Annotated in this window: 41 protein-coding genes and 2 tRNA genes (1 of these 43 cut by a window edge); 21 read left to right on the plus strand and 22 right to left on the minus strand. The window is 35.1% G+C overall.

Annotation, left to right across the window (positions count from 1 at the left end):
- Nucleotides 1-12 precede the first annotated feature (12 nt).
- Nucleotides 13-1197: an RNA-guided endonuclease TnpB family protein gene (locus F6K27_RS05560; protein ID WP_192901152.1), complete on the minus strand. Its 1185-nt coding sequence runs from the start codon at nucleotides 1195-1197 to the stop codon at nucleotides 13-15.
- A gap of 478 nt (nucleotides 1198-1675) precedes the next feature.
- Between F6K27_RS05560 and F6K27_RS05565 the strand changes: the two genes are divergently transcribed.
- From F6K27_RS05565 to F6K27_RS05575, 3 genes are all read left to right on the plus strand, one after another.
- Nucleotides 1676-2962, plus strand: coding sequence for a glucose-1-phosphate adenylyltransferase (locus F6K27_RS05565; RefSeq protein WP_287274830.1), 1287 nt, complete (start codon nucleotides 1676-1678; stop codon nucleotides 2960-2962).
- Nucleotides 2963-3031: 69 nt separating this feature from the next.
- Complete coding sequence (locus F6K27_RS05570) at nucleotides 3032-3493, plus strand: AAA family ATPase (protein ID WP_287274828.1); 462 nt, start codon at nucleotides 3032-3034, stop codon at nucleotides 3491-3493.
- A gap of 1229 nt (nucleotides 3494-4722) precedes the next feature.
- The gene (locus tag F6K27_RS05575; RefSeq protein ID WP_287274826.1) at nucleotides 4723-5736 is read left to right on the plus strand and encodes a DnaJ C-terminal domain-containing protein; all 1014 of its coding nucleotides are present in this window, start codon (nucleotides 4723-4725) and stop codon (nucleotides 5734-5736) included.
- 420 nt (nucleotides 5737-6156) lie between these two features.
- Here F6K27_RS05575 and F6K27_RS05580 read toward each other — a convergent pair whose 3' ends face one another.
- From F6K27_RS05580 to cysC, 4 genes are all read right to left on the minus strand, one after another.
- Nucleotides 6157-6285: a hypothetical protein gene (locus F6K27_RS05580; protein ID WP_275670405.1), complete on the minus strand. Its 129-nt coding sequence runs from the start codon at nucleotides 6283-6285 to the stop codon at nucleotides 6157-6159.
- Nucleotides 6286-6610: 325 nt separating this feature from the next.
- Nucleotides 6611-9022 (minus strand): polysaccharide biosynthesis tyrosine autokinase, encoded by a 2412-nt coding sequence (locus F6K27_RS05585; RefSeq protein WP_287274824.1) that lies wholly within the window; start codon nucleotides 9020-9022, stop codon nucleotides 6611-6613.
- A gap of 1904 nt (nucleotides 9023-10926) precedes the next feature.
- Nucleotides 10927-12582 (minus strand): polysaccharide biosynthesis/export family protein, encoded by a 1656-nt coding sequence (locus F6K27_RS05590; RefSeq protein WP_287274822.1) that lies wholly within the window; start codon nucleotides 12580-12582, stop codon nucleotides 10927-10929.
- Nucleotides 12583-12608: 26 nt separating this feature from the next.
- A complete protein-coding gene (gene cysC / locus F6K27_RS05595) occupies nucleotides 12609-13136 on the minus strand; it encodes an adenylyl-sulfate kinase (RefSeq protein WP_124145934.1) in 528 nt (175 codons plus the stop codon).
- Nucleotides 13137-13595: 459 nt separating this feature from the next.
- Between cysC and F6K27_RS05600 the strand changes: the two genes are divergently transcribed.
- Together F6K27_RS05600 and hetR are read left to right on the plus strand one after the other, a co-directional pair.
- Nucleotides 13596-13847, plus strand: coding sequence for a hypothetical protein (locus F6K27_RS05600; RefSeq protein WP_287274820.1), 252 nt, complete (start codon nucleotides 13596-13598; stop codon nucleotides 13845-13847).
- A 550-nt stretch (nucleotides 13848-14397) separates the two neighbouring features.
- Nucleotides 14398-15297 (plus strand): heterocyst differentiation master regulator HetR, encoded by a 900-nt coding sequence (gene hetR / locus F6K27_RS05605; RefSeq protein WP_124145936.1) that lies wholly within the window; start codon nucleotides 14398-14400, stop codon nucleotides 15295-15297.
- A gap of 771 nt (nucleotides 15298-16068) precedes the next feature.
- Here hetR and F6K27_RS05610 read toward each other — a convergent pair.
- From F6K27_RS05610 to F6K27_RS05620, 3 genes are all read right to left on the minus strand, one after another.
- Complete coding sequence (locus tag F6K27_RS05610; protein WP_287274819.1) at nucleotides 16069-16299, minus strand: hypothetical protein; 231 nt, start codon at nucleotides 16297-16299, stop codon at nucleotides 16069-16071.
- Nucleotides 16300-16533: 234 nt separating this feature from the next.
- Nucleotides 16534-16668, minus strand: coding sequence for a hypothetical protein (locus tag F6K27_RS05615; protein ID WP_287274818.1), 135 nt, complete (start codon nucleotides 16666-16668; stop codon nucleotides 16534-16536).
- A gap of 209 nt (nucleotides 16669-16877) precedes the next feature.
- Nucleotides 16878-18668: an ABC transporter substrate-binding protein gene (locus F6K27_RS05620; protein ID WP_287274816.1), complete on the minus strand. Its 1791-nt coding sequence runs from the start codon at nucleotides 18666-18668 to the stop codon at nucleotides 16878-16880.
- Between the two features lie 465 nt (nucleotides 18669-19133).
- On the opposite strand from F6K27_RS05620, the gene F6K27_RS05625 reads away from it, so the two are divergent.
- Complete coding sequence (locus F6K27_RS05625) at nucleotides 19134-19613, plus strand: flavin reductase family protein (RefSeq protein WP_287274814.1); 480 nt, start codon at nucleotides 19134-19136, stop codon at nucleotides 19611-19613.
- 474 nt (nucleotides 19614-20087) lie between these two features.
- On the plus strand, nucleotides 20088-20444 hold the full coding sequence (locus F6K27_RS05630) for a phenylpyruvate tautomerase MIF-related protein (protein ID WP_287274813.1): 357 nt from the start codon (nucleotides 20088-20090) through the stop codon (nucleotides 20442-20444).
- A 1093-nt stretch (nucleotides 20445-21537) separates the two neighbouring features.
- On the opposite strand, the gene F6K27_RS05635 is transcribed toward F6K27_RS05630, so the two are convergent.
- On the minus strand, nucleotides 21538-22608 hold the full coding sequence (locus tag F6K27_RS05635; RefSeq protein WP_287274811.1) for a Gfo/Idh/MocA family protein: 1071 nt from the start codon (nucleotides 22606-22608) through the stop codon (nucleotides 21538-21540).
- A gap of 1503 nt (nucleotides 22609-24111) precedes the next feature.
- Here F6K27_RS05635 and proB point away from each other — a divergent pair.
- Nucleotides 24112-25221 (plus strand): glutamate 5-kinase, encoded by a 1110-nt coding sequence (gene proB, locus F6K27_RS05640; RefSeq protein ID WP_287274808.1) that lies wholly within the window; start codon nucleotides 24112-24114, stop codon nucleotides 25219-25221.
- Between the two features lie 649 nt (nucleotides 25222-25870).
- Here the strand turns inward: proB and F6K27_RS05645 are convergent.
- Both F6K27_RS05645 and F6K27_RS05650 read right to left on the minus strand, forming a co-directional pair.
- Nucleotides 25871-26998: a helix-turn-helix transcriptional regulator gene (locus tag F6K27_RS05645; RefSeq protein ID WP_287274806.1), complete on the minus strand. Its 1128-nt coding sequence runs from the start codon at nucleotides 26996-26998 to the stop codon at nucleotides 25871-25873.
- A 589-nt stretch (nucleotides 26999-27587) separates the two neighbouring features.
- Entirely contained in the window at nucleotides 27588-28139 is a 552-nt protein-coding gene (locus tag F6K27_RS05650; protein WP_287274805.1) for a DUF3611 family protein, read from the minus strand.
- Between the two features lie 436 nt (nucleotides 28140-28575).
- Between F6K27_RS05650 and F6K27_RS05655 the strand changes: the two genes are divergently transcribed.
- On the plus strand, nucleotides 28576-28746 hold the full coding sequence (locus F6K27_RS05655; protein ID WP_124145945.1) for a hypothetical protein: 171 nt from the start codon (nucleotides 28576-28578) through the stop codon (nucleotides 28744-28746).
- A gap of 856 nt (nucleotides 28747-29602) precedes the next feature.
- Complete coding sequence (locus F6K27_RS05660; RefSeq protein WP_375339391.1) at nucleotides 29603-29896, plus strand: hypothetical protein; 294 nt, start codon at nucleotides 29603-29605, stop codon at nucleotides 29894-29896.
- A 300-nt stretch (nucleotides 29897-30196) separates the two neighbouring features.
- Here the strand turns inward: F6K27_RS05660 and F6K27_RS05665 are convergent, their stop codons facing one another.
- The 4 genes from F6K27_RS05665 to murA all read right to left on the minus strand — a co-directional run bounded on the left by F6K27_RS05665 (nucleotide 30197) and on the right by murA (nucleotide 34782).
- Nucleotides 30197-30394, minus strand: a complete 198-nt coding sequence (locus tag F6K27_RS05665) for a hypothetical protein (RefSeq protein WP_287274803.1) — start codon at nucleotides 30392-30394, stop codon at nucleotides 30197-30199.
- 31 nt (nucleotides 30395-30425) lie between these two features.
- Nucleotides 30426-30507, minus strand: a tRNA-Leu gene (locus tag F6K27_RS05670).
- On the minus strand, nucleotides 30486-31358 hold the full coding sequence (locus tag F6K27_RS05675; protein WP_287274801.1) for a M48 family metallopeptidase: 873 nt from the start codon (nucleotides 31356-31358) through the stop codon (nucleotides 30486-30488). The genes F6K27_RS05670 and F6K27_RS05675 overlap by 22 nt, the downstream gene beginning before the upstream one ends.
- A 2041-nt stretch (nucleotides 31359-33399) precedes the next feature.
- Complete coding sequence (gene murA / locus F6K27_RS05680) at nucleotides 33400-34782, minus strand: UDP-N-acetylglucosamine 1-carboxyvinyltransferase (protein WP_375340850.1); 1383 nt, start codon at nucleotides 34780-34782, stop codon at nucleotides 33400-33402.
- Between the two features lie 243 nt (nucleotides 34783-35025).
- Between murA and ald the strand changes: the two genes are divergently transcribed.
- The 3 genes from ald (at nucleotide 35026) to F6K27_RS05695 (ending at nucleotide 38604) form a co-directional block, all read left to right on the plus strand.
- Complete coding sequence (gene ald / locus F6K27_RS05685; protein WP_287274799.1) at nucleotides 35026-36117, plus strand: alanine dehydrogenase; 1092 nt, start codon at nucleotides 35026-35028, stop codon at nucleotides 36115-36117.
- A 1368-nt stretch (nucleotides 36118-37485) separates the two neighbouring features.
- Nucleotides 37486-37569, plus strand: a tRNA-Leu gene (locus tag F6K27_RS05690).
- Between the two features lie 249 nt (nucleotides 37570-37818).
- Complete coding sequence (locus F6K27_RS05695; protein ID WP_124146152.1) at nucleotides 37819-38604, plus strand: RNA methyltransferase; 786 nt, start codon at nucleotides 37819-37821, stop codon at nucleotides 38602-38604.
- Nucleotides 38605-38746: 142 nt separating this feature from the next.
- Here the strand turns inward: F6K27_RS05695 and F6K27_RS05700 are convergent, their stop codons facing one another.
- A complete protein-coding gene (locus tag F6K27_RS05700) occupies nucleotides 38747-38986 on the minus strand; it encodes a hypothetical protein (protein ID WP_124146151.1) in 240 nt (79 codons plus the stop codon).
- Nucleotides 38987-39913: 927 nt separating this feature from the next.
- Between F6K27_RS05700 and lpdA the strand changes: the two genes are divergently transcribed.
- From lpdA to F6K27_RS05720, 4 genes are all read left to right on the plus strand, one after another.
- Nucleotides 39914-41344: a dihydrolipoyl dehydrogenase gene (gene lpdA, locus F6K27_RS05705; RefSeq protein ID WP_287274797.1), complete on the plus strand. Its 1431-nt coding sequence runs from the start codon at nucleotides 39914-39916 to the stop codon at nucleotides 41342-41344.
- Between the two features lie 591 nt (nucleotides 41345-41935).
- Complete coding sequence (trpC, locus tag F6K27_RS05710) at nucleotides 41936-42817, plus strand: indole-3-glycerol phosphate synthase TrpC (protein WP_287274795.1); 882 nt, start codon at nucleotides 41936-41938, stop codon at nucleotides 42815-42817.
- Between the two features lie 928 nt (nucleotides 42818-43745).
- Nucleotides 43746-43976, plus strand: a complete 231-nt coding sequence (locus F6K27_RS05715) for a DUF5340 domain-containing protein (RefSeq protein WP_124146148.1) — start codon at nucleotides 43746-43748, stop codon at nucleotides 43974-43976.
- Between the two features lie 898 nt (nucleotides 43977-44874).
- Nucleotides 44875-46032, plus strand: coding sequence for an alanine--glyoxylate aminotransferase family protein (locus F6K27_RS05720; protein WP_287274793.1), 1158 nt, complete (start codon nucleotides 44875-44877; stop codon nucleotides 46030-46032).
- Between the two features lie 599 nt (nucleotides 46033-46631).
- On the opposite strand, the gene F6K27_RS05725 is transcribed toward F6K27_RS05720, so the two are convergent.
- The 6 genes from F6K27_RS05725 to petM form a co-directional block, all read right to left on the minus strand.
- Entirely contained in the window at nucleotides 46632-46859 is a 228-nt protein-coding gene (locus F6K27_RS05725; protein WP_124146146.1) for a DUF2949 domain-containing protein, read from the minus strand.
- A 1385-nt stretch (nucleotides 46860-48244) separates the two neighbouring features.
- A complete protein-coding gene (locus F6K27_RS05730; RefSeq protein WP_124146145.1) occupies nucleotides 48245-48766 on the minus strand; it encodes a DUF192 domain-containing protein in 522 nt (173 codons plus the stop codon).
- 857 nt (nucleotides 48767-49623) lie between these two features.
- Nucleotides 49624-50319: a response regulator transcription factor NblR gene (nblR, locus tag F6K27_RS05735; RefSeq protein WP_287274791.1), complete on the minus strand. Its 696-nt coding sequence runs from the start codon at nucleotides 50317-50319 to the stop codon at nucleotides 49624-49626.
- A 363-nt stretch (nucleotides 50320-50682) separates the two neighbouring features.
- Nucleotides 50683-51600 carry an NAD(+) kinase gene (locus tag F6K27_RS05740; RefSeq protein ID WP_287274789.1) on the minus strand — a complete coding sequence of 306 codons (918 nt, stop codon included), beginning with the start codon at nucleotides 51598-51600 and terminating at the stop codon, nucleotides 50683-50685.
- Nucleotides 51601-51633: 33 nt separating this feature from the next.
- Nucleotides 51634-52611: an SDR family oxidoreductase gene (locus F6K27_RS05745; RefSeq protein ID WP_287274787.1), complete on the minus strand. Its 978-nt coding sequence runs from the start codon at nucleotides 52609-52611 to the stop codon at nucleotides 51634-51636.
- Between the two features lie 256 nt (nucleotides 52612-52867).
- Nucleotides 52868-52969, minus strand: a complete 102-nt coding sequence (gene petM / locus F6K27_RS05750; RefSeq protein WP_063823346.1) for a cytochrome b6-f complex subunit PetM — start codon at nucleotides 52967-52969, stop codon at nucleotides 52868-52870.
- Between the two features lie 97 nt (nucleotides 52970-53066).
- On the opposite strand from petM, the gene pdxA reads away from it, so the two are divergent.
- The 4 genes from pdxA to F6K27_RS05770 form a co-directional block, all read left to right on the plus strand.
- Entirely contained in the window at nucleotides 53067-54137 is a 1071-nt protein-coding gene (gene pdxA, locus F6K27_RS05755; protein WP_287274786.1) for a 4-hydroxythreonine-4-phosphate dehydrogenase PdxA, read from the plus strand.
- 509 nt (nucleotides 54138-54646) lie between these two features.
- Entirely contained in the window at nucleotides 54647-55447 is an 801-nt protein-coding gene (locus tag F6K27_RS05760; RefSeq protein WP_287274785.1) for a hypothetical protein, read from the plus strand.
- A gap of 544 nt (nucleotides 55448-55991) precedes the next feature.
- Nucleotides 55992-56567 carry a hypothetical protein gene (locus F6K27_RS05765; RefSeq protein WP_153183489.1) on the plus strand — a complete coding sequence of 192 codons (576 nt, stop codon included), beginning with the start codon at nucleotides 55992-55994 and terminating at the stop codon, nucleotides 56565-56567.
- A 3-nt stretch (nucleotides 56568-56570) separates the two neighbouring features.
- On the plus strand, nucleotides 56571-57671 hold the 5' portion of the coding sequence (locus tag F6K27_RS05770) for a hypothetical protein (protein WP_287284142.1). The gene runs 714 nt beyond the window's last position; 1101 of the gene's 1815 nt are visible here — the first part of the coding sequence; it begins with the start codon at nucleotides 56571-56573; the stop codon falls past the right edge of the window.

Raw genomic sequence — 57671 nt, forward strand, 5'->3', positions numbered from 1 at the left:
TTGCTTCTTGCTTCAACCTGGGAGGCCGCCCTCTTCCAGTTCACAAGCGTAAATTCGGGTACAGCCTACCCTATTTTTTTGATTAATTTCCCCATACTGAGATAACACCAGTGCTGCATTCAAGTCCCGGTCTATTATCATTCCAAAGTTAGGGCAATCAAAGGTGCGGTCTTTTAGCTTTAATTCTTGATGAATATGACCACAACTATGACAAGTTTTAGAAGATGGAAACCACTGGTCAGCTAGCACTACTGTCCCACCGGAGCTTACGATTTTGGTTGTCAATCGTTGCCGAAACTGATAAAATCCTTGCCTAGCTATTGATGCTGCTAATTTACCATTTTGCATCATTCCTTTCACATTTAAACTCTCTAAGCAGACGTGCTTGACTTGAGTCACTAATTTTGTAGTAGTTTTCTCTATGAAATCTCTACGCACGTTAGCAATACGACAATGGTACTTCGCGAGTTTTTTGTAATATTTAATCGCATTTTTTGAAGGTGGTTTACCTTTACCTCCTACTTGTTTATTGCGATTGCGCCATTGAAACTTAGCCAGGTTTAATTGCTCTAGTTTAATAGAGTCTGGGAGACTTACAACTTCATTTTCTCTCTTTTTTTGGTTTGCTATACTTGCAAATTGTTTGACTCCAACATCTATACCAAAAGTTTCGTATTGTCGCTTATCTAATAGGGGATGAACTGGCAACTTCTCAGCTTCAATACTAAAACTAACAAACCATTTTTCCCCTGTTCTACTAATAGTAAAAGTCTGACTTGCTGTGGTGTAAGGTATTGATTCCCATAATCGAAAAGTCCCTAGTGTTGGTATTTTAATTTTTTTACCAGGGTTAATTGTAACTTTTCCATTACCGTCATAAACAGTAAAAGATTGTCTGTCTTTTTTCCTTTTCAACTTAGGATACTTACTGGTTCCTTCTTTATACCGTTTAAATGCTTCACCTAGATGTTGAAAAGCACTTTGATAAATGCGGGACGAATAATTGTTGATCCAGGCATATTCTGGCTGCTTTTTTACATAGTTAGTAAAGACTTTTTTAGCTTCTAAAATACGTAATGCGTAACTCAAGCTCACTTCCTGACCACGTTTGTTAACTTTGGTCATGGCAGAAGTTCCATTAACCATACTGAGGCCATAGTTGTAAACAAAACGAGCATAACCAGCACATTTCGCCATAAATGAGCGCTCCTGGTTACTGAGTTTTAATTCAAGTTTTTTGGCGTACAATCAAATCACCTCCAACCACATTTTCAAATATTTTTTGTGGCTAAGTCAAAAAAATCCCCTTTTTTTTCAGTTCTTGCCGGAAATTGCCATAGATATTGATACTAGCAATCAGCTCCTTCTCAGTAATAACCCTTGACTATACTACCAAATATTTGTTGTTTTCTTCCTTTTACCTAATTAAACCTACAAGGGAAAAGATAATTAGCGATCGCCCACCCATAACCAAAATTTAACCTAACCATATCTACATATAACACCACAAAAATAGGGCGCGAACATTTATAAATGCTCAAACTCACTCAGGGATTACTTCTAACTTCTAACTTCTAACTTCTGACTTCTGACTTCATAAAATCTACCCCCTTGCCAACGATCCCTAACCATTGGACACTTAGAATGACAATGTTGTTGGCAGTGAGGTTCAACCGTGAAAAACGTACTAAGTATAATTCTAGGCGGTGGCGCAGGTACCCGCCTCTATCCATTAACAAAACTGCGGGCCAAACCAGCAGTACCCCTAGCCGGGAAATATCGGTTGATAGATATTCCTATCAGTAACTGCATCAACTCAGACATCGAGAAAATCTATGTTCTGACCCAATTCAACTCAGCTTCTCTAAACCGTCATATTACTCGCGCCTACAACTTCCCAGGCTTCAGTGAAGGTTTTGTAGAAGTTCTCGCAGCTCAACAAACTAAAGATAATCCAGAGTGGTTCCAAGGAACCGCCGATGCTGTCCGCAAATATATCTGGTTATTTAAAGAGTGGGATATTGACTATTACCTAATTCTCTCCGGAGACCATCTCTACCGCATGGACTATCGGGAGTTTGTCCAACGTCATATTGAAACAAAGGCAGATATTACCCTTTCTGTCTTGCCCATTGATGAAGCACGAGCATCTGATTTTGGTTTAATGAAAATTGATGACTCTGGTCGGATTATTGAATTTAGCGAAAAACCTAAAGGGGACGATCTAAAAATTATGGCAGTGGATACCACTGTTTTAGGAGTTAGTCCAGAAGTCGCTAAAGAACAACCATACATTGCTTCTATGGGGATTTATGTCTTTAATAAAGATGTCATGGTCAAACTATTGGAAGAATCCGAAGCTCCAGATTTTGGTAAGCAAATTCTACCTAATTCGGCTAAAGATTATAATGTTCAAGCTTACCCATTTGAAGGTTATTGGGAAGATATCGGGACTATTAGGTCATTCTATGAAGCTAATTTGGCTTTGACCCAACAACCTCAACCACCTTTTAGCTTTTATGATGAAAAAGCTCCTATCTATACTCGTTCTCGTTACTTACCACCAAGTAAACTTTTGGATTGTCAAATTACAGAATCAATTGTCGGAGAAGGTTGTATTCTCAAACAATGCCGCATTGACCATTGTGTCTTAGGAGTGCGATCGCGAGTTGAAGCTGGTTGTGTAATTGAGGACTCTCTGCTGATGGGGGCAGATTACTATGAACCCTTTGCAGAGCGTAAATCTGGGCTACAAAAGGGTATTGTTCCATTGGGAATCGGTGCTGAAACTACTGTTCGTGGGGCAATCATTGATAAGAATGCCCGCATTGGTCGCAATGTCCAGATTATTAATAAAGATCGTATAGAGGAAGCTCAACGTGAGGATGAAGGATTTATCATTCGTAGCGGTATTGTTGTTGTCTTGAAGAATGCCGTTATCCCAGATGGCACAGTGATCTAGTCAGTGTTTGAGTTTTAGTGGTTAGTTGGTAGTAAATACCGCTAACCACTAAATGCTAATTGCTAGTTTATGAGCAAACTAATTATTCTTATTGGACTTCCAGCTAGTGGTAAATCCACTCTAGCAAGGAAAATAGTTACTAGATATCCTCAGTGTCAATTAATTTCTACTGATGCTATCCGTGCTCAGTTATTTGGTGATGAAGCAATTCAGGGGCCTTGGCTTCAAGTATGGCAGCAAGTACAGCAAAAATTTTACCAAGCTGTACGCCAGACATCTCTGGCCATATATGACGCTACTAATGTCCAACGTCGGCAACGACGACAAGTAATTGACCTGGCAAAGGAAAGTGGATTTACCCATCTAACTGGTTTATGGCTTGACAAATCATTAGAATTATGCTTAACAAGAAATCAACAACGACAGCGTCAAGTTCCTGAAGAAGTAATAATGAAAATGTATCGACAGTTAACAGATGCTCCTCCAAGTTGTGAAGAAGGATTAGATATACTCAAACGAATTACTAAATAAGGTAGGCGTTGAAAATTATTGTTATCGCAAACCATAAAACTGAAGAGAAGAGGTTTTTTCGCACTTTACTGAATAATTAGGGTTTGCTGAAAAAGTCTTATTGGTGAGGGTAGGAGACAACCCACCCCTAACCCCTCCGGTGGAGGGGAATACTGGAGACAGGAGACAACCCACCCCTAACCCCTCCGGTGGAGGGGAGAAATAGGAATGAGCGAGGAAGTTAGGAGTAAGAATTGTCCCTGAATTTTTCTGCCCAACTATGCGCCTAAAATACGCTCCTTTTTGAGCGTGAAGAGCTGAAAAACAGGCACTTTTTTTGAACAAAAAAAGGCTAAAACCTTTATCTGTAAATACTTTTAGATTTAATCAGCAAGCCCTAATTAAGATTTAAAGCCTCTACGCATCAAAACAAGAAAAAAAAATCTTTTAGTCAATCCTCTGATTTTAAGGAAAGGGAGTTGTTAGTTATTAATTACTAAAATCAGATTTTCTCTACATAAAATATTCATTAAATTTCTCCCTATATTACAACTAAAAAAAATAGCTTTAATTCTGACATTTTTCATAATTCATAATTAACTTTTAATGTGGAGTCATAGAACTAAAATTTTTTAGTACAGCCATAAAAATTCAATACTTTGCAGGTAATAGTTTGAACTCAAGCTGATAGATGATAGCTGAGTGCCTATAGATAAAGTATAAATAAATATAGAGAAATATAGAGTACGGCAATTGCTATTACTCTTTCAGGAAAAACCGAACTTAAATAAATATTAAACCTTGATAACTTGAAAGAAGTAAAGTCAAAAATTAAAATTCAGCCCGATTGATTAGTTACTAATATCTGGCAGTAGTTTTTTTATAAAAAATGTTGCCAACTAGGAGATGGGTTGAAACTAACTTCTACTTAAGAAAGCATAACAATCTTATCTGAGTTGATGAATATTGCATCTGAAAAATCAAAAAAACACTTGAAACTAGATATACAGCAGATTAGGTTGTATATGAAGTACAGATGTTAACGAGGGAATTTCTACAGTATGGGCATCTTGCCCGCTATGGGTGTGCCTCACACCTGATGAAATCTGATGTATATATAAAATATATATTACTTTTGACTTTTAAGACTTGACATTTATCATTAATGGTTTTCTTATAATTAATCATTAAGCAATCATAATATTACATTCACATTAATCTGAAAAATATTAAAATAAGGAGATAGATAAATGGCTACAACTGATTTTAAAGACTATTATTCAATCTTAGGTTTAACTAAAAGCGCTACTGCCGAAGAAATAAAAAAAGCTTATCGTAAATTAGCAAGGAAGTACCACCCAGATATGAACCCGGGTGACAAGAAAGCAGAAGCTCGTTTTAAAGAAGTTAATGAAGCTTATGAAGTTTTATCAGATCCAGAAAAACGTAAAAAGTATGACCAATTTGGTCAATACTGGAATCAAGTCGGTTCCACAAGTGGCGGATGGCCTGGAGGTACTGGTGGTACTACCGTAGATTTTGGAGGTTTCGATTTTAGTCAGTATGCCAGTTTTGAAGATTTTATCAATACCTTATTAGGGCGTGGTGGAACTCCAGGTAGTGGTAATGTTGGTGGACGACAAACTTATACCTACAAGACTAATACAGGTTGGCCAGGGGGATTTAATAATGGATTTGATGGTTTTTCTAATTTTGAAAATCGTCAGTCAGGAGCTTCTCTGAATTTAGAAGCTGATATTACTCTTACTTTTTCAGAAGCTTTCCGAGGAACACAGAAACGTGTGGGTAGTGGAGAAGTTTCTATTCCTCCAGGGGTAAAACCAGGAAGTAAAATTCGAGTTAAAGGTAGAGGTCAATTAGATCCATACACTAAGAAAAGAGGAGATTTGTATCTAAAGGTAGAAATTCAGTCTCATTCTTTTTTCCAGTTTGATGGAGAGAACTTACTTTGTGAAGTACCAATAACTCCTGATGAAGCTGTATTAGGTACATCTATTGAAGTACCAACTCCTGATGGTATGGTGAATGTTAATATTCCTGCGGGTATTCGTTCCGGTCAGTCTTTACGGTTACGAGGTAAGGGATGGCCAAAAGCTAAGTCAGGGGGACGTACTGACCAGTTAGTACGGGTTACTATTACTGTCCCCAAAGATATTAGTGCTATAGAAAAAGAGTGCTACGAAAAAATTAAAGCTAATCGCACTTTCAACCCTCGTAGTCATTTACAAAATATATTTTTGTAGTTTAAGTCCACTTGGGAGATGGGGAGATGGGGAGATGGGGAGATGGGGAGTGGAAAAAACTGTTCCTTATCAATCGTTATCTTCTAAAGAATATCAAGATAATTTTCTCTACAAATAAACTCAGGACTTACGCAAATTGACTTTTAACCCACCATCTGTAGGGGCGAATACCATTCGCCCTCGCTATATGTAGGGCTTGCTGAATAGCATTGTAATCAATACCTACAAATGCTTCCAGGGTTAAATAGGGCTTACCGATCTAATCTAAAAGCATTGACATATAAAGATTTTAGCCTTTTTGGGGCTTTGAAAAAGTGCGCCTGTTTCAGTCTAAAACGCTCAAAAAGGAGCGTATTTTAGGCGCATAGTTGGGCAGAAAAATTCAGGGACAATTCTTACTCCTAACTTCCTCGCTCATTCCTATTTCTCTCCTCCACCGGAGGGGGAGGGGCGAGGGGTGGGTTGTCTCCTGTCTCCAGTATTCCCCTCCACCGGAGGGGGAGGGGCGAGGGGTGGGTTGTCTCCTACCCCAGCAAAAAGACTTTCCATACGCAAACCCTAAATATTGCTGAAAAAGTACAAGGTTTTTGGCTCAATTTGCATCAAAATGCTAATATTTTTCCCCTGACTATCAGAAAATTTGGCCGTAGCAGATAGTCTAAACTTTTACCTGTTGCCTATCATCACCATCAGACTTTTTCAGCAAACCCTAAATATAGTGAGGGCGAATGCCATTCGCCCCTACAGATGGTGTTTAAAAGGTTGATTTGCGTAAGTCCCGATCTATAAATCTATTCCTTATCAATCGTCATCTTCTATAGAATATCAAGATACAAGATAATTTTCTCCACAAGTAAAACTACTTCATTTCTTCTTAACGTGGCTGAATATACTCATAATCATAATATCTCTGATAATAAGAATCAGCTTGATCCCCATTACCAACTATTCCCAACATTGGTACTCCTGCCATACTCAAGTCATCTAGAGCTAAACTTAAAGCTTCTCGCTCTGTCTTACCTAACCCCACTACTAACATTAATCCATTAGTACAAGCTGATAATAAACTAGCATCTGCTCGGCCCAATAATGGTGCTGTGTCGCAAATAACTAAATCAAAATTTGTAGCTGCATCTTGAATTAATTGGTGCATCTGCGGTGAGGACAAAATTTTCGTTGGGTCTGGCGGAATTGGGCCAGATGTTAAAACAAATAGATTTTCATCCACAGGCGATCGCTGAATTGCTGTTTCTATTGGCACACCATCGGCAATTATACTACTCAAACCCTGTTGATTAGAGAGTCCCATCATATTATGAATTTGTGGACAACGTAGGTCGCCATCTATTAATAGTACCCGTTGACCCATAGCGGCAGCTGCCCTGGCCAAATGACCTGCTACTGTAGATTTACCATCCCCTGGTGTTGCGGAACTAATAACAAAAGAATGAATGGGATTTTCTATATTTAGGAGACGAATATTAGCATTTAAAGTGCGGAAGGCTTCTTGAAAAGCTGAAGGATATAATACTAAAGATGAACTGTTATTTTCTTTTAGTTCATCGTTCATCCAGTTTCTTTGTTCATGTATAGGAATTATTCCTAACAATGGCAACCCAATAGATTTTTTGACTTCTTTTGGTGTTTGAAAAACGTCTTGTTGAAATCCTTCTCCAAATTTAGCTAATAATATTCCTAATAATAATCCTGTTACTCCTCCGAGGGCAAGATTTAATATCATATTTGGAGAGATTGTTACTAACTCGCCATTTTGAGTTTTTAGTAATTCTGGTGGTGCAATTAATTCCCAAGGTTGTACTTTTTCAAAGACTACTTCTATCTGTAATTGCTGTTGTTTTTCTAATAAATCTTTGAGTATATTATTTGAGTTTTTCAATTCTTGCTGAATTTCTTGATAACGCCTTACTACTTCTGGCATTTTTGAAATATATTCATTTAATTTTGCCTCAGCTTCATCTAATACTTTACTCCGGACTTCGAGAACTTCAATTTGATTAGCTGCCAAGATCATTTTATGAATTAACTCTAAGCGAACCGAGTCTTGAAAAGCTAAAGCTTTTTTACTTACTTCTTCTATATCTCTACCAATAACTTTTTCTGCTTCTTGATTTAATAAAGGCAGTAATTTTTCTCGTTGTTGATATAAAGCTCGCATTTGCGGTGCTTTTTCTTTAAACCGAGCTGATTCCAGAGCAATTGTTGTTTCTACTTCCTGTAATTTATTTAGTAATGATTGATATCTTGCTGCTTGACTTAAAGCTGAAGCCATCAAAGCTTCTTCTGGATTAATTCCCAACTGACTCTGTAATATAGCATGGAGCGATCGCTGTTGGTCTAGTAATATTTTATTCTCTAGTTTTTGTGATTGAATTTGATTACTTTCTGCTGCTATTTCTTGACTTTTGAGTTCTGGGTTAATAAACAGATATTCTTGTTGTAGTTGCTGTGACTCCTTCCGTAATTCTTTGATTTTTTGTTGATTTTTTGAAATTTGTTCCTCAATAAAATCCAATCCTTCATCAGTATTAGTTTTCTGGTCATTTTGACCATACTCAGTGTAAGCTGCTGCTAGTTTATCTAAGACAAACTGAATTTTTTTGACATCCGAATCTCGATAGCTAACTTCTATAATTTTTGTATTATCTAATCTTTGAATTTTTAATTTCTCTTGACTAAAAAGTTGTCTCTCTGGTTTTTTAAACAAAAAATTATAATTTATTTCCGGATATTCTTTTTGTATCTCCCCAATTATTGACTGCATAAATTGCGGACTTTTTAATACTTGAATTTGAGATTGATAATCTAAGCCATACTTATCTAATTCTTGATTTTGTTGAATATTTTGGTTGGGAGATGAAGTGATTTTCTCTTGCCCTGTTCCATAAATAATTTGTGCTGCTTGTTGTTCCCAATTTTCTTGATTGTTTGTAGTTAAATTTCGTGTTTCTGTACCTAATTGATAATTAACTGGATTAGTAATTGTAACTGGTTCAACTAATATTTTAAATTTTCCCTCATATATAGGAATCTGATTTAAAGTCCAGAAATATGCTCCTGTTGTTGTGGCAGTTGCGACACTGAAAATCAAGAAAAAACGATGACATACTAAATTCCAAATTTTATTTTCTTTTTGAGATAATTTTTCCTCTAGTTGATGAAATTCAGCTTCATAGATATATTGATTCTGATTAAAATTTTTCCTCCGGTCTAAGAGTTTACCGTGATTATTATATAAAGATAATTGAGAAATTTTTTCTGGTTCCATATCTATAAATTTCCAAGTTAAAAATAAAGTTATTACTGTGACTCAAGCAAGATAATTTTAAAAATATCCATGGCATACCTGCAACTATTATATACAGCAGATTCGGCGGTATATGAGGTACAAAAATTAACGCTCGAATTTTTGCATTGTCAGATGAAAAGATGAATTATAGCGAAATTGGCTTTTTCCTCGATCAAATTTTATAGAACCCATTTGAGATCTATATAATTATGGTAGTCAAGTATTTTTGCGCATCAATTTTGAGGAAAAATCATCTGAAGGAGTGTTGAATTTTTTGTATTATTTCTCCCCACATATTCCCTCTTTTCTGTTATACCAATTCCAAAAAATAATACTATACTTCCGATGAACTTCAGTTATTAAGTAATAATAATGATTCAGTAATCAATGTAGAGGATTATCGGCATTAATACAAAATATCTTGTGCCTTTGAACCCTACTACCTACTGCCTAGGAGATGTAGCAAAACTTTTGAGAAATGGTATTACCTCCTGTCTCCTGTCTCCTGTCTCCTGTCTCCTAGCTAAAAAAACTTAGTATTTATGAAGATACCAAATGGGTTCTATAATTTACCATTCTCTCAATCATCTTCTCTTTTGACAACGCACGAATTTTTGTATTGCAGGCATATTATCCGCCACAGATACACATCACTGAGATGAAACACCCTGTATCTTCATTCAATAATTTTAATTCTAAACTAAGACGCATCTTAATTTTATATTCTCTGTTGGGGAATTTTTTTCGAGTTTCATATTTATAAATTTAACAGTTAAAAATAAGACGTTGTACAGTGACGAATGATTTTAGATTTTTGATTGAATTTGATTTTGGATTAATCAATTGCTAGAATGATTAATTATTCCTCTGCTGATTAAATCTAAAAGTCTTTACAGATAAAGGTAAGTGTTTTTTTAAGTATCAAAAAGTGCTAGGTTTTAGGTGGTAATAGTTCAAAAATTTAGGATTTTGGTCAAGAGTTGGGCAGAAAAATCACTCTTATGATTCTTCCTACTATCTCCTCTATAATTCCCCTAACTCCTGACTCCTCCCCTCACTCACAAGACTTTTTCAACAAACCCTAATTAATGGTTTTTTTAGTCAAAGTCTAACTAATTTTTGGCAATATCATTCCATAGCGTGCAAACCCAAAAATAAAGTTATTACTATGACTCAAACAAGATAAATTTAAGAATATTTCATAGCAGACCTAGAACTGCTACATATCTTTATTCAATAATTTTATAGCGGTTTTCACAAAGGTAGACTACAGACAAAATATAAGTATGTTTGAAGTCCAGATAATTCACACCTAATAGCTGTATTCTATGTTAATGAAAACCGCTATAATTCTCAGCTAAGACCAAATTTAGTTTTATACTATCTTTTGCCTGTTGGCTTTCCCAAAATTGAGATATATAGCTTAAATTTTTAACAGTTTAATAAACATCTCTAAAATTATATAAAGCTTTGAGCAAATACTTGTATGAGGAAAAGTTTTTCCCACTAACTATTGTATTTTCCCTACTATGATATGGAGCTTCTGATATATCAAAGGAAAAGTTGGCGTTGGTAAAGAGCGTGTATGATATTAATCTTAATTCTTTAGGAGTCAGGAGTCAGGACAGAAGAAATAAGAAGAAAGAGTAGTAGAAGAGAAAGTCTTTTGTTAACGCTCTGATCCAGGCATGATTCATACCTCAAATTACCAACGCCGAAAAGTTTCCCACTATTGCCTGTTCCCTAATATATATGGAGCTTCTTAATATAGCACTCGAAGTAAATGTTAGGAACATCAAAAGCTTAAACAACGCAATATTTTCCCTTCTTCCTTCTTGCCTCTTCCTTCTCTCCTAGATAACTAAAGCCTTCTTCCTTCCCAGCTAATCAAAAATATCTAAAAATACCCCTAAAATTCTATTAATAGGACTGAAAGGAGCTAAAACACCTCTAACATTATCAGTCAAAGCTGCCCTACCAGAACGACCAACTAAAATTACATCATTATTAAGTAAAGTAGGGTTAGTTTCTTCATTAACTTTTGCAGAAAAATCTACCTGTACCTGACGACGAGTAACCGTACCATTCGGGTTGAGACGAATAAGCTCCACTTCTTCAGTTTCAGCTCTTCCCTGGTTAAAACCCCCTGCCGCTAATAAAGCTTGATTAAGCGTACTATTAGGAACCATAGAAATTATCCCAGGATTAACAACTTCTCCAATAAGATTAATTTTTAGATTGCCAGGAGAAAAACTTGATGCGGTAACTTCAGCTAATTCATCCAAGTTAACTTCATCTGCTACTGGCACATAAATTGTATCTCCTGACTCTAAAACTAGGTCTTGGTTTAAATCTCCATTTTGCAGAAGTTGCCAAAGGTCTACTTTTATAACTTGTTCTGTACCAGCACGAGTTAGTCGGCGTACCATTATTTGCCGAATATCTGCAGATGGAGTAATACCTCCTGCCATTTTAATCGCTTTAGTGACAGTATGCAAATTAGTATTTTGAGAAGATGAAATATTGTTATCTGCTTCCGTAGAATCTGAGTTTTCTTCTGTAGCTGAAAGTTGACTTTGGTCAATACCTGTTTCTAATATATATGGACCAGGCCGTGCCACCTCTCCCACCACTGCAATATTGAGAGGTTGAGTATTAGTACCAGCAAAGTTAGCATTTACTAATTGAGAAGACTCTACTGGATTAACTTCAGTAATACTAGGGACAAATAAAGTATCCCCATCCCGCAGAGGAATATCTTGACGCAAGTTACCATCTTGCAGTAGTTCCCATAAATTAATATTGATGACTTGCTCTGGAGCATTGAGTTGGGTGCGACGAATTTTGATTTGCCTGACATCTGCTGAAGTTGTCACTCCACCTGCTACCTGTAATGCTTTAGTCACTGTAGGTAATTGAGTCCCACTTTGAGTATCCTCCCCTCCATCGACAATGGGAGAAATAGTATATGAACCTGGATGTTGGACTTCTCCAGCGATCGCTATTTTTAATGGACGTGCTGCTAGGAGATTGAGATTAACTATAGATATTTGTAGATATTCGCTGTATTTTTCTTGAATTAATTCTTTTGCTTCATCTAGAGTCTTTCCCTCAACTAATACGTTACCTACCAATGGCAAATTAAGAGTCCCATCAATTTGCACTTGATGTTGGCCATTTTTCCCACTATATTCTGGTATGTTAAAGATATCTATTTGAATGCGATCGCCGCCGCCCAGTGTATATGCTGTTGAGTCTGGTAAAGGAGTTTCTGGTTCAGGAATAGATATTGGTTCTGGTGCTGGAGCAAGCAGTGGTGGTTTTGCTTCCGTACCTTCAGGCAAAGGTTCTGTGAGTTTTGGTAAAGTTGAGTTTGCTGGTGCTTTCTGAAATTTTTGAGAGAGGGGTTGAGCTTGTGCAGAATATGCCAATCCCCAGCAACTGGATAATAAAACTATTATTCCATAACTTAGATTTTTGGACAAAGATATGATTAGCAAAATGTCATCTTCCCAGTATCTAGATTTATTTTGCCTCATTGCTGAATCCCTCCCTATTCTTTAGATTACGCTAAATGACCTGATTTTTCTAAACTATTAATTATATGAGCCACACTTTCTTCTAATGTTTCTTTATCTGTGTGGCAAGTAATTTCTGGATTTTCTGGTGCCTCGTAAGGGTCGTCAATACCAGTAAAATTTTTAATTTCTCCTGCCCTAGCTTTGGCATATAATCCTTTTACATCCCGTGTTTCACATACTGCTAAAGGTGCGTTTATATAAACTTCTATAAAATTTTCATCCATTTCCCTAATTTGATTGCGTATTTCTCTGTAGGGACTAATTGCTGCGGTAATTGCTACTACTCCGTTACGACTGAGGAGATGAGCTACAAATCCAATTCTCCGGACATTTATATCTCGGTCTTCTTTGCTAAAAGTTAACCCTTTTGATAGATTTTCTCGAACTATATCTCCATCTAATATCTCTACTTTACGACCTCTTTCTCTTAATTTTTCTGCCACAACCTTACTAATAGTTGTTTTCCCAGCTCCACTTAAGCCTGTAAACCAAAGAATAAACCCTTTTTCCATTTTAACTTAATTTTTGTGAGTTTTGACTAATTTTACATTTTACCGGAATTTGTGAATTAGTAGTTAAGCAATACCCAATGTAACTAAATTTTTTGACAAACACAAATAAAATTTTAGGCCACCAACCTGTTAATAATTTTATTTACTGAATGAGGACTATCTAAACCGGATAATCATGGGTAGGTAGTTGAAACATAGTTTTTGTTCTTTCATAATCTATAGAATTAATTTAGGTCTTAACTTTACATACCCTTCTCTTCGTAAACCCACTTTAATAGCTTTTTACTCAACCCCTTTTGGGGATTTTAGTATTACTCACTCTCCACAATTATTGGCTTTTTTTTTAGTATTAAAAATCGGTATAAAAGAAGATTATATTCATAAATTATTAGTTAAATATCCTGATTGTATCTTTAATATTCGTATCAGATAATAGACACTATCACACGGATTTGACCTATGCAAAGTTATACAGCGATTATTCTTTCTGTTTTATTATTACTAAGTAATACTCCTAGTAGCAAAGCTTTAGTAATTGAAAATGAAGTGGCATTTTCTTCTATATTTTTCAGAGGATCTGCTAAAATTAAAACTTGTGACGATCCTCCCAAAAAGGGAAAGACACGAGCTTTTGTAAACACAATTAGTACTTCTGATTCTGATTGTGAGGTTGAAAATGACAAACGTCCTCATCGTGGTAGTGGACGCTGAAGCTTATCAAAATGTCTCTTGCTGTATTAAGTTTTAATTCTTAATTACATCTTTGTTAAAGTTACTTAAGGCTTTGGTTTTACGATCTTAACTCTCTGAAAATTTGTCAAAAATTCTCTTGTTAATTAACGAGAGAATTTGATTGTTTAATATCGTAGTAAGCTATGGGGTATTTAAACTATATAACTTCAGACCTTTAAGTGTTAACAGAGAACATCAAATCTCAATGCATTATTAACCTTAGTAACCATTGATACTACTGCTATTTAAGTGTTATCTATAGTACTTTTGTATGTTATATTGATATAAATATGCATGTCAGTCAAAAGTACACAGGGTGTAAAAATCTACTAAGATAACAATCTATTCGCACACTTAATTTGCGTGCCTGCTCTTACGCCAAATGCAAAAAGTCTCAAAGAAATATACTTGCTTGGTGCAAGAGTTATATTTGGCTGAATTTCTATTATTGAATTATCATCATAGTCAGCATATTTTTAATAGAGGATGATACTATGCCTCTTAAGTTTTTGTTATTTTGGGGATTGTCATGAAAAATGATACCGATCTGATTAATAGCCTTAGCCCCAGTGCTATGGATCAGATTATGTTATATTTAGCATTTAGTGCCATGAGGACGAGTGGGCATCGTCATGGAGCTTTCTTGGATGCAGCTGCAACTGCGGCTAAATGTGCGATTTATATGACCTATATTGAACAAGGTAAAAATCTGCGCATGACAGGACATCTGCATCACATAGAACCTAAACGGGTTAAAGTAATTGTGCAAGAAGTAGAAGAAGCGCTCACTAAAGGTAAACTACTAAAAATGTTGGGTTCTCAAGAACCTCGCTATTTGATTCAGTTTCCCTATGTGTGGCTCGAACAATATCCTTGGAATCCTGGGCAATCAAGGGTTCCTGGTAAAAATCTTACTACTGAGGAAAAGCGATATACTGAAACTAAACTCCCCCCAAATATGCCTGATGCCAAATTGATTAATTCTTTTCAGTTTATGGAGTTAATTGAGTTTTTACACAGGCGGTCTCAGGAAGATTTACCACCAGAACGCCGAATGCCTCTAAGTGAAGCTTTAGCAGAACATATTAAACGTCGCTTGATTTATTCTGGTACGGTAACTAAGATAGATTCTCCTTGGGGAATGCCTTTTTATGCCCTCACTCGCTGTTCTTATTCTCCAGAAGATGAGGAGGAACGCACTTATATCATGGTCGAAGAGACAGCTCGTTATTTCCGTCTGATGAAGGATTGGGCAGAACAAAACAACAAGGTAATGCGTATTTTGGAGGAGTTTGATATTTCTCCAGACCGCTATGAGCAAGCTAAAGAAGAGTTAGACGAAATCATTAGACATTGGGCCGATCGCTATCATCAACCAGACGGAAAACAAATGGTAGTACAGATGGTTTTTGGACCCAAGGATGATTAGTCTAATTACTTGTAAATTCCGATCATTGAGGAGTTAGAAGTTTTCTAGCTCCTGATTTAATTTAATTTTAAAGTGAAGGTTGGTAATTTGTAATTTGTAATTAGCAAACTTCTCAAATAGCTTCACTGTAAAATTATTCAGATAAATTTTCATTACTTAGCAAAATTTTCTATAGTCTCCTTCAGCATATTCTAGTAAATCTTCCCTAGTCATCCTACTAACTTTCCGCAAATCAATACTTTTTCCACTCCTAAAAATTATTGTCGCTCTTGTTCCTATAATTTTTCTTGAATATCAACCACGAGATAATTCCGTTTATCTTTTCCCCAGTGAATTTCAGCTTCATTCTTTCACTTTTAAACATTTGATTTTCCATCCATTTATCATCCCATTGGTAAGGATGCCAATAGTCTTTAACTAGCTATCAGCATTTTAGCACTAAGCTTTCAGCACGCTAAAAGCTTGAGTTTACAGCAGCTTCGGAGTTAGTGAGGTACAAAGTTTGATCGCTTTAGTAAATATAAATCTCCAGAAAAGGTTCTTAAACCTTTATAGTACTGTTCCAAAATCGGTATTTTTGGAGAGGTCTAATAGGGAAGATAGATTTAGTCTTCAATTGTACCTCACAATCCTCAAAAGTGCTGTAAATCCCCGACTTCTATAAGTCGTTTAATTTTACAGAGGGGTTGTCCCTTCTAAAAAGCTGACTACTAAATGCCAATCAGCTGTTTGCGCAGCATTCTGTCAGGAAACGCTTTTTAAGTGCTTTAATTAAAAAAATATTTGTGCATCAAAATCTTCTCCATTATTTTGTTTCCAATACCAATAAGAGATCGTAGTCCTCAAAGCATCTTCCAAATCCTGATAACAGTAATAAATTGCTTCTTCTACTTCTGAATTTAAAAAATCTACACCTATGTTAGTCAAAGCAGAAGCATACTTTTTAATTATTTCTTGGATACCTTCATCTAAATTGCAAATAAAGCAAAATTTTGCCTCCATTTTATAAACCAGATAATTAATTTGCACAACTAAAAGGGCAGATTTTAAGTATTATTTTCCCCTCTTAATTGGCATCCAATTATTTGATATTATTTTGTACTTTTTATTTTGGGTTTAATATCAAATCCGATAGCATCGGTGCTATTCAGTGTTAAATATATGTACGGGTGAACGGCCGTTCACCCCTACTCCCATACTCAATAAAATGTAGAAAAATTTTTGATAAATTGTATATTAATTCCGGTCTAGACGGTGTTGACAATTAGTTGAGGTTTGTAGACAAGAAGTAGCTTGTTGAAGACTATCCCCATCCACTTTTTTCTTCTTCCTTCTTCCTTCTTCCTTCTTCCTTTTTTCTTCCTTCTTCAAGACTTAATTAGGGTTTGCTGAAAAAGTCTGTTTTAAGGAGTAGGGGAGCGGGGGAGTAGGGAAGTAGGGGAGTAATTTTTGGGCTACTCTCCTGCCCAAAATGCTGACTTTTTGAGCATAAAGAGCTAAAAACTAGGTACTTTTTCCAGAGCTAAAAAGGCTAAAACTTTTATCTATAAATGCTTTGATATTTAATCAGCAAGACTTAATTACTCATTCTCAGGTGATGGAGAAACTTCTACTTCTTGCTCATTTATTGGTGAAGAAATAGACTCTTGATCCTGTTGACTTTCTTCTGTGATAACTGGCTGTTCTGATTCTTCTTTTTCCGAACTTACAGGAGACTCAACTGCTTCTTTTTCTTCTATAGTATTAGAAAATTTTACATCATTAAATAAAGGTCGATTAAAAGCACCTATCTTAAAACCTTCAACATCTGAACTACTAACATAATTCCACATCCAACCAGGACTATAAAGTGGCATCATCACTGCATTTTTCAACAAATATTTCTGAACTTCTATAACTTTTTCTTGTCGTTCTTCTAAATTAGTTGTAGTTCGCATTTCTGTTAGTAATGTATCCAGTTCATCACTTTGATAACCCCCCATCCAACCAGGAGAATGCCACAATGTATAAAGAAAATCTGGGTCATACCAAGACCACCCCATCATATCAATAACACCATTACCTTCTGTTTGACTATTTTCCTGTTTTATTCTGGCATTAAGAGTACCAATATCCATTGTTTCTAACTTAGTTTTGATTCCTACTTCTTCTAGTTGAGTTTGAAGGTTTTCTATTACTTTTTGACGGTTTCCTCCTTTCCAGGTTAAAAGAGTTATTTCTAATGGTTGATTCTCACTATAACCAAGTTCCTCTAATAAAATTTTTGCTTCTTCTGGATTTGGTTTAATACTAAACTCGGAACAAAGTTTTTCATCACTAGGAAACATCACATCTGCGATCGCGCATTCGGAAGGTTTAACTAAACCTGCAAATACTTCCTCCGTTGCTTTTTTGGGATCTATGGCATAAGTTACTGCTTGTCTTGCTCTATCATCATCAAAGGGAGGTCGAGAAGTAACGAACTCTAAAAATACTATTTGACCAGTATTTTCAGCAGTATGAAGTTTGAATTTTAAGTCTTCCTTGAGAGCAGAAATTTCTTCTAGTGGGGGTTCAGTTAAATGAATTTCTCCAGACTTGAGTGCTGCTAAACGTGCTTCCCTTTCTGGCATAGTTTTAATTATCAATTTTTTGATGTAGGGAGTACCAGAGTTTTCTACTTGTCGCCCATAATTTTTGTAGTCTGGGTTGGCCTCTAGTACAAGTTGTTCCCCTTGAGTCCACTCAGTAAATTTGAATGGACCTGTACCTATTGCTCCTTCTATGCCAAATTTGTTGTTATAGGTTTGAATAGCAGAAGGACATATCATGCTGGAGTAAGGATCGGCGAGAAAGCGGAGAAAGGGGCTAAAAGCTTGAGACATTTTGACTGTAACTGTGAGGTCGTCTACAACTTCGACAGTTTCTATCGGTCCCCAACTGTCTTTGGTGTAGTTTTCTGTCTCAGGGTTGATCGCTCTGTCAATAGTAAATTTGACCGCTTTAGCATCAAAGATTGTGCCGTCATGGCATTTGATATTTTCGTTGAGTGTAAAGGTATATTCTTGGCCATTATTGCTGACTGACCATTCTTTGGCTAGGTTTGGTTGAATTTTACCTTGGTCATCGAAGGCCAAAAGTGTTTCGTAGATTTGATCGATTATTTGTCTAGATAAGGGTGATGTTGATTTGTGGGGATCGAGGGTGTCAGAGTCACTGTAGCGTGCCCAAACAAGGGTACCTGGTTCGGGGGTTGTTGGTGTTTCTGAGTTTCTGGTGGTTTGAGTGTTGTTGCAGGCGATCGCTAAGGTGGCAACTATTGATGCTACTGCTATGAAACGCCAAATTTTTTGATGAGTTAGTTTCTTGAAAAAATTCTTTAGGGAAAACATTATTAGAATATTAATTTTCTTTTAATTTAGCGAGCAAAATTTATAATCACATCACAAAATGTGCTGTATATTTTTTGATTTTTAGTTAAACTTTTAGACTTGACTATAGCAAGGAACGAGTTGGCATTTGACTTATGTTGATGATGAATCTTAGACAGAGAAATTCTTTTCTATTGCCTGTTACCGAAAAATTAATAATTAATAATTATTAATTAAATAATTCAGCTTACTCTGTCTCCCCTTTCAAGGGGAAAAAAGCGGTCGAGGGATGGCGAGGAGACCTCGCCATATCCAATCGACCAAGAGAAGAAATAATATTTCCTGATATTCCATTCCGTAACGGTTTTAACCAGAGGTAATTATCCATTATCCATTAATGAACTGTTCCCTGTTCCCTGTTATACAATGGGTTAAGTTTTGTTAAAATATCAAATGTAAACTTCATTAATAATATTAGGTAAAACTTTGTTAGACGAACAGGCGAAGAAAACAATATTGCGTAAGATTCCTCACGGATTATACATCTGTGGTGTTAAAGATGGTGAGGAAGTTAATGGTTTTACGGCCAGTTGGGTAATGCAAGCATCTTTTGCGCCTCCCCTAGTTGTTAATTGTGTAAACAAAGATTCTATATCCCATGCCATGATTAAGGCTAGTGGAGTATTTTCTCTGAGCTTTTTAGCAGCAGGACAAAAAGATTTAGCTCAACAATTTTTCAAACCTCAACGTCGTGTGGGAAATAAATTTGAGGATATAGAATTTTATCTGGGAGAAACTGGATGTCCAATTATTTCAGATACTCTTGGTTATGTGGAATGTAAAGTTGTTGGTGCTGTAGAAGAGGGCGACCATACTGTATATGTAGGAGAAGTAATTGCTGCAGGTGTACATCGTGAGGGAGACCCTCTATTGTTAGAAAGTACAGGTTGGAATTATGGTGGTTAATTGTCATATATCAGGACTTACGCAAGTTTACCTTGAAAACGCCATATGTAGGGGCGAATGGCATTGGCCTTCTCAATTTATTGTCCGTGCGTAAGTCCTGATATATTAATTAGCACTCAGCAATCGGCTTTTTGATGTTTATGAGTGCTATATAGATATAGTTTTGATGAATAGCTCTTTAGCTCATATCTACTAGATTAAGCTATAACCATTTTTTTTTGTTAATTATTGCTTTGCCGATTAAATCTAAAAGCATTGACATATAAAGACAAGTGCCTTTTTGGGGTCTTTCAAAAGTGCAAAAGTTTCAGCTCTTCATGCTCAAAAATTTGATATTTTAGGCGCATAGTTGGGCAGAAAAATCATTCTTGCAATTCTTACTCCTACCTCCTCTAAATTCTCCTGTCTCCTGTCTCCTGTCTCCTAACCCCTACTAAAAGACTTTTTCAGCAAACCCTAATTATTGATTGATTTATGCCACTAATTAAAGTTCAAACTTCTGTTTCTCAACCAGAAAAAGATAAAATTGACAGCCTCTTAAAAAACCTTTCCTCTGGCATGGCGAAGCATTTTGGCAAACCAGAATCTTATGTAATGACTACTTTTGAATCAGATATTCCTATGACTTTTGCTGGTAGTAGTGATGAACCTGTCTGCTACATGGAGATTAAGAGTATTGGTAGTATGAACCCTCAGCAAACAAAGGGGATAAGTCAAGATTTTTGTCAACAAATTAATCAGGCTTTAGGCGTACCAAAAAATCGAATTTATATAGAATTTTCTGATGCTAAAGGTTCGATGTGGGGCTGGAATAGTTCCACATTTGGTTGAATTTTCTACCTTTTTTCAGAGAATTATATAGGGTAGTTTTAACTAATAATTTAGTCACTCTAAATTATTAATAACTATTGTTAAAACTGCCTTTGTCAAAATATTAAAAATCCGGTTATACTTTTTTGATAAATTTTTACTACAAATATTTCAGTTATTACTAGGAGTCAGGAGTCAGGAGGAATAGTTTTTCAGCATTTATTTATATTATGTCCGCATTTGTTAGTAATCAAAAACATCATCTTCTGACTTCAACGGTAAATCTCTCCATACTCCCTGCTCCGGTGCTCCCTTATTTATAAGTATTTAACCGCACATAATATTATTGAGTTGAAGCTTGATTTTTAGTCAAAGAGAAATTATGGGTAAAGTCTAGAAATATAGTAATTTCAAATAAGAATGAAATACTTTTTCAGCTAAAAGTCTTTCAATGGAAGAAACGCTTGTCTCAATCTAAAATTGAAATGACTATAACTCAAATTCTGCGTAACATTATTTTTTGATCGATGGTATTAATGTCAAGAGATTTTTGAAATCAACTCAATAGGACTACAAAATAGTATTACTTTGACTAAATAGCATTGTAAAGCTTCGCCAAAATTAAAAAAATATCTATAGCACTACCCATTAAGACTAGGACAGTTAAAAAACTTCAAAACATTACAGTTAAAAGTTTTTGCTCTAGCTGATAGCTGATACTAAATCCGGTTTAGAAAGAACCGTTATAGCGCTGCGCGCAGGTAACAGCTCATTTGGAACTCATTTGGGGGAATAAAAAGCTGATAATATAAGATTTTAGCTATTGGACACTTCCTGCAATTTGTAAATATGCCAGCGCACATTGCTATATTATGAAGGTAAGGCAGTTATGCTGAGGGCAGAATGCAGAAGGGTTAGAGAGTAAGAGCGAAAAACGGACTTTTGATAACCGGATTTGGTATGATAACTGAATGCTTATAGCTGAATGCTTATAGCTATATCTTGAATTTATTTCAGTGTAAAAATCCGCCTAAATCAATCAACAAGGCGGAGTAATTAATTCAAGAAATAATACTTATATTGAATAATTCCTCTAGGAATTTATGGAAATACTTTAACTTACTTTTAACATGGAAGTATTCAATAAATTACATTCTGAATCTTCTGAATGCCAAGCTAAACCATCAAAGGCAATTTTCTCAATCAAACTAGCTAACCGTAATGCTTTAAGAGCTTGTTCTCCTCCAACTGAAGGTTGATTTCCTCCACCCACACAATGAATAAAATGCTCTAACTCTGCATGAAGAGGTTCAATATTGCTAGTATAAACCTTTTCAATTAAACCATCCTGACGATAAAGAACCTGACCATAATCTGTCACATAATCTGCTGTTGTTTGCCGATGAATCAGAATTTCATTATTCAGAAAATCTGCTTCTGTCAAAGAATTTTTACAGTGAGCAACAATAGAACGTAATTTTTTATGTGTCACCTTACTAGCAGTTAAAGTCGCTACAATACCATTGGCAAAACCAAGAGTAGCTGTTACATAATCTAAATTTCCAGAACTAGAAACACTACTTCCACTAGCAGTTAGTTTGACAACTGGAGAAGCAACTAAATCTAGTAACAAATCAATATCATGGATCATTAAGTCCAAAACTACAGACACATCATTAGCTCGATGAGAATAAGGACTCATCCGATGAGCTTCTAAGGCCAATAAATCTTCAGTTTTTAGGACTTTAGTAAGTTCTTGAAAAGCAGGATTAAATCTTTCTATGTGACCCACTTGTAAAATTCGGTTAGCTTCAGCAGCAGTATTTACCAAAAATTCGGCCTCGGCGATACTAGCAGCAATAGGCTTTTCCATTAAGACATGGACTCCTGCTTCTAAGCAAGTCATTCCTACAGCGTAATGCTGAAGAGTGGGAACTGCTACACATACAGCATCAACGTGAGGTAAAAGGTCTTTGTAATCCTCAAAAAAACGAACTTGATATTTACTGGCAGTGTCGAGTCCTCTTTCTACATTAATATCTGCTACACCGACTAATTCTGTATCTTTGAGCAAATTTAGGACGCGGGTATGATGCTGTCCCATATTACCAACCCCAATAACTCCTACACGAAGAGATTCTGGTTGACTATGTTTAGTAAAAACGGATGAATATACTTTAGACATTCTATTTAGCACTCCTAGATTCTCCTCCACCACACCTAATTTAGAGTAAGGTAATAGGTTTTTTGTTCAGTCTTTGCAAATTTATCTTATATTTGCTGACTGGGGCTAGTGCTATAACATTCTAAGTAGGTGGCGTTAAAAATTATTGTGATGAAAAAGTAGGTAGGGAATCTGTCCTATTGGCGACGTTCATCAATTGATAATGGATAATTACCTCTGGTTAAAACCGTCCTTGATTGAATATCAGGAAATATTATTTCTTCTCTTGGTCGATTGGATATGGCTCCGAGACCCGAAGAGTGACAGAGCCGCTCCGAAGATCGCCATCCCACCCTACGGGAAGCTCCGAAGATCGACCGCTGTCTTGGTTGATTGGATATGGCGAGGGGACCTCGCCATCCCTCAACCGCTTTTTTTCCCCTTGAAAGGGGAGGCTTTTAACCAGAATTATTTAATTAATAATTATAATAATTATTAATTATTAATTATTAATTATTCGGTAAGAGGAAAGATTCCAGAAGGGAAGGGCTTTGTCATTTATTTGAGTTGGTAAATTTTCTGAGGTAGTTAACAAAGTCACCAAGTCAGTAGGGGTGGTTTCTGTTCCGGAATACTTTCAGTCCGCAAATGCAAAGCAGAACCTAAATGTGTAATTAGGAGCAAGACAAACACCAAATCACCAAGTCAGTAGGGGTGGTTTCTGTTCCGGAATACTTTCAGTCCGCAAATGCAAAGCAGAACCAAATCACCAAGTCAGTAGGGGTGGTTTCTGTTCCGGAATACTTTCAGTTCGCAAATGCAAAGTAGAACCTAAACGCGTAATTAGGAGCAAGACAAACACCAAATCACCCGCACAGAAGTTGTTTTTGTCACGGGTTCCCTTGCAGATATATCCTCTAAAGGACTGTGCTACCAGGTGCGTCTGTAACACTCCGCGGGGTCGCACCGCTGTTCCCTGTATCGTGACTTTAGCAATATTTTATCTTTTCTTTTGCGGGTTTAATACCCCACCGTCAGTTGCAGTGCTTAAAATTGCTTGGGGTTATAAGACACGAAGTGGCTTGTCGTTGACTATCCATAAGCAATTTTCCCCTCAGTGCAAGATGGCAGAAATAACTAACCAGTTACAAAATCCTAAAAGCCTTACCAATCAATACTTTTGACTTTTGACTTGCGCGTAGCGGCACTTAGCTCCCGCAGCTCCCGCTGCCTTCTGCCTTGTTCAAGCAATTGGTATAAAAATTAGTATGTTATTAGTATGACTATTACTGTACTTGAAAAGCATACCAAAATATAAAGAAAATATTACGATTTTCCAAATTTACTAAAGCTGTATGAAATAATTGAATCTAATAAATATTAAATTGAGGCAAGCAAATATAAAGGCCTTAAATATAAAATTCTGAAAACACCAATCTCTTGTTTATTAAGGGTTTGGTGTTTTCTAATTTTGAGGTAATTTCTAAGAATCGAAGCAATCAAAAATTAGTTCAATATTTTTCGATGACAACAATAGTAATTAAAATAGGCACTTCCAGTCTGACTCGTTCTGAATCGGGAAATTTGGCCTTATCCACAATTGCTAGCTTGATCGAGACTATTGCCAATCTACGTTCTCAGGGACATCGAGTAGTTTTAGTTTCTTCTGGAGCAGTTGGTGTAGGTTGCGATCGCTTAGGACTAAGTGAAAAACCTCGTAATATTTCCATCAAGCAAGCAGTAGCAGCAGTGGGTCAAGGAAGACTAATGCGAGTTTACGAAGATTTGTTTACATCTTTGCGACAAACAATGGCCCAAATATTACTGACTAGGAGCGAGCTTGCACGACGTAGTAGTTACGTCAATGCTTACAATACATTTCAACAATTGTTACGAATGGATGTAGTCCCAATTGTGAATGAAAATGACACTACTGCTGTGGAAGAACTGAAATTCGGGGACAACGATACTCTATCAGCTTTAGTTGCTGGTCTAGTAGAAGCTGATTGGTTATTTATATTAACCGACGTTGACAAGTTATATTCTGCGGACCCTAGAAATAATCCAGATGCTTTACCCATTACCTTAGTAGAGCGAATAGAACAACTCGAAGAATTTCAAGTTCAAACTGGAGATTCTGTTAGTGGACGGGGAACTGGTGGAATGATTACGAAAATTGAAGCTGCCAAAATTGCCACAGCAGCGGGAGTGCGAACCGTTATTACTGATGGCCAAATTCCTGCCAATATACAAAAAATCCTAAATGGAGAATCTATTGGGACTCAGTTTGAACCTCAACCACAACCAGTAAATGCCCGCAAACATTGGATTGCCAATATTTTAGTACCTTCGGGTAAGCTGTATCTGGACATGGGTGCAGTTCAAGCAATTTCTGAATCTGGTAAATCTCTATTAGCTGCTGGTATTACTCAAGTAGAAGGAGAGTTTTATCCATCGGATGCTGTAGAACTGTGCAATGAAGAAGGTGGGGAAATAGCTAGGGGACTTGTGAACTACAGCAGTACTGAATTGCAACAAATTCTGGGTTGTCGTTCAGAAGATATACCTGATATTTTGGGCTATACAGGATCTGACACAGTAGTACATAGAGATAACCTTGTAATTAAATGTTAACAGCCTTCTCCTGACGGAGACGCTGCGCGAACGACTGGAAGTCAGTCCTCAAGAAGACCGAGTCAGTAGAATTTTTTGGCTTTGCTCATCGGATGGAAGCCTTATGGGGTATAGAACCCATTTGATAGCTATATAATTATGGTAGTCAAGTATTTTCGCACATCAATTTTGAGGAAAAATCTGAAGAAGGAGTGTTGAATTTTTTGTATTATTTCTCCCCACATCTTCCCTCTTACCGAATAATTAAGGTAAAAATCCTCTCCTTTAAAGGAGAAACAAGCGGTCGTTAGCGGAGCTTCCCGAAGGGTGGGATGGCGAGGATATCGCCATATCCAATCGACCAAAAGAGAAAAAATTTTCCTTTGAGTCAATCCTATCGGTTTTCAATAATAATTAATAATTAATTATTAATTATTAATTAGGGCTGGCTGAATAAATCTCAAAGCATTTACAGGTAAAGGTTTTAGATTTTTTAGGTCTTGAAAAAGTACCTGGTTTTCAGCTCTTCATGCTCAAAAAGGAGCGTATTTTGGGCGAGAGTTGGGCAAAAAAATTCTCCCCTACTCCCCTACTCCCCTACTCCGGAAAAAAGACTTTTTCAGCAAACCCTAATTATTGAACTCCTGTCTTCTGTCTCCTGACTCCTTCTTCAAATCATTGTTTCTGGTGGAGCAACATCAGAACCAACAACTACACTACCTTTAGTAGATTTTAATCCTGGTGTTTGAGTAGTTTCTAAATGTTTATCTGAGTGAGCAACTGAATCAGGAGTGTCTAATTTATCTGGAGTGAGATTTGCTCCTGGACTTGGTTGTTGAGACATCCAACTTAGTCCACCTACTGCGCCGGCCATTAAAGCTGTATAACCTATATATAGATGAATGGGACCTATACCTAATCCAATGTCCTTATTGGAGTTAGACCAAGATGGTATTAAGCTTTGAAGTGGATCGGACATAGGTAAAGCTTCTGCTAAAGCTACTCCATCAAATCCTAAAGCGTTACCTATACGAAAGATGAATCCTCGAAGATATATATCTTCTGGTAGTTCATCTGTTTGGCCTTTTTCTATAGCTTCTAGATAATGAAGGGGTACGAAGGTTTGTTTATGAATTTGTTTCATAGATAAACAACGCATTTTTCGTGCTTTTTGTAGTTTTTCCCCTAGTTGCTGTAGGTATGTATTTTTTTCTTCAACTAATAAGGCTGCTTTTTCTGCTTTTGTAAGTTTTTTTCTCCGTTTTCGTCGATTATTTTCTAGTGGTAACTCTTCTGAGGAGTTTTGGTTATTTTCTGGGAGATGAGTTTCCATATTGTTGGAATCTATGGAGACTAAGGCTGATTCAGTAGTAATTTCTGATTCTACAGTAGTAGTTAGGTTAGTACTCATGTGTGTTTGAGGTTTATTTTGATGATTTTGGATTAACTGTTCCTGATTCATTTGTTGGTAATTAATACTTTTTTTCTGCTCATTCATATTTTGAGAATGAGAGTAAATTGGGTCTGCTGAAGATGCTTTTTTTTCTGGTATTAATGTTATAGTCAAGTTTTTTAGGCTAAGTTTTATTGCTTCTAGTCCTAAGACTTTGATTTGAGTTTCGGTGTGAGATACTGCTTCTTCGAGAGAAGTTTTTATGTCAGTCAACATTAGACTATAAACTTTGCTAGTATCGGTTTCAGCTTCAATATTACTCAGTAGCGATCGCCAATCATCTTGACAAATTTCTATAGGAATATGACCAGAAAAACTATAGCCAGATGTAGGTTTTAATTCCATCTTGGGGTTTGAGTTTTATATATTAATAGGAGTAATCTAAGTAATTTATTCTGGAATTTTGTGTTGATTCCGGATATAAAAAGTGCCAAGATTTAATTTTTGTTTTTTATACAAGTTTCCAAATATTTCAGTTTTTTTACTGGGAAATTTTTCTAACGAGTAACCTTTAATTTATCTATTGCGAAATAGTTTTTGCAATTTAAATTTAATAAGGTCATTAATTTTATGTAAATTTTATAGATAGATTAATTACCTACAAATTAATAATCCAGTTAAAGTATCAATAGAAAGTGCAATTCTACAAAACCATAACTGAATATACAATTTTTTTTCTCAAATAATTCTTGAATATAGTTTATAGGAGTTTTCAAACAGATAGGCTACAGTAGCCAAAGCATTCTCCTACTGCCTACTCCCTGGTTTCTCTCTTGGTAAGCATTCCCTTACCTCTACTTCTTCCAGTGTTAAATGCCTCTTATGGATCAGCTAAAGCTAACGGCGATGCGGGGTCGCATCGCTACTCCCATGCCCCAAAATAATTTTGTAGTCTACTTAAATGAATTGCGCTGTAAAAACGCAATTTTACTGACTACTTATAAACCCGATCTAGTAAAAATAGTCCTACGACAATTCCGATAAAATGAGCCACAATAATGTGAGTATTACCCAACAGTATAATAATATCCGGTGTAAATTTTTCTAGTTCTGTAGAGTTAAACATAGACGCTCCCATAACTAAAGATTCGCCTAATAAAATACCTCCAATTGCTTCTGCTCCTAATAAAGTTAGAGTAATCCCAACCAAGTTCGTAATTAAAGTCCTTTTCACTTGTTGAGTTGTATCTGCCCTGCTTGGCCTTGAAGAATCTGTAGGCGCTCGTAATTTCCTTGCCAAGCGAGTGTAACGAAATGACAAGAAGATGCTGAATCCTAGTACCACAAGTCCACAAATTGGAAAAAAGAGGCTACCTCCCGCACCTGCTTCATCCATTTGATTGGGTAAGATGAAAGCAGCAAATAAAAACATGAAGCCTGAAATTACCCCCAATGCAAGTTGGGACCAGAAACAAGTCCATCCGCCGAACCGGAGTGCATTAGCTACTTGTTTAACAGCAGTTGGTAGGTCTGATAAGTTTGACATATTTATGCTTATGTATTGTCAATACTTTGATATACTCACGACGTTGCCCTTGAGAGAAAATGCTATAGATGGTTTTTGTCTCTCTTGCACCGTTCTTGCCAGATTAATCTTGTTTGGTCTAAAGACGCCTTTCCCAGATAACCCAAAACATTCTTGGAGTTTTATCAATAAGATACTGGCGCTGACAATATATAGACCTATGGCCTAAGTATATTTAAGACTGTAGCATTTATACTGACATTTGAGCAATATGAAAAATATGGACTGATATTCCCATCAGATTCTTAATTAAGGATTACAGGGGGACTTCCTGGGGATATTGGAGCGAATTCTGGCAATGTACTTGACTCTAGGTCAACTCCTTTTAAAATATATTTAAGAATTGTAAACAAACAACTCTATTTGTAAACGTTATTAAATTTGAGACCTACTGATTATGACACAACCACAACCTACTACGAAACCGAATCTGGATGAACCAAAATTCGGTTTTAACCAATATTCAGAACGTCTGAATGGTAGAGCAGCTATGATTGGCTTTGTATTAACTCTGGCAATTGAATACTTGACTGGAGAAGGTTTACTATCTTGGTTAGGTCTCAATTAAAGTTTTAGCTATACCTAAATTATAGAGATCTACTATATATAATAGGGATAGAGGTTAAACCAATACAAAAGTCTATCTATCATAATAAATGTTGAAAGAGATCGAGCCGTTATAATCGCAGTTATTTAACGGTGATACGGGGTCTATAAACTGCGCGGGAAACCTACGCAGACAGCCCCTCATAAATTTCAACCAGAAAAATAATTGAGCAATACGCGCGCACATTTTTGGCGTTATAATCCTATCAATAGCCATGGGACATATAGCTCGAGAAAAGCTCACCGCCTGCGCTCAGGTAATCTCAGGGTAAAGACGGAGCAAGAAAGCTTCTGGAGATGGTAGTGGAGGGGGTAAAACTCAGTTTATTTGATTTGTTACCTAGTTAAGAATCTAAGATACAAGAATCTCACGTTATAATCGCACTGATTTAACGGTGAGAGTGTCAAAATAAAGATATGGTAAAGTCATATTGTTGGTAAGCCTAATATTGTCAACAACTTACCAACAATCTCTATCTAGTTTGCAATTATACTGCATTAATCTAGACTATTCCTAGACTATTCCTAGAGTGAGAATTAGTTTTATGTAGCAATTAATCCACTATTCACCTTGGCAATCTCAATATATGAATTGTAATTTTGGCGAAATACCAGGTTATTATAATTTTGTATTAATTGCTCAATATTGAATATTTAAGAAAAAATCAAAACTAATTTACTGATTTAAAGTTTAATACGGCAGTATAGTTAGTTATACATATCTATAAGAGGATAAAGGGAATTTATTAAATAATTAGCTAAATTCCTTGAAATTCAAGAAACTTACGAGTAAATTTAAGTTGTATCAAATTAAGCTTATGATCGACGCTTTATGGCCAAAAATCTTAAAAACTGCTTATCGAAAAGATCCTGTAGCAAGCTTTTTTGTAACAGTAGGATCGGTTGATGCTGTTATTGGTGGTTTAGGGACAAGTTGGTCTTTATTTAGTTTTGGCATAGGTACAGTAGGACTAGCAATTATATTACGTTTCTGGTTATTAAAGCGTTCTCAGATAGATCGAGCTACTCCTGTTCCAGAATATTATTTGCCTCCTAATTCTTCTCGTCCACAACTACCAATTCTAAGTAGAAATAAAAAGCATCTTCCTTAAATTAAATAATCAGCCATACCCCCAAGCTCTGATAAAAATTAGTCAAGTTCCTAATATATTAAGTAGCTTTCTTGATTGGGGCTATCCCCTAATTAGAGATGGGAAGATTGAAGTGTAAATATAATGATAAACACATACTCTATAACCGGATTTTATATTAAGCCATTAATCCTAAAAAATATATGTGGACAGTCTAAAGCCACAGCATAAGGTAAGACATTTTCTACAGTTCAAGAAGAAGTAAGGATAGTTAGAAGTTGAGAAAAAAGTTTTAGTCTCTGGAATGATTATAAGTACTAATCATGTATCAAGTTCGATCAAAGTTTTATAAAAAAATAAAAAATGGGAACCAAGGTTCCCACTTTCCTGATTTTTGAGATTTTTTCTTAGTTGCTGTTGTTGCTTTTTGACTTGCCTTAACCTAACATTTCCTCCTCTGCCTTTAATATTTCTTCCCTGGTAACGAGGAGACTCCCATCTTTTCAACCTTTGTGCCATATCTTCAAATATAAACTCATTTTAGTATAACTGGGCAGAGAGAGACTCGAACTCTCACGACCGAAGTCGCCACATTTTGAGTGTGGTGCGTCTACCAATTTCGCCACCCGCCCTTACTTTTACTATTATAATCACCTCTTGTCAAATTTTGCAAGATATCCTGATATTTTTGACTACTTGACCATCTGTCAATTTCTCTAGCACGCAATACAGGTAATGGATGGGTTAGTTGAGCTGTTTGAAGTTGCCTTAAAACTTCACCCAGTTCCGTATTACTAAATTCTTTGTAAGCTCTTGCCTGAGCTAAAAAAGCATCAACATTAAGCTGAGCAGATATACTCGGAGAACCACCTGCCAACTTCATCAGAACTGATGCAACTACTTTTGGGTTTTGTGTTGCTAATAGAGCTGCGCGGTCGCAAGTAAATTCTGCATACCTGACCCATTCTAGTATTTGATTTTGTATGCTTTGAGCTACAATACCACCCCATGTCGAAATTTGTCCAGCAGCCAGTACAATTAAATTACCTAAAGTAAGGTATACTCCATGTTCACACTTAAGATGTCCTAGTTCGTGACCTAATACTGCTTGAATTTCTTCTAAATTCAGTAATTCTATCAAAGATGTATGAACAACAATGAAAGGTTGCTTACCTCGCATAGCAAATGTGTAAGCATTGGGAACAGGATGTTGACGAACATATAATTGTGGTGGTTCTAAGTCTAGTGTTTGACAAGCATCTAAAAGTATTTTGTATAAATGTGGTAATTGATTCTCACCGACTAATACACTAGATGCGATATTTTCCATGTAGAAAAATTGCTCTCCTAATGGTCCTAATAATTGCCTAACTAATAAATCTATGCCAGGTAGTTGTTTGATAGTATTCGTTGCTTCTAAGTCTAATGGATGCCGAAAATTATCTGCTTTCAAGCCAATTAAGGGTATTGTTGCCAAAGACATATTTTGTTAATAGTAACTATAGTTACTGTGATTTTAGCACAATTTGAGAAAAATAATTTCTGTTTCAATGTTAAGGAAAGTTTTATTTTTTAGTTAGTTATTGTTATGTCGCACAAAAAAATTAACTAAATTTAGTTTAAGTTTGATATTAAGTAGAGCAAGCTAAAAAAAAGAGGTTACATTTTTAATCAAAAAAATACTCAAGGCAATGAATACCAACTTTTGAGCTAATTTATAATTTGATACATAGGGCCCAAAATTTACCATTTTCTACTTAGAATGGTTTGGTGTAGTTCATTTATTCAAAAAGGATATTAAAAACTTTAAAAGCTTAAATATATACAGGATATTTCATAATCAATGAGGTACATGTGTGGCGGGAAATATGCCCGTACTTTATAGTTAATCTTTATTACCTCATATACCACTGAATTTTCTGTATGTATTTAAAAGTAACTACTTTCACTATCAAGTAGATAAATTTAATGTTAATATAAGTTAATAACTTGATGATTAAAATCTAGAGAAAAAATGTCTACATGATTAAATATATGTATTCATTGCGACGGGAAATCATTTAAAAACGCTTGTTTTTTTAGTAAGTAAATTTCATCAACAGAAAGGTAAAACAAATCACTAGATATTCTAGAGTTATACCAACTTTATAAATGTTTGCTACAAATAGCTAGGAGATTTTTTAGGAATCAGAATGAAAAGCTTAGATACCATTTCCATTTTTGAGTTCATAACTTATCTTTTTGGCGTTGCTGAATCAAGGGATGAATCTTTTTTGAACAGGTAAATCTCATCCTTAATACTTCATACTTCCTTTTTGTCCAAGCATACAATTATCCCACAAATATGCAACGCTTCTTTTTAGTCAAAGGAACATCTCCTATAAAACTAATGGCTATTCGTCCTTACTACCCTTATTTTTTTTAAAATACTTTTTTCAAATTAGTATTAGATACCATTAAAAAATGGTGGCAAATTATGGAATTATATTGCCAAAAATTAGTTTAGACTTTGACTAAAAAAACTAATATTAATCATTACAGCAATTTTCAAATTCAAAATCTTGTTCATCAAAAATCTAAAATTATTCCTCACTGTGCAATACCATTAGACCTCTGCAGAATAGAGGTATTAGGGAGTAGGAAGTAGGGGGAATTGAAGAAGGAGACAGGAGACAGGAGACAGGAGACAGGAGGAAAATTACATGGGGATTCTCACCCCAAGTAATTTTGAACACCGTGTAGACGGTGGGGTATTAAACCCACAAAGAAAATGATAATTGATATATCTAGTGCGATAATTAATTTTATTTTTTATGATTGGAGATGTCTATTAAAAAAGTAATTATAATGTACTTTATCGAAAGATAAATTCGAGCAGATCATTCTATCTAAGATAAGTTAAGTTATCAGAAGTGAAGTATTGATATTGAGTGCTGAAGTTTGCCAGCACTAGGTAACTATTGAAAAAATTCTACAGATTTCTACATTTATAACAAAAATTGGTATTTCTAATACCAGTTTTATATGAGGTTGCATAGAATGATGAAATTCATTAAATATATCTATCTTTATCTAGGCTTACCTGCGGTCAATTCTGCTTGAAATATTATTCTATGCAGCTTCATTTAAATTTGGTATAAAGTAGTTGAAATTGGTTATTTATTGAAGCAATGATACTGCATTTCATCTCGCGCAGTTAGACCCAGACTTAATAAAGCTATTTATTATATGTACCTTGATACAAAAATATATTGATATGTGAAAAATAATCGACTATACTCTAAAAAATTGGAGAATAACATTAGAGCTATCTAGTAATGCATTGACAACTACAACACACCCTTATTTTTTGAGGACGACCAAAAGAAATAAACTACCTAATAGTCTATTTTGTCAGTTTCAATAAGATTATAAATTGTCACAATCAATTATTTTTCATAATTTGATAATGTACTTAACCCATCAAAATTAATTAAACAGACCATTAGTTTAAAGCTATTTCTTGTATGAAAAATTAAATCAACTTAGACAGAAGTCTGCAATATTTCATGTTCTGTAGGTATATCTATTCTTTGCAACTGTGCTCCTAACTTTTGAAGTTTAACTTCTAGTTTTTCGTAACCTCGGTCTAAGTGTTGTAGACCTTGAAAAGTCGTTTCTCCTTCTGCGGCCAATGCTGCTATTACCAAGGCAGCAGAAGCTCTCAGGTCTGTACCAATTACTGGAGCTGCTGAAAGCTTGGACACACCTTCTACAATGGCATGATTTCCTTTCACCCTAATATTAGCACCCATTCTATTTAGCTCTGAAACATGACGCATACGATTCTCAAATACTGTCTCTGTAACAGAACTACTACCAGAACACACGCTTAACAAGGCCATAAAAGGAGCCTGCATATCTGTGGGAAAACCAGGATATGGCTGAGTCTCAATATCAGTAGCGACAAGGTTTTTACTAGGTATAACGCGTAAGCTTCCAGGTACTTCTTGTCTAATATTTACTCCTACTGACTCAAGTTTAGAAATAACTGCACTCAAATGTTGAGGAACAACTGGTGAAATAGTTATGTCTGAATTAGTAATTGCACCAGCGATTAAAAATGTCCCAGCTTCTATTCTGTCAGGTATAATAGTGTAATCTACAGAATGTAGCTTAGGGACTCCAGATATGACTATGTTCTTTGTGCCAGCACCAATAATATTAGCCCCCATAGCTATGCACAAGTTAGCTAGGTCTACTACTTCTGGTTCTTGAGCTGCATTTTCAATGATGGTTTCTCCCTCAGCCAAGGTTGCTGCCATCATTAATGTTTCAGTAGCTCCAACACTAGGATAGTCAAGATATATTTTTGCTCCTTGTAACTTTTTTTTAGTACCAGTAATATAGGCGTTGACTATACCATGCTCAATATGAACTTCTGCTCCTAAAGCTTGTAAACCTCGAACATGAAGATCGACAGGTCTAGCACCGATAGCACATCCACCTGGTAATGGAACGCGGGCTACCCCTAATCTGGCCAGAATAGGACCGATAACAAAAAAGCTAGCACGTAACTGTCTAACTAATTCATAAGGAGCTTCAGTAGTATCTAAATTACTCGCATCAACATCTAAAGTATTACCATTCTGTTCTAACTTTGCTCCCAATGCAGATAAAACCTGTCCCATTCTATTAATATCTGCCAGAGAGGGAACTTGGCGTAACCGACAAATGCCTGAACAAAGCAATGTTCCTGCCATGGTAGCTAGAGCAGAATTTTTGGCACCACTAATATTTATGTTTCCTTTAAGATCAGATGGACCATGAATTTTCAGTATTGACTGGTTGATAGGAGATAATTTTGGGTTCTCTTTTGAATTTGATGGTTGATTGATGGCTCTATCCTCCCTCAATGACCTAATTATTAATTTCCATTTTTGCTTCTGATTGTACTGGAAAGTTAGCAGATGTCTAGGGGTTGACAAATCCTATTTATTAATATAAGTTGCAAAAAAAAATTAGATGTCTCCGGAATATATTGATACGGTGTATAGGTGAGAAAATATGACCTATATCTATTTATAAATAGCTGCTTAATTAATTTTGAGTTAGATTTTAACTGGTCAGAATACAGTGATGTTTTCGACTACAGAATATAGAGGTTGTGAATGGAAATAGGTATTCCCAAGGAAATTAAGGATCAAGAGTTTCGTGTAGGACTAACTCCTGCAAGTGTCAGGGTATGTACTGAAGCTGGTCACCAGGTTTTCATCGAAACAGGAGCAGGGTTGGGTGCAGGTTTTAGTGATGAGGATTATATCCAAGCAAAGGCCAAAATTTTACAAAATGCTGGAGAGGTTTGGAATTGCGAAATGATCGTAAAAGTTAAAGAACCTCTATCATCAGAATACCAATTTCTCAAATCAGGACAAATCCTGTTTACTTATCTACATTTGGCTGCTGACCGAAAGCTAACTGAAAGGTTGATTGAAAGTGGGGCGGTGGCGATCGCCTACGAAACAGTTGAGCTGCCTGACCATAAGTTACCTTTGTTAACTCCCATGAGTATAATAGCTGGACGTCTTTCTGTGCAGTTTGGGGCGAGATTTTTGGAAAGGCAACAGGGTGGTAGAGGTTTACTATTAGGGGGAGTTCCTGGTGTTATGGCTGGTAAGGTTATGATTTTGGGAGGTGGGGTTGTTGGTACAGAAGCAGCGAAAATTGCTGTTGGTTTGGGGGCAAGGGTTCAAATTTTTGATATAAATGTGGAAAGGTTAGCTTATCTGGAGACTCTATTTGGTTCTAGAGTGGATTTGTTATACAGCAGTTCTTCTGCTATTGAAGCAGCTATTGTAGATTCCGATTTACTTGTAGGGGCAGTTCTAGTTCCTGGTCGTCGTCCTCCAGTTTTAGTGACTAAAAGTTTGGTAGCGCAGATGCGTTCTGGCTCTGTGATTATTGATGTAGCTGTGGATCAAGGTGGTTGTGTGGAAACTCTACGTCCAACTTCTCATACAAATCCTACCTATGTGGAATCGGGAGTTTTGCATTATGGAGTGCCTAATATGCCTGGAGCAGTTCCCTGGACAGCTACTCAAGCTCTGAATAATAGTACTTTACCCTATGTATTACAGTTGGCTCATTATGGGAGTGAAGCTTTAGAAAAAAATCCGGCCTTGGCTAAGGGTTTGAATGTTAAAGACCATTTTTTGGTTCATCCTGCTGTCCGAGAAGTATTTCCCGATCTAAGTAATAATTAAGTTTAAAAATCACACTCCTTGAACATCATTAAGAATAGAATCATTAGATTTATATCAATATCTAAGATAAGATAAGTTTTTCAGCAATTTTCATAGATAGTTTTTTTTGAAATTATCTTCATTCTATCTCTTTTATTTCTACTACTCTTTATTTGACATCCTCTTTGGTAAATCGGTTCGATAAGTAATTAGGGTTTGCTGAATCAGTGTGCATGGTAAGGGTAGAAGTCAGGATAAACGGGGAATTATAGAGGATATAGTAGGAAGAATCGTCCCTTGATTTTTTTGCCCAACTCTTGATCAAAATCCTAAATTTTTGAACCATTACCACCTAAAACATTGCACTTTTTGATACTTAAAAAGGCTAAAACCTTATTTAGATTTATAGTTGATTAAAACTAGCAGAGTGATTATTTATGAGGAGGCTAAATTTATCTTTGGTCATATTCCTAAAACTGGAGTGACTAGCATAACACTATCTCTAGAAGAACGTTTTGAGGTCTAAAGACATTTTTATAGGAGAAAGTAAATATGGTGATAAGTTACAACAGATTTATGAAAAAAAAAATTGGGATGTGTAAACAATAGTCTACTATTAAAGATTATTTAGATACTACTAACTTTTCTGAGTTTATTCGCCATCCTATTCTTTTCTGGTAAAAGATAATTCTTTTTATACTCAATAGACATGGCTATCAAATCGCGATCGCCAGTTCCTGATAGTTAATAGGGTCATTAGTTAGAAAAAATTGGCTCTGCATGGTCAAAATTATGCTAAGGATGAGGAATCAGTTGTAAACTAAGCTATGAAAATAAATCGGCTTTTAGAACTGTTGAGTTGATTTCTGAAGACCGTAGCTATATATATTCGTAATTCAAATTGAAACTCTGAGCGTTAAATCTCGCGATTATAACGGGAGTTCTCTTTCAACATTTATGATAGAATTTGATGTCAGATATCATCAAAAATTTATTTAGTCAAATAGTGTAGAAAAAAGTGTTAAGCTTCATAAATTAAAAAAAACTATTTACTGCTGGTGAAATAACCATTTATACAGTTAAAGTTAACGGTGGAATGAGACTTATACACTCCTAATTTATTTAAAGTTAAAATGCTCTGCAAGATTATAGATTAATGTTTATATTATACCAAATCAACCAAACAACGTAAATAGGTAAAAATAAATGAGAATATTCTCAATAATCAGCATTTAATTAATTTTTGTAACAATTGAAAAGATTAAAAATTATCTTTGTAATTTTTAATATTTATTAGTTTTAGTTATAAAAAATATGGTAGTAAAAAAACTTAATTTAAAGTGATTGACAAATTGAAGTAGATCGGCAATAATAAAAAATTGTGATTTAGCGGAACTGGCGGAATTGGTAGACGCGCTAGATTCAGGTTCTAGTGTTCGCAAGGACTTCCGGGTTCAAGTCCCGGGTTCCGCATTATCTAGTGCTGCTACGCGGAAGTTAAAAATCAAAAATCAAAAATCAAAAATCAAAAATCAAAAATATTGATTGGTAAGGCTTTTAGAATTTTGTAACTGGTTAGTTATTCCTACCATCCTGCATTAGGTATATGGAGTATTTCTTGATTAGCGATCAAAATCTAATGGGTAGGAAAATCACAATATCCTGCTCGTGTTTCACTCCTCAAATAAAATCAGTAATAAATACTAGATAAAAATATAAGTAGTGCTGACCAGTTTAAAAAATCCTTTAGTAAAGGAAATCCGTAAGCTTCATCAATCCAAAGGAAGAAAGGAGAGGCAGTTATTTTTATTAGAAGGAACTCATATCCTAGAAGAAGCTTGCCACAAAAGTTATCCTCTTTTAACTGTATGTTGTACGCCTGAATGGCAAGAAAGACATCAATTTTTGTGGGAATTATTATCTCAAAAAGCTCAAAGGATAGAATTAGTAAGTGAAAGGGTTTTGAAGTCTCTTACTACTACAGTTAATCCTGATGGAATAATAGCTATAGCACCACAAAAGTCAAAAAATTCTGTCAAAATTGCTAGTTTGGGAATTGCTTTGGACAAATTGCAAGACCCTGGTAATTTTGGTACTATCATCAGGACAGCTACGGCAACAGATGTAGATGGTTTGTGGTTAAGTGCAGATAGTGTGGACTTATATCATCCTAAAGTAGTTAGAGCTTCAGCAGGGGTATGGTTTAAGTTACCTATGGCAATTTCTGAAAATTTAAAGGCCGAGGTATTAAAGTTACAAAATCAAGGTTTGCAAATTGTAGCAACAGTACCAAATTCTACTATAAACTATTGGCAGATTGACTTACGAAAACCGACACTAATAATCTTAGGAAATGAGGGTTCTGGTATTTCACAAGATTTACTTGAGTTGGCTGATTATTCTGTCAAGATTCCTTTGGGTAACGAAGTGGAATCTTTGAATGTTGCTGTCTGTACAGCAGTAATTTTGTATGAAGTTCAACGTCAACGTCAATCTCAATCAAATTAGTAAATTATGAACCTATTCCAGTAATAAGATTTTTGCTAAAAACCCTAAATATTTTGATAGTTAAAAACTAAAGATTAAACTTTTCAGACACATTTTAATTGAACAAATTAGCCTGTGAAAAATAGTGGGATAGGTTATTATATTATTCTGAATCCGCTTCCGATAATGGTTGGCTTTGATGATTTGTTTCCATATATTGGTCTATGTCAGCGATCGCTTCCTCTAACTCTGATAAACCAAATTTTTGATTGGACTTTTCACTATCTTGAAGATCGGAATTAGACTTTTCATAGTTGGGTTCCTGAAGAGAGTTATCCAATTGTTTCTCAAAGCTATCAACAAATGTTTTTGCAGCCTGACTACGAATATCTTTTTTATCCATATTAATTTCTGTCCTTGTTATCTTCTTGTTAACAGTTCAACTTATTTTTATATAAAAAAAAGGCATACAAACAGCAGGAGTCTAGTGCCGCTACGCGGAAGTTAAAAGTCAAAAGTTAAGAGTCAAAAGTATTGCTTAGTAAGGCTTTTAGGATTTTGTAACTTGTCAGTTATTTCCGCCATCCTGCACTAGATATTTTATTTCTAGATATCTTTCCGGAGCAAAAGTTAAATCTGCTCTATATTATTAATTAATAGCTAATATTTTGATGATTTGGGGCTTTTGATTTTTTTTATAGAGCGATCAGATTATTAATTTTGACATCTTTGTTGAGCTTTTAAATTTGCTCTACAATCAATGAATATTTTAAGCTATTTTTAGCCATTTATCATTCAAAATGTATCTAAAGTAAGTTTATATAAACTCTTTTTAATCAAATGAAATCATTATCTAAATAGTAATATAAACTGAATACTTATAGATTTCAGTATTTTATCTGAAATAATGAGATTTGTTTTTTTAGGCTCATTATATCATAAACATATAGCTAAGAAAGAATTGGTTAGGACGTAGACTAATAACCAATCTTAGACTAGAAAATGTTTTTCCAACTGTTGCCTGTTCCCTGCTATAAAAGTTTTGTTTGTCGCAGCAAAAAAAAAGACTAAGTGAAGTAATGTCTGTATGCAAGGCTAGCTCATACAGACACGAATGAATAGTTTCCCAATATGGATTATGTACTTAATTTTCTCGCTCCTTGTGCTTTCAACTTAACTATTGCAGTTTATTTTGGTCAAGAATTAAGTTAATCTGGGATCTAGAGCAAATTAAGTTCAAACAAATCCCAAATAAAATATTTAGCTACATTCCTATAATTTCTAATATTATAGTTTTTGCAAACATACAAACAGGTTTTAAAAACAACAGATGACTCAAGAATTTGATTACGACTTAATAATTATTGGTGCAGGTGTTGGTGGACATGGTGCGGCATTACACGCCACAAGTTGTGGCCTAAAAACAGCTATTGTAGAAGCAGCGGAAATGGGTGGGACTTGTGTTAACCGAGGTTGTATACCATCCAAGGCGCTTTTGGCAGCATCTGGTAAAGTTCGAGAGTTACGGGATACTCACCACTTAAAAACTCTGGGTATTCAATTAGATAATGTAGCTTACGACCGACAAGTTATAGCTTCTCATGCTAGTAACATTGTTGACAAAATTAGAGGTGACATGACTAACAGTCTGAAACGTCTAGGTATAGATTTGATTAAAGGCTGGGGGCAAATGGCAGGTCAACAAAAAGTTATGGTCAAGACAGATAAGGGAGAAGAATACTTTACTGCTAAAGATATTATACTTGCCCCTGGCTCTATTCCATTTGTTCCTCCTGGAATAGAATTAGATGGTAAAACAGTTTTTACCAGTGATGATGCTTTGAAACTAGATTGGTTGCCACCCTGGGTAGCAATTATCGGTAGTGGTTATATTGGACTGGAGTTTTCTGACATCTATACTGCTCTTGGATCTGAAATTACAATGATTGAGGCATTAGACCAATTAATGCCTACTTTCGATCCAGATATAGCAAAAATTGCAAAAAGAGTTCTAATTGAATCAAGAGATATTGAAACTAAAGTGGGTAAGTTGGCGATTAAGGTAATTCCTGGATCTCCGGTAATTATTGAACTAGCTGATGCTAAAACTAAGGAAGTAGAAGAGGTTCTGGAAGTAGATGCTTGTTTAGTTGCTACAGGTCGCATTCCCTATACAAAAAATTTGGGACTAGATTATGTTGGTGTAGAGACTGACCGTCGGGGTTTTATCCCAGTAAATGACAAAATGGCTGTTTTGTCAAGTGGTGAACCAGTACCTAATTTATGGGCGATCGGTGATGCTACTGGAAAAATGATGTTAGCTCATACAGCTTCAGCTCAAGGTATAACAGTGGTAGAAAATATTTGTGGTCGTCATCGGGATGTAGATTATCTTAGTATTCCGGCGGCTGCTTTTACTCATCCAGAAATTAGCTATGTTGGTATGACTGAAACAGCAGCTAAGGATTTAGGTAAAGATCAAGGATTTGAAGTAGGCAGTGTAAAAACTTATTTTAAGGGTAATTCAAAAGCAATTGCTGAAGGAGAAACAGATGGTATTGCTAAAGTCATTTATCGTCAAGATACAGGAGAATTATTAGGAGTACATATTATTGGCCTTCATGCATCCGATTTAATTCAAGAAGCAGCAAATGCTATGGCTCAAAAGCAATCTGTTAATCAGTTATCTTTTAATGTACATACTCATCCTACTTTGTCAGAGGTTTTGGATGAGGCATTTAAACGAGCAACTGTTAGTTAGTTATTAAGCTGAAGCAAATTGTTATTTTAGTAATCGCACTAATATAGCAATTTGGTCTTCAGTCATCATTATTTTTGTTTCTCAGAACTTAATTTTGCTTTTCAACTTAGTTATTGTAACTTCAGTAGATTAATAAAGTCTATACTTCCAAGTATTGAAAATCTGAAGGCTACAAAAAGAATCATTAAAAAAATGGGGTCTTCCTAAAAATGTAAGGATATTCGTTAATATATTCCTTTAATTTTCAGGAGTCTAAGGCAGCAAAAATTATCTTTGATTTTGCGGGTTTAATACCCCACCGTCAACCCAGGGGCAATTTATTGTCACTAGAGAAAAATTGTATCCTTTGAAATCTCGTACATTTTGCTAGAATTAGTTAACCAAAAATATTAGAGTTGTAAATATTCTCTAATGATAAAGAATTAGCCCTGCACCGTCAACGAGGATGCTTAAAATTGTTTGAGGTTATAAGACAGGAAATGGCAAGTCGTTGACTATCCATAAGCAATTAGACCTTCTGCCTTCTGCCTTCTGCCTTCTTCAATACTTATTTAAACTACAAAAAATAGTAAATTATCAAGATAAAATATAATGCAAATTCGTCGCCGACCGCCAACTTCAGCAGTAGAAATGGGTAGTTTACGCTATGAAGTTGCTTTGCCAAACTCAAAACCTCAAAATATTCTGGAAGAAATTGTTTGGTATAAAGAAAAAGAGGTAGATTCTCTGCGGGATAAACAACCATTAATTGAGTTAAAAAAGAAAATCAACTCAATGTCTGCTCCTCTGGATTTTTTGGCTATCTTGTCAACAGGAAAAACTCAACCTGCTGTAATTGCTGAAGTTAAAAAAGCTTCTCCTAGTAAAGGGATAATTAGAGAAGATTTTGAACCAGTTGCCATAGCTAAAGCATATCAACAAAATGGTGCAACTTGTATTTCGGTTTTGACAGATAAAAAATTTTTTCAAGGTAGCTTCGAATATTTGTCAAATATTAGGAAAAATGTTGACCTACCACTACTGTGTAAAGATTTTCTGATTTATCCATATCAAATATATCTTGCTCGTTTATATGGAGCTGATGCTGTATTGCTAATTGCGGCAATTTTATCAGACCAAGATTTAAAGTATTTTATCAAGATAGTTAATACTTTAGGAATGACTCCTTTAGTTGAAGTTCATAGTTTAACAGAGTTAGACCGGGTATTGACAATAGAAGGAGTTAAGTTGGTCGGTATAAATAATCGCAACTTAGAAGATTTTTCAGTAGATTTACAAACAACTTATAAATTAATGGAAGCGAGGAAGAAAGAGTTAGAAAAACTTGGAATTTTAGTAGTAAGTGAATCAGGAATACATGAATATCAAGATGTAAACGTTGTTAAAAATGCTGGTGTGGATGCTGTTTTAATAGGTGAGTCTCTGATGAAAAAAGCAGATCCAGGTGCAGCATTGCTACAGTTATTTACCTAATAATTAAGGGGTAAAGTTTTCCTTTACTGTACAAAAGTTTGTCGGTCTACAAGGGGAGAAAAGAAAAAAAATATTTTAGTCAATTATATAATTTTAAGGAGAAGTTATTGTTCATTATTAATTGTTAATTGTTGAAAGAGTATAGTAGTCGAAGCAAAAGTTAGGACATATCAAAAACTTAAAACTTAGACAAGACAAAATTTTTATTCTTCCTTCTTTCTTCCTTCTGCTATAACAGGTTAACTCAAACTTTTAAAAATATAGGCTTTTAGATTTAGATTAGATATTGACAATTTTTCAGATAAAAGCTGTAGGCGATAGAATTATCAAAAAAATTATTGAATAATTAAATTTTCAACCCTCTCCTTGAAACTCGAAAGGAGAAAAAAATATTTTATTCAGTGCTCTTGTTTTAAAAAGGGTTTCCTGACGGAATCCTCCACAAACAGCAATTCAGCACTCAGCATTTTCCAAAAGGAATGCTCCGCAAACAGCAAGTGATTTATATAGCTGTACTAAATAGGTTTTAAACAAATGTTAGTTATCGAAATACTGATGGTTACTTCTCTTGATATGTAGCTAATGTTCATATTCTATCTAGTGCAGAATGGCAGAAATAACTAACCAGTTACAAAATCCTAAAAGCCTTACCAATCAATACTTTTGACTTTTAAATTTTGACTTCCGCGTAGCAGCACTAGGATAGCTATAGTGATTTATGTTCATATTAATTATCTTTTAACTTATGGGTTTAATATCCTAGCTTTACCCACGGTGTCTACAATTATTTGGGGTTTTAATTCCCATAACTTTTTTTTGTTCCTTCTTCAAGAATAATTACTAATGCAGTAGTTCTCTGATTTCTATTTGTTGTTCAAGTTCCCACATAGCATAATCAATCAATCTGTAAACCGTTAGAAATAAAACTATGGAAGCAATACCAGTTCCCTCCCGTATTCATTATGAATTGCTACTTCAGTTATTAGAAAAAAAGACGATTTTAGCAGTAGACTATCATACAAAACAGCACGAAAAAGCACGGGAACTTATTGTAACTGTGAGAAAAGCTTTAGCACTACAAAAACAATTTGAAGAAAGTTGCAAGCAAGCAAATTTACCAATTGAATATCAATGGTCTCTCAATGAAACAGAAAAATAAATATTAAGTGCATTAGAACAAGCAAAAAAAGGTATTTCTGAATTTGATAATACTCAAAAATTAATATCTAAGACTTTTGAAAATCCAAAGGTAGAATTGGCAATTAATAACTTCACTAAATAAGACCTAGAATAAAACTAACAATAGATAATTAATTAACAATCATTCATTAATTATTTCTCTGCTGATTAAATCTCAAAGCACTGCTAAATAAAGGTTTTAGCCTTTTTGGGGCCTTTAAAAAGTGCCTGGTTTCCAGTCTAAAACGCTCAAAAAGGAGCGTATTTTAGGCGCATAGTTGGGTAGAAAAATCATTCTTACAATTGTTACTCCTACCTCCTCGCTCATTCCCATTCCTCCCCTCCTGGGAGGGGGAGGGGCGAGGGGTGGGTTTTCTCCTGTCTCCTACCCCTACTAAAAGACTTTTTCAGCAAACCCTAATTAGAAGAAGTAATTATCAATTATTGATTTAGTCTACCTAACTAATAAATACAATTCTTAGGGGTCTCACAATTGATAGATTTGTTCAATGTAAAGTTTTTGGGAATGATTAGGAGCAGTTAATACAGTTAGTATTTCGGCAATAATTTGTGAAACCATTCAAAACCATTACTCTAACAACAAAAACTTTGTGGTTAGTTATAACTTCTAACTTTTACCAGATAAATAGTTGCTTCAAGCATTGAATTATCCGTTAATATCTTAAATGTAAATTCTATAGAAAGAAAAATCAAAAATTTCCTCAAAAAAAAATAATTAAAATTAAATAACTCCCAAAATAACAAAAAGATTCCAACTTTGGAATCTTAAAGAAAAAATAAGTTTTTTCAATGAAATGCTTCTCAATCAATAAACATATAAACTAACTCAAGTAACACAAAACAAAGGAATAGAAAGAATGAATGACAAACTAATGTTAATGATTCCCGGACCTACTCCAGTACCAGAAACAGCCTTACTAGCTATGGCTAAACATCCAATAGGCCATAGAAGTGGTGACTTTTCCAAAATTATGGCCGAGGTGACAGAAAACCTCAAATGGCTACATCAAACCAAAAATGATGTGCTAATTTTAGCATCTAGTGGAACTGGGGCCATGGAAGCAGGTATCATTAACTTTCTCAGTCCAGGCGATCGCGTACTATGTGGATGTAATGGTAAATTTGGCGATCGCTGGGCAGAAGTAGCTACGGCCTATGGTCTCCAAGTAGAAAAAATCACAGCAGAATGGGGCCAACCTCTGGACTCAGAAAAATTTCGTGAACAACTAGAAGCAGATAAAGATAAAAAAATCAAGGCGGTTATTATTACCCATAGTGAAACTTCTACAGGTGTTCTCAATGACCTAGAAACTATTAATAGTTATGTTAAAGCTCATGGCGAAGCATTAATTATAGTAGATGCCGTCACCAGCATTGGGGCAGTCAATATACCAATAGATGAGTTGGGTCTTGATGTTGTTGCTTCAGGTTCTCAGAAAGGTTATATGATACCCCCTGGTTTAGCTTTTGTAGCAGTAGGTGCTAAAGCTTGGACTGCATATGAAACGGCCAAATTACCACGTTACTATCTTGACTTGGGTAAGTATCGTAAAGATGCAGCTAAAAATACTACACCTTTTACCCCGCCAGTAAATTTATTCTTTGCCTTGCAAGCTACGCTTAGGATGATGCAGGATGAAGGATTAGAAAATATATTTGCTCGGCATCAACGTTTAATGAGTACGACTCGTGCAGCAGTCAAAGCTTTAGGGTTGCCCCTATTTGGACCAGATGCAGTAGCTAGTCCTGCTATTACGGCAGTTGCTCCTCCACCAGAAGTAGACGCAGAAAAAATACGGACTATTGTAAATAAGCGTTTTGATATTGCTTTAGCTGGTGGACAAAACCACTTGAAAGGGAAAATTTTCCGTATTGGACATTTGGGTTTTGTCAGCGAACGGGATATTCTCACCGCTATCTCTGCATTAGAAGTTGCTTTGCGAGAGTTGGGATATGAAGCTTTTACTCCAGGAGCAGGTGTAGCTACTGCTTCTAGAGTTTTAGCTGAGTCATAATTTAACATCTAAAATGTTGCAATAGTAGGGGCGGGTTCTACGTTAAATTAATGAGTCTTAACCAATTTAGATGAACCCGCCTCCACCCCATTTACGAAGTCATAATTCAGAAGTCAGAAGTCAGAAGTCAGAAGTTATTTTTGTAACGGGGATGTGAGCAACTCTCCAAAAATTTTTTGCCTTAAAAGGTGGGGTGACACGACCCAATTATTTTGATAATCTAACGCTAGCTACATATTGAAGAACCGTTATTTTCAAGGTTTAATAATAGAATAGATTTTAAGTTTGATTTTAAATTGAGTTCTGAACTAGAGTTAAATTGATTATTTCTAGTAATTATTCTGTAAGTATTCTGTAATTATTCAGCTATTAGTTGTCAGCTTAGGGCAATAAGACTCCCTCCTGAAGGAAGTATTTAAATGAATATAGACTTTCAGGTTAAAAGAACCTGCTTTTGTAAGATTTAATTATGACTGGATTATGGCTTAATAAGAACCCTTAATATAGGGTTTAAATCAAGCTCAAAAAATAGCTGATAGCTAATAGCTGATGGCTGTTTGCGCAGCATGACCTAGGAAATACTTAGATTATTCTGGCATTTAGTTGAAATCATAAGTGGTTTCTAGCCAATCAAATATTTTATCTAATTGCTCTAGAGTAACTAAACCATATTGCCATAAAATCATTGGAAAAGCACTGAAGTCTGGTTTACGATCTACTAATGTTGAACTAATACTAGCTCTTTCTGCAACTGCTATAGAAGCTGAAGAAATAGATAAATCATCTTTCAAGAAATGAATAAAGCGAGCATAATTATTTGGTGTCATTTTTCTTTACCTCCTATTTTTCAGACACCATTCTCTTTGTAACTCTTGTTGACAATAGAATATATAGAGTCACATATTTAAGAGAATTATCATGTCAATAAAATTAATATTTTTTTTGGATATTATCGATAGTTATTTACTATCATCAAGCAATAAGTTTTCTTGGATATTGCTAGGATATGCCAGTTTTTTATCTGTTTACTAAACTCTGCATTTTTTCAGAAACTTGAGAGTGAAACTAAACTAGATATAGTACTCCTGGACTATACTAAGTTTTGAGAATAGCTTGGTTTGAATCTACATAAGTTGCCTATGCTATTCCGCAAAAGCTAGCTATTAATTTCTAGAAAAATTTAGTGAAATTATCGTTACTCAAAATGTATATACATTCAGGTTGAAAAAAAATTCACTATCTGTCTCAACATTACAGAAGACTTTCTATTGAATTCTCTCTCTAGTCAAAAGATATAAACAGCGCAGACAGAGGTTCTAAGTAGGTAGTTGCCTTTTTTCAAACTATTACTACTTACAAGGCTAAACTTGGTCAAGTCAAATTTTGGCAAAATAACTACGACAAAATAACTACTTTGGTTTGAATATTTGTATGTATTTTAATTCACAATACGAACCATCTCTATATGCATAAATGCGCAAAAATATACAACTAGATTTTCACTCTTAGCACAAAATATCATTATCCTCACACCAATCAACAGAATTAAATTAAGCAAAGCAAAAATAGACTCTTAGTAAGACAAGTTTTTCTATATCTTCTATACCTTCTTGGTAAAAGTAATACTCATCAAAACTTCAGCACTATCGATATTGTCAAAATATTTCTCTTACAGCTTGCGAAACTTAATTTATCTTTATTTATTTCCGATGAATAGAATAGCAGTATTACAAACCATCAAAAGCTTAAGAATACATATTCTGCACTTTAGGTGAACAATACTTTGAATCCATCTAAATAATGTCTAGCTTACCAATATAGCAAATTAAAACTTTAGTGTAAATATATAGTAAGTAAAATAATAAAAAGTTTTATTAGGTTTTGTCAAAATAATTCAGAGTTTTGCGATATTTTAGCTTGTTGTACAAAAACTATAGGTCTGGGGAATAGCAAAAAATAAATCATCCAATTTTTGGATTCAATTTGTTTGTTTTGTACCAGAAGGAAAAGGAAAAAACTTTGATTATTGATATTCCGTTATTTTTACTCCGAAGTACTATGTAGACAGCTATTTCATAATTCAAATAAAGGAATGGCAACTGCTATAATTTTTGTTGACATACTACCTTCTTCTCAATTCAACCTAAAACCTAAAACCTACCACCTTCTTCAATGAATGATAATTTCCTCTAATCTCAGTTCTGTCAAATACCTAAATTTTTGTAATCATTATCCGGTCTCCTACTTTCAAACCTAATTCCTTTGCACGTCTTCCCCGAAGTTCAATTACTCGATCGACTAACACATCAGGTCCATAAGTAGGGCAAGGGTCAGCTAAACAAGGAGGGACATTATCAGCGATCGCCTTAACTATGCCAGAATTTATGAATATAATATCAAGAGATATTTGGCAATTTTTCATCCAAAAGCTAACTTTCCTAGGTGGGTTAAAAGAGAATAACATTCCTCGGTCATCAGCAAGTTTAGTCCTGTACATTAAACCTATTGCTTTCTCTTGAGGGGTTTTCGCCACCTCTAAATTAATTATCTGATTAGATATATGAGCTTTTGCCGTAATTGGTAAAATTTGGCCTTGTGGAGATATCTGAGAATCTGATATATTTTGAGCTTGTGCTGGAGTATGAAAAACTTGAACAAATATTATTTGTAGCAAACAGCAAAGCAACAGAAATAAGATGATTCCAGACTTAAGTAAACCAATTTTACGACCCATAATTAATTATTTCTCAGATATTCTATGTATGTTTTATTCTTGAAGAAACAAGAAGGAAAAAGGAAAAAGTAGATGGGGACTCAAACCCCAAAAAGCTTGTAAACACCCCAAGTGACGGCGGGGAATTAAACCCAAAATAAAAAGATAAATAATAATTTTATAGTAATTTTTTTGAGATTTCACTTATTTTGACATTCTTGTCGTTAGATCAAAGATTATAATGGAAAATTCTTGCTTCTGTGATTCTAGGGTTAGGCGAAAAATCAAACAACTTATATTATGTCCGGATAATTAGTGATAAAAAAACTTTCTCTTTCTTCTTCTTTCTTTCCTCCTGACTCCTAACTCCTGAGTCGTTTATTTATAACTGTTCAACCGGACATGATATTAAGTTATGCTCCACGACGATTAAATATCTGTTTATAGTTACTTTTGCAGCAGCTATATCACGATTTATTTGATTTCCACAACTACTGCAATTATGTTTTCTATTCCTGCGGAATATTGCGTAAACAGAAAGTTTTTTCTGATTAATATGCCCAAATTTAATATCAAGTCTCATTAATTAGCCATAATAAAAATGTTCTTCTTTTGATAGAGAATATTTTTTCGGTGCGGAATGCGGAGCAAACAAATTTCCCCTACTCCCTACTCCCTACTCCCTAAATTTTTCCGAAGTGGTTATTCAAACAGACATGATATAAGACATTCTTGAGAAATATAATTTTTATCAACTTTAGCAAAATACTTACCTCAATTCCTGCAAATATCAGCCAATATTTCATTGATAAATTGACCTATACCAGAATCCTTTGATTGTTTTCTAACAAGACCTTGCTTACCAAGAATTAAAGACTCTAAGTTTCCCTCAAAACATATCCAATACCACGGACTGTCTGAATTAATCTCTTCTCGCCTTCTCGTTCAATTTTCAGGCGCAAATATCTAATATATACCTCAATTACATTAGACTCACCCAAAAAATCATAACCCCAAACATTTTCCAAAATCTGTTCGCGACTCAATACTTCGCGAGGATGCTCCATTAAAAACCTTAATAACTCAAATTCCTTCATAGTCAACTCAATACTACGACCATGACATAAGACCCGTCGAGTAGCCAACTCTAAAATTAAACTCCCAAATCTCAATTGGTCCTTTTCTGCTATAGTAGGTTGTAAATAAAAACGGACTAATTTTAAGAATTCATCACTGCGATAAGGTTTGAGAAAATAGTCATCAGCTCCAGACTCCAGACAAGCAATTCGGTCGTCAATTTGGTCGCGACCCATCAACAATAATATGGGCATATTATTACCCATTTTTCTCAGATGACTGCACAATGATAGTCCAGATTCACCAGCTAACATTCGGTCAATTACAATCAGAGCAGGTTTAATTTCTATTGCCCTGTGAAGACCCGCGGTAGAATTAGTAGCTACAATTGGATGATAGCCTGACTCTTCTAGATCCAAACTCACATATTGGGCGAGAATTTCATCAGTCTCTATTAGTAAGACTGAACGATCTCGATCTATAGTTAAGGTAGTCATAGCAATATGATTTTAATTGTGAGATATTGGAGACTTTGTTTTAGGTATGGAGGGAATAGGGAATAGGTATGGAGGGAAGAAACGAATATATATGAATAAAATAACTGCTATATTCTATGCTTTAAAGGAACACCTCAATTCTCACATCTGATTCGGTGATTGCTATATTTCTGTACAAAATTTATGATACTAACACCCTCTCATATAATCCCGGCATATTGAAGTTAATCTAGTGCAGGATGGCGGAAATAACTGACCAGTTACAAAATCGCGCGAACAATTACAAATCAAAAATGATTGACTTTTAACTTCCGCGTAGCGGCACTAGCAGTGAAAATTGTGAAAAATAACCACCAGAATAATTTAAGGTAATTCAACAGAAGTTGGCTTGGCAATGTGCGGTAGTCCCCATCCCAATTTCTCGCGCAGAACATGGAAAAACTCTGGTGGCTTAAGTCGAATGAAACGTGCTTTATAATGTGATTGTTTCACTCGTACTCGGTCCTCTGGCAAGACATAACATCCTCCATTACCATCTACAATCATCATCATACGATTTGGACTAGCAGGAAAAACAGTTACTGGTTCAGTATCAGCAAAAACCAAAGCACGGGATGCTAGAGAATGGGGACAAATAGGTGAAAGCTCCAAAACGGGAACTCCCGGAGTCACAACAGGGCCACCTGCCGATAAAGAATAAGCAGTAGAACCAGTAGGAGTAGAAATAATAATACCGTCTGCCGCAATATCTATAGGAGCGTGCCGACCAATTTGGATTTCAAAATGGCACATACAGGTCATAGGTTCCCGATGTAAAACCATTTCATTTAAACAAAGGGCTTCCCATAATAACTCATTATCTCGGAACAGACGTACTTCTAGCATTGTCCTTTCTTCTACTTCATAGTCTCCTGCTAATACCTGTTCAATAGCTGGATATAACTGATTGACAAAAGTCTCAGTCAAAAAACCCATGTGACCTGTATTGACGGTCAATAGTGGAATATGGCAAGGTGCTACTTGACGAAATGCAGATAAGACTGTACCATCCCCTCCTAGGACTACAGCAAAAGTCATGTCTTTGGTAAAGCCAGAGGGAACTAATTGGTCTATAGAAGTATGACATAAAGGACGTTCTAGGCTGGGATAACCTAAGATTCCTCCCGATCCATTATTGATGTGAATATCATAGCCATAAGCTGTCAGCTTGTCTTTTAACTCATTAGTTATGCGACAAGCTATTGGTTTGGCATCGTTATAAATGATTCCTATTTTTGACACTCGAAAAAATCTAGTTCAGGGTGGTTAGAAACTTTAGAAAAAGAAAGGTTTATTCTTGGAAGTTGATTTTCCTAATTTTGCTTGCTCGTACTCTATTTCCTTCAACTTTTTCATAATCCGACTATAGTATTCTTGCAAATAAGATTCTAGTGTGGTTATTTCTTCAGGATTAATGCCAAATACAGGATAAACATCATCCATTGAAGCTGTTAAAGGCTGACTGTTGGCTAATACTTCTGCAAAAGCTAGTCTATCAGCGACATTCCAACCCCATTGAAATGACCTAGTAAGCTGACGAAATATACGCAATAAGTTAATATTGGTACGGGTTACTTTTGCTTTTTCTCCAGACAGTCTTTCACACATCCGAATAATTTCACTAGCATCCCAAGCACGGGGACCTACTACCGGAAAGCTTTGATTTTCTGTTTCGGGAACTGAAATACTACGGACAGCAAACTTAGCAATATCTTGAGTATCCATATATGCAATCGCTGTTCCTTGACCGGGAACCCAAACTGCTTGCTTATCTAAAATTGGCACTGCATACTGGCCAATTAATCCCTGTAAAAAACCACAAGGTTTTAAGATCGTGTATTTTAAGCCAGATTCAGCAATAAAAAGTTCTGTACATCGCTTAATTTCTAGGAGAGGGACTTGGGGATATTTCTCTGCATTTAAAAAGGAGAAAAATATAAAACGTTCTACACCTTTAGCCACTAGAGCTTGAATCAGTGATACTTTTCCTTCCCAGTCTACCTGTTTAATACTCAGAGAGTCTGTTGGTCTCGCAGTTGCAGCATCAATCACTGCATCAACTCCTTCCAAAGCTGGTAGTAGAGTTTTAGGCTTACAGAGATTTCCTCCTATTAGTTCAGCCCCCCACTCTTTTAAAAAAGATGCTCTACTGTAGCTTCTGATTAAGCAGCGTACTTCATAACCTTCGTTTAGGGCACAACGCACTATTTGTCTACCAAGAGTACCAGTAGCCCCTACGATTAATAGTTTCATAAACAGTTTATTGATTATATTAAAGATTCTTTATCACTTTATCAAAGTTATCTCATTTTTTTACAAAACTTAATATTTTGAGTTAAATATGTTTTAGCTTATATTTTTATTAATCTATTTAAGATACCATAATATCCATAGAAAGTAAATACCACCATAGGCATTCCCCACTAGAAAAAATTAATGAGGAAATGCTCCTATAGCAAAATGTCAGTCAGTTAAGCGATCGTAATACTTTAGAGACCGGGAAATTTGATTATTCGCCTCCTTGTAATTTAAGTAATAGGAAACCTCCTGCTAAACCAATCAGAATCACAGAAAAAGACAAAATAGCTGCATTGAAAATCTCACCACTCATATTCTTAAAATACTCCTATGTAATTTGTGATATATATTTTAAGACATTTTGACTTCTCCCCAGACTAAAGTCATAAGTATTCTTCAGCGGAATAAATATGAAAATATCAGCAACAGAAATAGAAAATACAAATCCTCGTTTAGGATTGACAATTGGAGATCCTGGGGGCATAGGACCAGAAATAATTCTTAAGGCTTTAGCAGACCCTACTGTTACAGAAAATTGTGACTTGACAATTATAGGCAGTCATCGCATTTTGCAACAAACCTATCAAAAACTATCTCAACTCTCGAAAAAAACTCAATCGCAACAATTACTTGTCAAATGGGAAAATTTAAAAATTTTAGATGTAGAGTTTAATGGAAAATTAGAAAATATTTTTCCCGGCAAAGGTAATGCTGTGAGTGGGGAAGCTAGCTTTTGTTTCATGGAAACAGCCATTGCTCAGACTTTAGCTGGAAAATTTCAAGGTATTGTTACTGCTCCTATTTCCAAAACTTGCTGGCAGATGGCTGGTCATAAATACCCTGGTCAAACTGAACTTTTAGCAGAAAAAGCAGGAGTAAAAAAATTTGGGATGCTATTTTTTGCGCGATCGCCCCACAGTAATTTTGTACTCCGCTCTCTTTTAGCTACCACACATATACCATTATGTCAAGTCCCAAAAGCTTTAACGCCAGAGTTGCTGAGTTGGAAATTAGAGTTACTAATAGAAAGTTTACAAAAAGATTTTGGGATTTCTCGGCCAAAAATTGCTGTTGCTGGTTTAAACCCTCACAGTGGAGAAAATGGACAATTAGGAACAGAAGAGCAAGATTGGCTCATCCCTTGGTTGGACAAACAATGCGATCGCCGACCGGACATAGAGTTAGATGGGCCAGTGCCACCGGATACTATGTGGGTCAAACCAGGTCAAGCTTGGCTAGGTTTACCAGCTAAAACTTATGATGCTTATTTGGCGCTATATCATGACCAAGGCTTAATTCCAGTTAAACTAATGGCTTTTGATTTAGCAGTGAATACTACCGTTGGTTTACCATTTGTTCGTACCTCTCCTGACCATGGTACAGCTTTTGATATTGCGGGTCAGGGTATTGCTGATGCGACGAGCATGAAAGCAGCAATAAAGTTAGCTAAAGAATTGATATTACAAAGAACTTATTCATAGCAAAAGTAGCCAAATTAATAGAATTGTTTCTGCAATAGTTGACTTAGTGAATCTACAATCTAAAATATACAAATAGGAGGTATAAGAAAGCTGACAAATTTGATTGTCAAGCAAATATACCTACTAATACCATTTTAGTTAGCTCTCAGGGGTGAGAAGAAAAGATTCTTACTTCAAAATAAGTCTATTAAGGCATGAGTTAATAAACAATAAAAGTAAGCATTTCCTACGGAATGCTGGGCAAACAGTTATTAGCATTTCCTACGGAATGCTCCGCAAACAGTAATCAGATGCATGAACTTATGCAAGTAATAACTGAGGTTAGGTTATAGCCAATTTCATTAATGAATTTTAATTCTCAAATGAATTTTAATTCTCATTGGTGGATAATTCCTTTCTAGTTATGATAATTAGTTAATAGCAAATAGCTGATAGCTGATAGCTGATGTCTGACTGCTGAATGCTTACCAATAAAATGGTAAAAAAATCAAAATTTATTTGAGAAAACTTTGAAAACTATATCCTTTGCTATCCAGGGAAAAATGGATTATGAAACTTTAGGAAAAGCAGGAGGAATTAGCACAACTCCTGGTACACCCCAATGGGCACTTGCTATTAAGTTAAAACTACAATCTGTTCTGAAAAAAGATGTAGTTGTTAATGGGGAACAATTAAAAGCATGGCGTGAATTAATGAAACAACCAGCAGCTTATCAACAATTACTTGATGAGCAAGGAAAAGCATTTAATAGTTATGAAGAATTATGTCGTGCTCAACCACCTTATGGATTAGGTTGTGAAGCTAAAGAAATTGAAGAATTAATTAGTAAATTAGAATCAACTGAAACAAAAACAGTCGATCTACCGGAAGACCCATTAAAAGATTTAGGAAATCCATCAAATTACTTTCATAAATTTTCTAAACTTGTGGAAGCTTGCTCAGATAATCAAGCTTTAAATGCACCGAAAATCGGGGAGATTTTAGATTATGCTCATAGCACTGCTCAATTATGGAGAAAAAGATGGGAACATTTAGGATGGTTAGAACAATCAAAAAGTAGTGGGAGAGGTTTTTACCAAATTACTGAATCAGGAAAAAATGCAGTTAAAAATTGGTTAGAGCAACAGCCAGAAGGTAAGTTGAATCAAGAACTTTGGGTAGTAGTTCCTAAAAATCCTCAAAAGGCTGCAGAAAAATTGATTAAGTCGTTTAAGGGTGAAGATTTAAGAGAGATTTACAAACTAATTGGAGAGTCTTTTAGTCAAGAATTAACTGTATTTCATTCAGATTCAGGTATGGAAAAAAATTAGTATTTAGTTATTAGCAGATTACCTAATCTATCAATGTCAGGGTTAACAGCATAAATTAAGAGTTTAATTTTTTTATCCTTCAATGTAATTTAATGCTGAAAAAATAAAAGGTTGTTTTTGAGGAGATTATTAATGTTAAAAGTAGTCCTGAACTGTATGGAATAAGTAAATTATTGAATCAATGAAAATAGGAGTTTTTCTTCTGAGTAAATGTTCCTTATAAAATAGCTATAGGGATTACTTTTAACGGGGGTATTTTGAGTGAAATAAATTGTGTCATACTTGAATCAAAATTTAACTTATCCGAAAATTAATAAATAAGTAATAAACAGCCTCTACTCCCATTAAAAATTTAGGTATATTGGTAGTTTAAATTTTGTAGAGATACTCTATTCTAAGTTGTTATTTAAGTTATCAGTTAGCCTCCTGCTCCCTCTACTAATTTTTCTTCTTCTTTCTTTCCTCCTGACTCCTGACTCCTAAATAATTAAGATTAATATCACACACTAATTCACCAACGCCGTAAATTTTATAAGAGGAACTAATGACAGAGCTTTCCACTGAACAATTGCTTTATTTGCTTTACACATTTGCTTATTCAACAGAAGGAACTGTTACTAGAAGTACAGTTAGGAATCATTTATCTAAAAAACGCCGCCCCAATGCAAAACAGGTTTGTGAGAGTTTATGTGAGCTGAAGTTATTGGAGTCTCCTAAACGAGGGAGAATTAAAGTTACTGAGATGGGAATGAAAGCTCTAGTTCTTAATCTTCAAACAACGGAGTATAAATTTAGGTCTAACAAAGGACCTAAAATTTTAAATGCTCTGATGGCTTGTTTAAAATTAACAGCAAAATATAATCAGATAAATTATCAAAATGAGGATATGGATTTTGAGACTTTTGTAGATAAGTTTAAAAAGCTTTACCTTGAAGAAAGGAGGCGTCAAGAATTGGAAGGTGTTGTGGCTATTCGTAGTAAAGAAATTTGCCAAAAGTTTAGGCAAAATAATCATATTTCTGAATTGCTACTAGAAAAATATTTTGAGCAATTGAAATCTGATGGTTTAGTATTTGCGGTACAAGAAAACAATAAAGAATTAATTCAATGGGTGAACTAAATTATGCCGGAAGATGCAGGAAAAAAAAGATATATTAGAAAGTTTTTACAGCAAATTCAACCAGGAGAAGGTTATGTGGAAAATATTTGGGTTGAACGTGATGTAAGATTACCAGGAAAAGAGGGTGAAGATGATACTACAACTACAGCTGAAAGTTTATCTGGTAACTCTTCAATATCAAATATAACGGAATTGCTTCGAGACGATCTTAAACATACTTTTGATGATAGATCTTTTACATTTAGATTTGTGGCGGCATTTCTTGGTAGTGGTAAAACTTCCCTATTAACTTATTTGCATGAATTAACAACAACTCAGTCAAATTATGAAAAACATTCTGTAGTAATTCAGTTTCCACTTTCTCATTTACGGACAGTTGGTAGTAGTCATAATTTTAGCATTAAACTTTACTGTTATATTTTAGGAGATACTTTTTGGCAATTAATACATAATCAAAATTTATTGCCAGATGTAAAAGAAGTTGCTAAAAACATTCTCGAAGAATTTGATGCAGGGTCATTATTAAATACAGGAACTAGAGAAGAGATAAAATTAAATCCTTTTAGGTCAAAATTTAGTAAATTTTTCGCAACAAGTGAAGTAAATTTTGTTGAATTATTTTTTGATGTGATATCTCAAGTCACAAAAGTAGACCCCAGATTTACTTTTGTCTATCTAACAGATGAATTAGATTCATTAGAAAAATTTCAACAAGAAATAGAAGAAACTAGAGTAATTTTTAGAGCATTAATCAAGCAAGCTGCTCAGAAATTTAGAAGAAGTATTCCTCTGCTAATTTATTTGGTAGGTACATCAGATAATGTCAGTTCTTTAATTGAAGGAGACTCTGTATTAAAAAGTTTAGTCAAAAAGTCAACGATTAATCTTAGTTTAGGTTCTGATAAAGAATTTATGATGATTAAACAAGAGATAGATGAAAGAATTAAAGGAGCATATAAAGGATATAAAAATTTTAATAATGCTTGGCAAGAAATTCAGAATATACCTTTGAGACCAGCTAAAAATTTTAGAGAATTTTGTCAATATTATTCAGGAAAAGTTCTAGAAATACATGAAAGGTATTTTGCCGAAGCAGAAGAGCAG

Source organism: Okeania sp. SIO2F5, from assembly GCF_010692685.1.
Classification (GTDB): Bacteria; Cyanobacteriota; Cyanobacteriia; order Cyanobacteriales; family Microcoleaceae; genus Okeania; species Okeania hirsuta.

Bases quoted from the DNA above. Each gene is read 5' to 3' on its own strand.
- F6K27_RS05560 (WP_192901152.1), bottom strand. From the start codon at position 1,197: ATGGCGAAATGTGCTGGTTATGCTCGTTTTGTTTACAACTATGGCCTC.
- F6K27_RS05570 (WP_287274828.1), top strand. From the start codon at position 3,032: ATGAGCAAACTAATTATTCTTATTGGACTTCCAGCTAGTGGTAAATCC.
- F6K27_RS05575 (WP_287274826.1), top strand. From the start codon at position 4,723: ATGGCTACAACTGATTTTAAAGACTATTATTCAATCTTAGGTTTAACT.
- F6K27_RS05580 (WP_275670405.1), bottom strand. From the start codon at position 6,285: ATGGAAAGTCTTTTTGCTGGGGTAGGAGACAACCCACCCCTCGCCCCT.
- F6K27_RS05585 (WP_287274824.1), bottom strand. From the start codon at position 9,022: ATGGAACCAGAAAAAATTTCTCAATTATCTTTATATAATAATCACGGT.
- F6K27_RS05590 (WP_287274822.1), bottom strand. From the start codon at position 12,582: ATGAGGCAAAATAAATCTAGATACTGGGAAGATGACATTTTGCTAATC.
- cysC (WP_124145934.1), bottom strand. From the start codon at position 13,136: ATGGAAAAAGGGTTTATTCTTTGGTTTACAGGCTTAAGTGGAGCTGGG.
- F6K27_RS05600 (WP_287274820.1), top strand. From the start codon at position 13,596: ATGCAAAGTTATACAGCGATTATTCTTTCTGTTTTATTATTACTAAGT.
- hetR (WP_124145936.1), top strand. From the start codon at position 14,398: ATGAAAAATGATACCGATCTGATTAATAGCCTTAGCCCCAGTGCTATG.
- F6K27_RS05610 (WP_287274819.1), bottom strand. From the start codon at position 16,299: ATGGAGGCAAAATTTTGCTTTATTTGCAATTTAGATGAAGGTATCCAA.
- F6K27_RS05620 (WP_287274816.1), bottom strand. From the start codon at position 18,668: ATGTTTTCCCTAAAGAATTTTTTCAAGAAACTAACTCATCAAAAAATT.
- F6K27_RS05630 (WP_287274813.1), top strand. From the start codon at position 20,088: ATGCCACTAATTAAAGTTCAAACTTCTGTTTCTCAACCAGAAAAAGAT.
- F6K27_RS05635 (WP_287274811.1), bottom strand. From the start codon at position 22,608: ATGTCTAAAGTATATTCATCCGTTTTTACTAAACATAGTCAACCAGAA.
- proB (WP_287274808.1), top strand. From the start codon at position 24,112: ATGACAACAATAGTAATTAAAATAGGCACTTCCAGTCTGACTCGTTCT.
- F6K27_RS05645 (WP_287274806.1), bottom strand. From the start codon at position 26,998: ATGGAATTAAAACCTACATCTGGCTATAGTTTTTCTGGTCATATTCCT.
- F6K27_RS05650 (WP_287274805.1), bottom strand. From the start codon at position 28,139: ATGTCAAACTTATCAGACCTACCAACTGCTGTTAAACAAGTAGCTAAT.
- F6K27_RS05655 (WP_124145945.1), top strand. From the start codon at position 28,576: ATGACACAACCACAACCTACTACGAAACCGAATCTGGATGAACCAAAA.
- F6K27_RS05660 (WP_375339391.1), top strand. From the start codon at position 29,603: ATGATCGACGCTTTATGGCCAAAAATCTTAAAAACTGCTTATCGAAAA.
- F6K27_RS05665 (WP_287274803.1), bottom strand. From the start codon at position 30,394: ATGGCACAAAGGTTGAAAAGATGGGAGTCTCCTCGTTACCAGGGAAGA.
- F6K27_RS05675 (WP_287274801.1), bottom strand. From the start codon at position 31,358: ATGTCTTTGGCAACAATACCCTTAATTGGCTTGAAAGCAGATAATTTT.
- ald (WP_287274799.1), top strand. From the start codon at position 35,026: ATGGAAATAGGTATTCCCAAGGAAATTAAGGATCAAGAGTTTCGTGTA.
- F6K27_RS05700 (WP_124146151.1), bottom strand. From the start codon at position 38,986: ATGGATAAAAAAGATATTCGTAGTCAGGCTGCAAAAACATTTGTTGAT.
- lpdA (WP_287274797.1), top strand. From the start codon at position 39,914: ATGACTCAAGAATTTGATTACGACTTAATAATTATTGGTGCAGGTGTT.
- trpC (WP_287274795.1), top strand. From the start codon at position 41,936: ATGCAAATTCGTCGCCGACCGCCAACTTCAGCAGTAGAAATGGGTAGT.
- F6K27_RS05715 (WP_124146148.1), top strand. From the start codon at position 43,746: ATGGAAGCAATACCAGTTCCCTCCCGTATTCATTATGAATTGCTACTT.
- F6K27_RS05720 (WP_287274793.1), top strand. From the start codon at position 44,875: ATGAATGACAAACTAATGTTAATGATTCCCGGACCTACTCCAGTACCA.
- F6K27_RS05725 (WP_124146146.1), bottom strand. From the start codon at position 46,859: ATGACACCAAATAATTATGCTCGCTTTATTCATTTCTTGAAAGATGAT.
- F6K27_RS05730 (WP_124146145.1), bottom strand. From the start codon at position 48,766: ATGGGTCGTAAAATTGGTTTACTTAAGTCTGGAATCATCTTATTTCTG.
- nblR (WP_287274791.1), bottom strand. From the start codon at position 50,319: ATGACTACCTTAACTATAGATCGAGATCGTTCAGTCTTACTAATAGAG.
- F6K27_RS05745 (WP_287274787.1), bottom strand. From the start codon at position 52,611: ATGAAACTATTAATCGTAGGGGCTACTGGTACTCTTGGTAGACAAATA.
- petM (WP_063823346.1), bottom strand. From the start codon at position 52,969: ATGAGTGGTGAGATTTTCAATGCAGCTATTTTGTCTTTTTCTGTGATT.
- pdxA (WP_287274786.1), top strand. From the start codon at position 53,067: ATGAAAATATCAGCAACAGAAATAGAAAATACAAATCCTCGTTTAGGA.
- F6K27_RS05765 (WP_153183489.1), top strand. From the start codon at position 55,992: ATGACAGAGCTTTCCACTGAACAATTGCTTTATTTGCTTTACACATTT.